52 protein-coding genes, 1 pseudogene and 2 riboswitches (1 of these 55 only partly in view) are annotated in these 55,954 nt (G+C 63.4%); of the genes and pseudogenes, 26 read left to right on the forward strand and 27 right to left on the reverse strand.

Going from position 1 to position 55,954, the window contains the following annotated elements:
• The first annotated feature begins 11 nt into the window (after window positions 1-11).
• Window positions 12-860 carry a hypothetical protein gene (locus tag ACWHYV_RS08140; RefSeq protein ID WP_447980147.1) on the forward strand — a complete coding sequence of 283 codons (849 nt, stop codon included), beginning with the start codon at window positions 12-14 and terminating at the stop codon, window positions 858-860.
• A 30-nt stretch (window positions 861-890) separates the two neighbouring features.
• Here the strand turns inward: ACWHYV_RS08140 and ACWHYV_RS08145 are convergent, their stop codons facing one another.
• The 11 genes from ACWHYV_RS08145 to nuoE all read right to left on the reverse strand — a co-directional run bounded on the left by ACWHYV_RS08145 (window position 891) and on the right by nuoE (window position 14,096).
• Entirely contained in the window at window positions 891-1,304 is a 414-nt protein-coding gene (locus tag ACWHYV_RS08145; protein WP_447980148.1) for a tetratricopeptide repeat protein, read from the reverse strand.
• 130 nt (window positions 1,305-1,434) lie between these two features.
• A complete protein-coding gene (locus ACWHYV_RS08150) occupies window positions 1,435-2,889 on the reverse strand; it encodes an NADH-quinone oxidoreductase subunit N (RefSeq protein WP_447980149.1) in 1,455 nt (484 codons plus the stop codon).
• 3 nt (window positions 2,890-2,892) lie between these two features.
• Window positions 2,893-4,389, reverse strand: coding sequence for an NADH-quinone oxidoreductase subunit M (gene nuoM / locus ACWHYV_RS08155; protein ID WP_447980150.1), 1,497 nt, complete (start codon window positions 4,387-4,389; stop codon window positions 2,893-2,895).
• Window positions 4,386-6,380, reverse strand: a complete 1,995-nt coding sequence (nuoL, locus tag ACWHYV_RS08160) for an NADH-quinone oxidoreductase subunit L (protein ID WP_447980151.1) — start codon at window positions 6,378-6,380, stop codon at window positions 4,386-4,388. Before nuoL ends, nuoM begins: the two co-directional genes overlap by 4 nt.
• Window positions 6,381-6,522: 142 nt before the next feature.
• Window positions 6,523-6,819, reverse strand: coding sequence for an NADH-quinone oxidoreductase subunit NuoK (nuoK, locus tag ACWHYV_RS08165; RefSeq protein ID WP_447980152.1), 297 nt, complete (start codon window positions 6,817-6,819; stop codon window positions 6,523-6,525).
• 265 nt (window positions 6,820-7,084) lie between these two features.
• The gene (gene nuoJ / locus ACWHYV_RS08170; RefSeq protein WP_447980153.1) at window positions 7,085-7,585 is read right to left on the reverse strand and encodes an NADH-quinone oxidoreductase subunit J; all 501 of its coding nucleotides are present in this window, start codon (window positions 7,583-7,585) and stop codon (window positions 7,085-7,087) included.
• Between the two features lie 175 nt (window positions 7,586-7,760).
• Complete coding sequence (nuoI, locus tag ACWHYV_RS08175) at window positions 7,761-8,291, reverse strand: NADH-quinone oxidoreductase subunit NuoI (RefSeq protein ID WP_447980154.1); 531 nt, start codon at window positions 8,289-8,291, stop codon at window positions 7,761-7,763.
• Window positions 8,292-8,384: 93 nt separating this feature from the next.
• On the reverse strand, window positions 8,385-9,353 hold the full coding sequence (nuoH, locus tag ACWHYV_RS08180; protein ID WP_447980155.1) for an NADH-quinone oxidoreductase subunit NuoH: 969 nt from the start codon (window positions 9,351-9,353) through the stop codon (window positions 8,385-8,387).
• Window positions 9,350-12,052: an NADH-quinone oxidoreductase subunit NuoG gene (nuoG, locus tag ACWHYV_RS08185; RefSeq protein WP_447980156.1), complete on the reverse strand. Its 2,703-nt coding sequence runs from the start codon at window positions 12,050-12,052 to the stop codon at window positions 9,350-9,352. The genes nuoH and nuoG overlap by 4 nt, the downstream gene beginning before the upstream one ends.
• 131 nt (window positions 12,053-12,183) lie before the next feature.
• Entirely contained in the window at window positions 12,184-13,494 is a 1,311-nt protein-coding gene (gene nuoF / locus ACWHYV_RS08190) for an NADH-quinone oxidoreductase subunit NuoF (protein WP_447980157.1), read from the reverse strand.
• A gap of 137 nt (window positions 13,495-13,631) precedes the next feature.
• Window positions 13,632-14,096, reverse strand: a complete 465-nt coding sequence (gene nuoE, locus ACWHYV_RS08195) for an NADH-quinone oxidoreductase subunit NuoE (protein ID WP_447980158.1) — start codon at window positions 14,094-14,096, stop codon at window positions 13,632-13,634.
• A 161-nt stretch (window positions 14,097-14,257) separates the two neighbouring features.
• Between nuoE and ACWHYV_RS08200 the strand changes: the two genes are divergently transcribed.
• Complete coding sequence (locus ACWHYV_RS08200) at window positions 14,258-15,070, forward strand: IS1595 family transposase (protein WP_447976980.1); 813 nt, start codon at window positions 14,258-14,260, stop codon at window positions 15,068-15,070.
• A gap of 66 nt (window positions 15,071-15,136) precedes the next feature.
• On the opposite strand, the gene nuoC is transcribed toward ACWHYV_RS08200, so the two are convergent.
• From nuoC to ACWHYV_RS08220, 4 genes and pseudogenes are all read right to left on the reverse strand, one after another.
• On the reverse strand, window positions 15,137-16,906 hold the full coding sequence (gene nuoC, locus ACWHYV_RS08205; RefSeq protein ID WP_447980159.1) for an NADH-quinone oxidoreductase subunit C/D: 1,770 nt from the start codon (window positions 16,904-16,906) through the stop codon (window positions 15,137-15,139).
• Between the two features lie 79 nt (window positions 16,907-16,985).
• Window positions 16,986-17,642: pseudogene (locus tag ACWHYV_RS08210) on the reverse strand (NADH-quinone oxidoreductase subunit B); the annotation flags it as partial.
• Window positions 17,617-18,063 carry an NADH-quinone oxidoreductase subunit A gene (locus ACWHYV_RS08215; protein WP_447980705.1) on the reverse strand — a complete coding sequence of 149 codons (447 nt, stop codon included), beginning with the start codon at window positions 18,061-18,063 and terminating at the stop codon, window positions 17,617-17,619. The gene ACWHYV_RS08215 and the pseudogene ACWHYV_RS08210, both read right to left, overlap by 26 nt.
• 229 nt (window positions 18,064-18,292) lie before the next feature.
• Complete coding sequence (locus tag ACWHYV_RS08220; protein WP_447980160.1) at window positions 18,293-20,545, reverse strand: [protein-PII] uridylyltransferase family protein; 2,253 nt, start codon at window positions 20,543-20,545, stop codon at window positions 18,293-18,295.
• Between the two features lie 83 nt (window positions 20,546-20,628).
• Here ACWHYV_RS08220 and ACWHYV_RS08225 point away from each other — a divergent pair, with 83 nt between their 5' ends.
• Together ACWHYV_RS08225 and ACWHYV_RS08230 are read left to right on the forward strand one after the other, a co-directional pair.
• The gene (locus ACWHYV_RS08225; protein WP_447980161.1) at window positions 20,629-22,308 is read left to right on the forward strand and encodes a [protein-PII] uridylyltransferase family protein; all 1,680 of its coding nucleotides are present in this window, start codon (window positions 20,629-20,631) and stop codon (window positions 22,306-22,308) included.
• A gap of 254 nt (window positions 22,309-22,562) precedes the next feature.
• A complete protein-coding gene (locus ACWHYV_RS08230; RefSeq protein ID WP_447980162.1) occupies window positions 22,563-22,928 on the forward strand; it encodes a hypothetical protein in 366 nt (121 codons plus the stop codon).
• Between the two features lie 356 nt (window positions 22,929-23,284).
• Here ACWHYV_RS08230 and ACWHYV_RS08235 read toward each other — a convergent pair whose 3' ends face one another.
• The 8 genes from ACWHYV_RS08235 to ACWHYV_RS08270 form a co-directional block, all read right to left on the reverse strand.
• Window positions 23,285-24,157: a YfdX family protein gene (locus ACWHYV_RS08235; protein WP_447980163.1), complete on the reverse strand. Its 873-nt coding sequence runs from the start codon at window positions 24,155-24,157 to the stop codon at window positions 23,285-23,287.
• Between the two features lie 139 nt (window positions 24,158-24,296).
• Entirely contained in the window at window positions 24,297-24,851 is a 555-nt protein-coding gene (locus tag ACWHYV_RS08240; RefSeq protein WP_447980164.1) for an Hsp20/alpha crystallin family protein, read from the reverse strand.
• A 15-nt stretch (window positions 24,852-24,866) separates the two neighbouring features.
• Complete coding sequence (locus ACWHYV_RS08245) at window positions 24,867-25,268, reverse strand: hypothetical protein (RefSeq protein WP_447980165.1); 402 nt, start codon at window positions 25,266-25,268, stop codon at window positions 24,867-24,869.
• 32 nt (window positions 25,269-25,300) lie between these two features.
• Window positions 25,301-26,461, reverse strand: a complete 1,161-nt coding sequence (locus ACWHYV_RS08250; RefSeq protein ID WP_447980166.1) for a hypothetical protein — start codon at window positions 26,459-26,461, stop codon at window positions 25,301-25,303.
• A gap of 239 nt (window positions 26,462-26,700) precedes the next feature.
• Window positions 26,701-27,369 carry a response regulator gene (locus ACWHYV_RS08255; RefSeq protein WP_447980167.1) on the reverse strand — a complete coding sequence of 223 codons (669 nt, stop codon included), beginning with the start codon at window positions 27,367-27,369 and terminating at the stop codon, window positions 26,701-26,703.
• Between the two features lie 603 nt (window positions 27,370-27,972).
• On the reverse strand, window positions 27,973-29,601 hold the full coding sequence (gene groL, locus ACWHYV_RS08260) for a chaperonin GroEL (RefSeq protein ID WP_447980168.1): 1,629 nt from the start codon (window positions 29,599-29,601) through the stop codon (window positions 27,973-27,975).
• A gap of 70 nt (window positions 29,602-29,671) precedes the next feature.
• Window positions 29,672-29,971 carry a GroES family chaperonin gene (locus ACWHYV_RS08265; protein ID WP_447980169.1) on the reverse strand — a complete coding sequence of 100 codons (300 nt, stop codon included), beginning with the start codon at window positions 29,969-29,971 and terminating at the stop codon, window positions 29,672-29,674.
• Between the two features lie 233 nt (window positions 29,972-30,204).
• Entirely contained in the window at window positions 30,205-31,251 is a 1,047-nt protein-coding gene (locus tag ACWHYV_RS08270) for an RNA polymerase factor sigma-32 (RefSeq protein ID WP_447980170.1), read from the reverse strand.
• A 216-nt stretch (window positions 31,252-31,467) separates the two neighbouring features.
• Here ACWHYV_RS08270 and ACWHYV_RS08275 point away from each other — a divergent pair, with 216 nt between their 5' ends.
• The 17 genes from ACWHYV_RS08275 to ACWHYV_RS08355 all read left to right on the forward strand — a co-directional run bounded on the left by ACWHYV_RS08275 (window position 31,468) and on the right by ACWHYV_RS08355 (window position 46,455).
• A complete protein-coding gene (locus ACWHYV_RS08275) occupies window positions 31,468-32,652 on the forward strand; it encodes an MFS transporter (protein WP_447980171.1) in 1,185 nt (394 codons plus the stop codon).
• Window positions 32,653-32,743: 91 nt separating this feature from the next.
• The gene (locus ACWHYV_RS08280) at window positions 32,744-33,958 is read left to right on the forward strand and encodes a bifunctional 3,4-dihydroxy-2-butanone-4-phosphate synthase/GTP cyclohydrolase II (RefSeq protein ID WP_447980172.1); all 1,215 of its coding nucleotides are present in this window, start codon (window positions 32,744-32,746) and stop codon (window positions 33,956-33,958) included.
• A 68-nt stretch (window positions 33,959-34,026) separates the two neighbouring features.
• Complete coding sequence (ribH, locus tag ACWHYV_RS08285; RefSeq protein ID WP_447980173.1) at window positions 34,027-34,548, forward strand: 6,7-dimethyl-8-ribityllumazine synthase; 522 nt, start codon at window positions 34,027-34,029, stop codon at window positions 34,546-34,548.
• Window positions 34,545-34,985, forward strand: a complete 441-nt coding sequence (nusB, locus tag ACWHYV_RS08290) for a transcription antitermination factor NusB (protein WP_447980174.1) — start codon at window positions 34,545-34,547, stop codon at window positions 34,983-34,985. Before ribH ends, nusB begins: the two co-directional genes overlap by 4 nt.
• A gap of 64 nt (window positions 34,986-35,049) precedes the next feature.
• Window positions 35,050-36,435, forward strand: a complete 1,386-nt coding sequence (gene purB / locus ACWHYV_RS08295; RefSeq protein ID WP_447980175.1) for an adenylosuccinate lyase — start codon at window positions 35,050-35,052, stop codon at window positions 36,433-36,435.
• On the forward strand, window positions 36,432-37,136 hold the full coding sequence (gene purC, locus ACWHYV_RS08300) for a phosphoribosylaminoimidazolesuccinocarboxamide synthase (protein WP_447980176.1): 705 nt from the start codon (window positions 36,432-36,434) through the stop codon (window positions 37,134-37,136). Before purB ends, purC begins: the two co-directional genes overlap by 4 nt.
• Window positions 37,137-37,199: 63 nt before the next feature.
• Window positions 37,200-37,424 (forward strand): hypothetical protein, encoded by a 225-nt coding sequence (locus tag ACWHYV_RS08305; RefSeq protein WP_447980177.1) that lies wholly within the window; start codon window positions 37,200-37,202, stop codon window positions 37,422-37,424.
• Window positions 37,421-37,660: a phosphoribosylformylglycinamidine synthase subunit PurS gene (purS, locus tag ACWHYV_RS08310; RefSeq protein ID WP_447980178.1), complete on the forward strand. Its 240-nt coding sequence runs from the start codon at window positions 37,421-37,423 to the stop codon at window positions 37,658-37,660. The genes ACWHYV_RS08305 and purS overlap by 4 nt, the downstream gene beginning before the upstream one ends.
• Window positions 37,661-37,690: 30 nt before the next feature.
• Window positions 37,691-38,425: a phosphoribosylformylglycinamidine synthase subunit PurQ gene (gene purQ, locus ACWHYV_RS08315; protein WP_447980179.1), complete on the forward strand. Its 735-nt coding sequence runs from the start codon at window positions 37,691-37,693 to the stop codon at window positions 38,423-38,425.
• A 51-nt stretch (window positions 38,426-38,476) separates the two neighbouring features.
• Window positions 38,477-40,732, forward strand: coding sequence for a phosphoribosylformylglycinamidine synthase subunit PurL (gene purL / locus ACWHYV_RS08320; RefSeq protein WP_447980180.1), 2,256 nt, complete (start codon window positions 38,477-38,479; stop codon window positions 40,730-40,732).
• Window positions 40,733-40,796: 64 nt separating this feature from the next.
• On the forward strand, window positions 40,797-42,215 hold the full coding sequence (gene purF, locus ACWHYV_RS08325; RefSeq protein WP_447980181.1) for an amidophosphoribosyltransferase: 1,419 nt from the start codon (window positions 40,797-40,799) through the stop codon (window positions 42,213-42,215).
• Window positions 42,216-42,396: 181 nt separating this feature from the next.
• Complete coding sequence (locus tag ACWHYV_RS08330; RefSeq protein ID WP_447980182.1) at window positions 42,397-42,939, forward strand: peroxiredoxin family protein; 543 nt, start codon at window positions 42,397-42,399, stop codon at window positions 42,937-42,939.
• Between the two features lie 54 nt (window positions 42,940-42,993).
• Complete coding sequence (locus tag ACWHYV_RS08335; protein ID WP_447980183.1) at window positions 42,994-43,233, forward strand: hypothetical protein; 240 nt, start codon at window positions 42,994-42,996, stop codon at window positions 43,231-43,233.
• A 30-nt stretch (window positions 43,234-43,263) separates the two neighbouring features.
• Window positions 43,264-43,857 (forward strand): hypothetical protein, encoded by a 594-nt coding sequence (locus ACWHYV_RS08340; RefSeq protein ID WP_447980184.1) that lies wholly within the window; start codon window positions 43,264-43,266, stop codon window positions 43,855-43,857.
• 87 nt (window positions 43,858-43,944) lie between these two features.
• Complete coding sequence (locus tag ACWHYV_RS08345; protein ID WP_447980185.1) at window positions 43,945-44,757, forward strand: tetratricopeptide repeat protein; 813 nt, start codon at window positions 43,945-43,947, stop codon at window positions 44,755-44,757.
• 4 nt (window positions 44,758-44,761) lie between these two features.
• Window positions 44,762-45,181 (forward strand): hypothetical protein, encoded by a 420-nt coding sequence (locus ACWHYV_RS08350; protein WP_447980186.1) that lies wholly within the window; start codon window positions 44,762-44,764, stop codon window positions 45,179-45,181.
• A 209-nt stretch (window positions 45,182-45,390) separates the two neighbouring features.
• Window positions 45,391-46,455, forward strand: coding sequence for a methyltransferase (locus ACWHYV_RS08355; RefSeq protein WP_447980187.1), 1,065 nt, complete (start codon window positions 45,391-45,393; stop codon window positions 46,453-46,455).
• On the opposite strand, the gene ACWHYV_RS08360 is transcribed toward ACWHYV_RS08355, so the two are convergent.
• Window positions 46,358-46,789 carry a hypothetical protein gene (locus ACWHYV_RS08360; RefSeq protein WP_447980188.1) on the reverse strand — a complete coding sequence of 144 codons (432 nt, stop codon included), beginning with the start codon at window positions 46,787-46,789 and terminating at the stop codon, window positions 46,358-46,360. The genes ACWHYV_RS08355 and ACWHYV_RS08360 overlap by 98 nt on opposite strands.
• Window positions 46,790-46,869: 80 nt before the next feature.
• On the opposite strand from ACWHYV_RS08360, the gene ACWHYV_RS08365 reads away from it, so the two are divergent.
• On the forward strand, window positions 46,870-47,301 hold the full coding sequence (locus ACWHYV_RS08365; RefSeq protein ID WP_447980189.1) for a thiol-disulfide oxidoreductase DCC family protein: 432 nt from the start codon (window positions 46,870-46,872) through the stop codon (window positions 47,299-47,301).
• A 7-nt stretch (window positions 47,302-47,308) separates the two neighbouring features.
• Here ACWHYV_RS08365 and ACWHYV_RS08370 read toward each other — a convergent pair whose 3' ends face one another.
• The 3 genes from ACWHYV_RS08370 to ACWHYV_RS08380 all read right to left on the reverse strand — a co-directional run bounded on the left by ACWHYV_RS08370 (window position 47,309) and on the right by ACWHYV_RS08380 (window position 50,071).
• Window positions 47,309-48,733 (reverse strand): hypothetical protein, encoded by a 1,425-nt coding sequence (locus ACWHYV_RS08370; RefSeq protein ID WP_447980190.1) that lies wholly within the window; start codon window positions 48,731-48,733, stop codon window positions 47,309-47,311.
• Window positions 48,734-48,853: 120 nt separating this feature from the next.
• Window positions 48,854-49,300 (reverse strand): putative molybdenum carrier protein, encoded by a 447-nt coding sequence (locus ACWHYV_RS08375; protein ID WP_447980191.1) that lies wholly within the window; start codon window positions 49,298-49,300, stop codon window positions 48,854-48,856.
• A gap of 72 nt (window positions 49,301-49,372) precedes the next feature.
• Entirely contained in the window at window positions 49,373-50,071 is a 699-nt protein-coding gene (locus ACWHYV_RS08380) for a PEP-CTERM sorting domain-containing protein (RefSeq protein WP_447980192.1), read from the reverse strand.
• 400 nt (window positions 50,072-50,471) lie between these two features.
• Window positions 50,472-50,733: riboswitch (cobalamin riboswitch) on the forward strand.
• A gap of 66 nt (window positions 50,734-50,799) precedes the next feature.
• Here ACWHYV_RS08380 and ACWHYV_RS08385 point away from each other — a divergent pair.
• The 4 genes from ACWHYV_RS08385 to ACWHYV_RS08400 all read left to right on the forward strand — a co-directional run.
• Window positions 50,800-51,822, forward strand: coding sequence for an ABC transporter substrate-binding protein (locus ACWHYV_RS08385; RefSeq protein ID WP_447980193.1), 1,023 nt, complete (start codon window positions 50,800-50,802; stop codon window positions 51,820-51,822).
• A complete protein-coding gene (locus ACWHYV_RS08390) occupies window positions 51,819-52,964 on the forward strand; it encodes a FecCD family ABC transporter permease (protein ID WP_447980194.1) in 1,146 nt (381 codons plus the stop codon). Before ACWHYV_RS08385 ends, ACWHYV_RS08390 begins: the two co-directional genes overlap by 4 nt.
• Window positions 52,961-53,791, forward strand: coding sequence for an ABC transporter ATP-binding protein (locus ACWHYV_RS08395; RefSeq protein ID WP_447980195.1), 831 nt, complete (start codon window positions 52,961-52,963; stop codon window positions 53,789-53,791). The genes ACWHYV_RS08390 and ACWHYV_RS08395 overlap by 4 nt, the downstream gene beginning before the upstream one ends.
• Before the next feature lie 103 nt (window positions 53,792-53,894).
• Window positions 53,895-54,133, forward strand: a riboswitch (cobalamin riboswitch).
• Window positions 54,134-54,159: 26 nt separating this feature from the next.
• Window positions 54,160-55,954, forward strand: the 5' portion of a protein-coding gene (locus ACWHYV_RS08400; RefSeq protein ID WP_447980196.1) for a TonB-dependent receptor plug domain-containing protein. It continues 122 nt past the right edge of the window; the window shows 1,795 of its 1,917 coding nt (coding positions 1-1,795); its start codon is at window positions 54,160-54,162; its stop codon lies off the right edge, out of view.

Genomic DNA, 55,954 nt, shown 5'->3' on the forward strand with positions numbered 1-55,954 from the left:
GGGAGGACGCTATGGTTGCCGAACGAGTGTCCGCGCGCGTGCTGATCGCGTTGCTCTTCGTGGCGGTCGGCGGATGCGCCCACGTCGAAGACGGTAGCCGATCCACCTTGGCGCCGCCTACCGTCGCTACCTTCTATGCCAGGGACTATGGGTTCCAAGGCCCCGATGTCCTTCCTGCCGGCCTCACCGTCATTCGGATTCAGAACCAGGGGCAGGAGCCGCATCAGGTGCAATTGCTGAAGCTGGCGAACGGCAAGCGTTCCGACGATGTGCTGTCGGCGCTTCACCTGAGCTTCGTCCAGATTCCCGGGTGGGCCAAGCAGATGGGAGGACCGAACGGTGTGAGTGCCGGAGGGGAGGCGGAAGCCGCCGTGTATCTGGAGCCCGGCTCCTATGCCGTGGTGTGTCTGATTCCCGACCGGCAGGGCCGGCCGCACGTCGCGCTCGGGATGCAGAAGCCGTTACACGTGGTCGACCGGGCCGCTCCGGCCCCGACTCTGACTGGGAACTATCATTTGGTGCTGACGGACTTCGAGTTGACCGTCCTCGAAGAGATGGTCGCCGGGACTCATACCTTCCATGTCGTCAACCGTGGGAAGCAGCCGCACACGGTGAGCGTCGTTCGCTTTGATGGGGACGCGTCGAACGCGGATGTGATTGCCGCGTTCCAGCCCGATGCACGACGTGCGCTCCCGGGTCGGTTGGTCGGAGGCGTGAGCGGGTTGGAGCCGGGGGCCGAAGCGCTCTTCACCGTGACCTTGCCGCCCGGCCGCTATGGCATGATCTGCTTGTTCCCGAACCCCAGCAGCCCGCTGTCCCATGCCGCGAAAGGCATGGCGATGAATTTCACCATCGAATAGCGCGAAGCGCGTCGCGAAGATTTTGCGGAGTCAAGGCGCGGCGTCTGCGTAGGTCTTGGCCTCAGCCAACGCGTCCAATTCCTGCTGAATCGCGACGACCGCCGGATGGTCCGCTCCCCATACCTTCGCTCGAATGTCCCACGCGCGTTGGAAGGCCGCCCGAGCCAAGTCGTCCTTTCCCAGGCTTCGATAGACCTCCCCGAGATGCAGGAGCGTCCCCGCGAGCGCCAGGCCCTCGGGGCCCAACGTCTGTTCCCGGATGCGCAAGGCTCGTTCGAAGAGCGGCTGCGCCAGCACGGCGTTGCCGGACTCGAAGTAGAAGACGGCCGTCCGTTCCAACTGAATCGCCGTCCGGGGATCCTCGGAGCCGTCCGATGCGGCGATCGCATGAGTGGTGGGCGCGAAGAGAAAAAGGGCGAGGATGAATCCGGCCGAGTGCTTCATGGCAGATGGCATGAGCAAGGCCGATACCGAACGCCGGCCACGAAAAAACAAGAAGTTCGGCAGGTCGGCACGCTGAAAGCGAGCGATCCCGCACACCGCGCACTGAGCGGTTGTTGCGTGCCGGCCGGCCTCAGGCCAGCGCGCCCACCCAGGCCCTGATGAGTTGAATCGTCGGGTCCGGATAGACGCCGATGGCGACGAGAAGGATGGTCAGCGCGGCGAGTGAGAGCACACCCGCCCAGGTCCCGCCACGGCCGACCATGGCTCCCTGTACCCGACCGGGCGCCGGTTCGGCCGCCATCGCGACGATCACCCGCAGGTAATAGAAGACCCCGATCACGCTGTTGACGATGAGGAGGACGAGCAAGGCCCAGAGGCCGGCCTCGGCGCCGGCCGCGATCACATAGAATTTCGCCAGAAAGCCGCCGGTGAGCGGCATTCCGGCGAGCGCGAGCAGCATGATCATCAAGCACCCGCTGAGCCAAGGACGCTGCCAGAAGAGCCCCGTGTACCGGTCGAGGGCGTCCGCATCGTCCCCGGGAATCGAGAGGAACGTCACGACCCCGAAGGCCCCGAGTGACATGATCACGTAGACGACGAGGTAGAACGTGACCGCTTCGACCGCGAGCGGTCCGGCGGCCAGGAGGGCTACGAGCAGGTAGCCGAGATGGGCGATCGAGGAATAGGCCAGCAGCCGTTTGACGTTGGGCTGAAGCAGGGCCAGGAGGTTGCCGGCGAACATGGAGAGCACGGCGATCGCACTCAGGAGCAGCCACAGCGGCCGATAGCGGAGCGCATCCAGCAGGATCACGTACCGGAGCAGCACGGCGAAAATCGCCCCTTTCGACACCGTCGCGACGAACGCCGTCACCGGCGCCGGCGCCCCCTCGTACACGTCGGGGGTCCACAGATGGAACGGTACGACCGCGAGCTTGAAGCCCAGCGCCGTGAAGATCATCGCCATCCCGACGAAGAAGACGGCGGAGTGCACCTGCCCCGTGCCGAGCGCCTGGGCCAGGCCGGCGAACTCCATCGTTCCGGCCTCGAAATAGAGCAGGGCCATGCCGAAGAGCAGAAACGCCGACGAGGCCGCCGACAGGATCAGGTACTTGACCGCGGCTTCGATCGGCCGTCGATACGTGCGGGTATAGCCGATCAGCGAATAGAGCGAGACGCCGATGAGCTCCAGTCCGAGGAAGAGCGTGACGAAGTGGGCCGCGGCCACGAGCACGACCGCGCCGAGACCGGCCAGGAGGAGCAAGACGTAGAACTCTTCGACCTGCTCCCGCGGCTCGGGCTGCCGGGTGAGGTAGCCGTAGGCCAAGGCGGTGACCGTCGCCGTGCCGATGAGGATCAAGCCCATGAACAACAACCCGTACCGGTCGATCATCAGCAGCGGCGTCACCTGCCGGGGTGTGGCGGTGGAGGCGACGGGCAGGGTGAGCAGGGCCAGGACACACCCGAGGACGGACAGCGCGGCCGCAAGGGCGTGGCGCCGCACGAACGCGATCAGGACCATGGCGATCACCGCCATGCCGGCGAGCAGCACGATGGGGAGCAGGGCGATGAAATCGGCGGCCGTCATGGCTTACCGCTGGACCATCCTTGCCGAGGCGGTCGAGGCTTGGAGTCGATCGAGCGCCGGCTCCACGGTGGAGAGGACCGGCTGCGGATAGACGCCGAGCCAGACTTGGACGGCGATCATCACGGCGAAGGCGGCGGTCGCCGGCGCCGGCAAGTCCGGAATCGGGCCCGGCGTCCTGATCGGACCGTGGAACGTGCGCTGGACGAGCGCGAGGGCATAGATCGTCGCAGCCACGATACCGACCATCGCCAGCGCCGTGCCGAGCACCGTGACCTGATACGATCCCATCAAGACGAGAAACTCCCCGACGAAGTTCGCGAGCCCCGGCAATCCCAAGGACGCGATGGCGAAGAACAGCGCGATGGCGGCCAAGCGCGGCACGGCCGCCCAGAGTCCTCCCATCCGCCTCATGTCCCGCGTGTGGAGCCGTTGCTGAAGGGCGCCGACGAGCATGAACAGCGCCCCCGTGCTGACTCCATGCGCCACCATCTGCATGACGGCGCCCTGCAGGGCCAACCTGTTCCAGGCGTAGAGCCCCAGCAGGACGAACCCGAGATGACTGATGCTGCTGTACGCGACCAGCCGTTTGAGATCGTGCTGCGCGAACGCGAGGACGGCGCCATAGAGAATGCCGATCACCGCGAGCGCGATGGCGACGGGGGCGAACGCGTCGGACGCCTCGGGAAACAGGGGAATCGCAAAGCGGAGCAGGCCATACGCGCCCGTCTTGAGCAGCAATCCGGCCAGCAGGACGCTCCCGCCCGTTGGTGCTTCCGTATGCGCATCCGGGAGCCAGGAATGGACGGGGAACGCCGGCAACTTGACCGCAAAGGCCGCAAAAAATCCCAGCATCAGCCACTTCGACGTCTCGGGCGAGACCGGCGTCCCGAGGAGGGCCGCATAATCGAAGGTCAACGTGCCGGTCTGCCGAGCGTGCACGAAGACGAGCCCGAGGATGGCGATCAGCATCAAGAGGCTTCCGGCTTGCGTGAAGAGAAAGAACTTGAGGGCCGCATAGGTCTTGTGCTCGTGGCCCCAGATGTTGATGAGGAAGTACATGGGGATGAGCATGACTTCCCAGAAGACGAAGAAGAGGAAGAGATCCACCGCGAGGAACACGCCGACCGTGCCGGCGATCACCCACAGCAGGTTGAAATGGAAGAACCCGACGCGCTCACGGATCTCCGTCCAGGACGCGACGAGCGCCATGAGCCCCAAGAACCCGGTGAGGACGACCAGCACCACGCTGATGCCGTCCATGGCCAGATGCACGGTGATGCCCCAACGTGGGATCCACGCCGCCGTCCATTCGGCGAGCCACCGTCCGGCCGGTGTGGCGGCGTCGTGGCGCGTCCCCGCCCACGCAACGGCGGCGATCAGGAGGTCGAGGCCGAGCGCGGCACCGGCGATCCACCGCGGCCACGCTCGACCGCGCCGTTCGCTCAGCCAGGCGGCCGGCCCAGCCAGCAGGGGGATCACGATGAGCCAGACGAGGATCATGGCGTGGACCACCACAAGACGAACGCGATCATGGCGACCGAGCCGCCGGCCATGACCGCGGCATACCAACGCACGCGGCCGGTTTGGATCCGCCGGAGGCGGAGCGAGGCGAGGCGGCTGACATCGCCGACGGCGGAGGACAGCCGATCCACGACGTCGTCGCGGTTCACGGCGGCGAGCCACAGGAACGGCCGGACGAACAGTCGGTCGTAGAGACGGTCGAAGCCCCAGCCTTCGAACCCCAGCCGCGAGACGACCGCCGCTCCGGGGGCCTGAGCGATCCGGGCCGCGAGCCTCGGCTGCTTGAGGAAGAGCAGCGCGGCGACCCCGAGACCGACCAGGGCGACGAGCATCACCGCCGCTTGTTCCAGCCATTCGGTCGCGTCGACGCCCTCGGCCATCGTCGGCGCCGGGAGCGCGGTGTGCATGTAGTCGCTGAAGAGGGTCACGTGGCCGAGCCAGCCGGGCATCTCGAGGAAGCCGGCGGTCACCGCCAACGCGGCGAGCACGAGCAGCGGCAGGCGCATCGGAAAGCCCGGATGCCCGTGCGGCGTCGTCTTCATCTCTCCGAAGAAGACATAGAAGACCAACCGAAAGCTGTAGACCGCGGTCAGGAAGGCGCCGAGCAGGCCGGCCGCCCAGAGCCACCGGCTGCCGGCCGACGAGGCCCAGGCTTCCCAGAGGATCAGGTCCTTGCTGTAGAAGCCGGCGGTCACGAGCGGCAGCCCGGCGAGCGAGGCGGCTCCGATGAGGAAGGTCCAGAACGTCAAGGGCAAGGCTCGCCGCAACCCGCCCATCCGGAAAATATCGTGCTCGTGGCGGAGGCTCAGGATCACCGCGCCGGCGGCCAAGAACAACAGCGCCTTGAAGAAGGCATGCGTCATGAAATGGAACAGGGCCGCGGACCACGCGCCGACGCCCAAGGCGAGAAACATGTACCCGATCTGACTCATCGTCGAGTAGGCGAGGACGCGCTTGATGTCCCGTTGCACGAGGGCGCTGGCGGCCGCGAGCAACAGGGTGGCGGCCCCGATGACCCCGACGGCGAGCTGCACGGCGGGCGCGAGCGCATAGAGCGCGTGCAGGCGGGCGATCAGGTAGACCCCGGCGGTCACCATCGTGGCGGCGTGGATGAGCGCGCTCACGGGCGTCGGACCGGCCATCGCATCGGGGAGCCAGGTCTGAAGCGGAAGCTGGGCGGATTTCCCGACCGCGCCGCCGAGCAAGAGTGCGGTGGCGGCGACGGCGGGAAGGGCGCCCACGGCCCACTCCCGAGGTGCGCGGGCGAGGAGGTCTTGAATGTGGAGCGTCCCGAAGTGGGCAAACAGCAGGAAGAGGCCGATCGCGAAGGCCGTATCGCCGAGCCGGGTGACGATGAACGCCTTTTGAGCGGCCCGGCCGTTCGCCGGCTCGGTGTACCAAAACCCGATGAGCAGATAGCTGCAGAGGCCGACGCCTTCCCAGCCGAGGTAGAGCAGCAGCAGATTGTCCGCGAGCACGAGCGTCAGCATGGATGCGACGAACAGGTTCATGTAGCAGAAGAAGCGGCGGTAACCTTCGTCAGTTTCACCCGCCGTCTCACCCGCCAACTCCCCGAGCGCGCCGGGACGCGCTCCCTCCCCGTGGCCCAAGCCGGCCGAGACCGGCTCCTTCCCGTGGGCCATAAATTCCGACGAATACAGGTGGATCAGGAACCCGACGAACGTGATCACGACGATCATGACCAGCGAGAGCGCATCGAGATGAAAGCCGATCGACGGGGCGAAGCCCGACGTGCTCATCCAGGTCCAGAGCGTCTGGCTGTAACGGTTCCAGGCGGGCGGGGCGCTGAGGAACGCGGCGGCGACGAGCCCCGTGACGAGGGCGGAGGCGCCCACGGCGCCGACCCCGACCCAGGCGATGGCCCGGCGGGTCAACCGCCCGCCGAACACGGCGAGGATGACGAAGCCGGCCAACGGCAAGGCCGGGATGAGCCAGAGGTAGTCGAGCATCGTGCGTCCGTTGGGTCTGTTAGGTCAGTTAGGTCCGTTGAGTCCGTTCATTCCGTTTTGGCCCGTTAGGTACGGCCGTTTTTTGGGTTCCTGTTACGGATAGAACCGACCAAACGGACCTAACAGACTCAACGTTCCCTCGTCATCCTCTCATCAGGCTGGCGGCATCGGCGTCCAGCGTCGTGAACCGATGATAGAGCTGCAGCAGCAGGGCGAGCGCCACGGACACCTCCGCCGCCGCGAGCGTGAGGATGAAGATGAACATGACCTGCCCATCGGGTTGGCCCCACCGTGCACCGGCGGCGATGAAGGCCAGGCCGGCCGCATTGACCATGATCTCCACGGACATCAAGATGAAGACCAGGTTCCGGCGCACCAGCAGGCCGACCAAACCCAACGCAAACAGGATCGCCGCCAGCACCAACGCGTCTGTCGCCATTTCTCAAATAGTGATGAATGCAGAGTGCTGAGTGATGAATGGAGGAGAAACGAATCCTCTCCTCTCTTGCACTCATCACTCATCATTCATCACTCATCATTCTCTTCGTCGGCTGCTGTCCCCTACTCATCACTCATCACTCATCATTCATCACTCATCATTCTCTTCGTCGGCTGCTGTCCCCTACTCATCACTCATCATTCATCACTCATCACTCTCTTCGTCGGCTGCTGTCCCCTACTCATCACTCATCATTCATCACTCATCACTCTCTTCGTCGTCGTCGGCCCAAGTGATACGCCCCAATGAGCCCCGGCAGGAGCAGCAGCGAGGCCAATTCCACGCCGATGAGATAGGGGCCGTAGAGGCTGATGCTCACCTGCTTCGGGTTGATGCTGGTGAGGAGGGCCTGCGCCTCCTCGCCGACGTGCAGCCAGACGTACAGCAGCTCGCCGAGCAGGATGAGCGCGAGCACGGTCGGCCCGAGGTACATGCGCGGCTCCAGCCAGCGGCGTTCCTGCTCGATGGCCTTCGGCCCCAGGTTCAGCATCATGACCACGAAGATGAACAGCACCATGATGGCGCCGGCGTACAAGATGACTTCCAGGGCGCCGATGAAGGGCGCCCCCAGGATGAAGAAGATCAACGCCACGGCGAGCAACGACACCGTGAGGTACAGCAGCGCATGCACGGCGTCCACGTGGGTGATCACCCGAATGGTCGCGAGCACGGCCACGACGGCGGCGATGTAGAAAGTCAGCTCCATAAAGAAGTAAGTGAGTAAGTGAGTAATTGAGTAAGTGAGTAATTGAGTAAGTGAGTAAGTGAGTAATTGAGTAAGTGAGTAAGTGAGTAACTGAGAGAAAGCGCCCTTTCCCAATTACTTACTCGATTACTCACTTACTCAATTACTGCAGGTCTAATTACTTCCCTTATTTCCTTCACGGTAAAAGACTCCGCACGTCCACGGGCGGGGCCTCGTTTTCGGCTTCGCCTTTGTCTTTGCCTCCGATCTTGACGCCGGCCACACGGTAGAAGTTGTAGCCGTGATACTTGCCCTGCCCGTCGATCAGGAGGTGTTCTTTCTCGTACACCATGTTGCGTCGCTCGTATTCGCTCATCTCCACGTCGGGGATGAGCTGGATCGCATAGGTCGGGCACGCCTCTTCGCAGTGCCCGCAGTAAATGCAGCGTGAGAAGTTGATCCGGAAGAACGCCGGATAGCGGCGATCGTGTTCGGTCGGGTCCTCGGCGGCCTGCAGCGCGATGCAATCCACCGGACACGCGACCGCGCAGAGATAGCAGGCGACACAGCGCTCCTTCCCGTCGGGGTCGCGCGTCAAGACGATCCGGCCGCGAAAGCGCGGCGGCAGATACGGTTTCTCATCGGGATACTGGAGCGTGATCGGCCGGCGAACCGTCCGCTTCGCCACGATCCAGAGACCCTTCACTAGATCAATCAGGGAACGCATGCTCCGTGAAACGGTAATTAAGTAAGTGAGTAATTGTGTAATTCGTTTGAATTACTCACTTACTAATTACTCAATTACTTTCCCACATGCCAGTTACTCAATTGCTTCTCCAGCACGCGCGAGCACTAAGGCGCCCGTCGCCATCACGTTCACCAGCGCCAGCGGCAGCAGCACCTTCCACCCCAGCGACAGGAACCGATCGAAGCGCAGCCGCGGCAGCGTCGCGCGAATCAGGAAGAACAGCGTCATGAAGGCCAGGGTCTTGATCAGAAACCATGCGACCGGCGGAAGCCAAGGACCGTGCCAGCCGCCGAAGAACAGCACCACGATCATCGCCGAGATCAGGATGACGCCCGCGTATTCCCCCACGAAGAACATGCCGAACTTCATGCCGGAGTACTCGGCGTGGAACCCCGCGACCAACTCCGTTTCGGCTTCCGGGATGTCGAACGGCGAGCGGTGCGTCTCGGCGAGCCCCGCGATGAGGAAGATGACGAAGCCCAGGAACTGCGGGACGATGAACCAGCCGTCGCGCTGCGCCTCCACGATCTCGCGGAGGTTGAAGGTGCCGGTGAGGATCACGACGCCCATCAGGGAGAGCCCCATGAAGACCTCGTAGCTCAGCAGTTGCGCGGTCGCCCGCATCGCGCCCAGGAACGGGTACTTGCTGTTCGAGGCCCACCCGCCCAAGACGACGCTGTAGGCCGCGAGCGAGGTCATGGCGAGAAAGAACAGGAGGGCGATGTTCAGGTCCACCACGGCGAGGCCCGGCCCGAACGGGACGACGGCGAACGACAGCAGCGTCGTGACGATCACCACGGTGGGCGCGAGGATGAACACCGGCTTGTCGGCGAACGGCGGCGTCCAATCCTCTTTGAAGAAGATCTTGATCATGTCGGCCGCGGACTGAAGGATGCCGAACGGCCCGACCCGGTTCGGCCCGAACCGTTCTTGCCAGAGGCCGAGGAGTCGGCGCTCGATCCAGATGGCGAGCGCGCTGAGCGTCAGGACGCCTCCCAGCACACCGAGGATGATCAGGATGGTCGCGATCGTCGGGTTCATCCCGCCCCTCCAACGGTCAGATGGGCCCACGTCGGGAGCAGGCTTCGCGGCCAGCCGTCGAGCACCGGGACGCCGGCCGCGCCCTTCGGAATGCCGGGCGAGAGGGCGACCGGCAAACGGTACGTGCGCGCCCCGATCGTGATGATCGCGTCACGCCCCGCGTCCAGCCCCAGGCGTCGCGCGTCGTCGGGGTGCACGGCCACCGAGGGCCGAGGCACGCGGGCGCGGATCGCCGGCGCCCGACCGCTCAGCTCCTCGCTTCCGAACAGATGATGAAACGGCAGCAGCAGCCATTCGCGCGGTCTCGGAGCGAATGCGGGTGGAATGTCGGTGAAGTAGTCTCGCGAGCCATCCGCCGGCTGGATCAGGCGTACGCCGGGCACTTCCTCGCGCAGCGGCCCGCCCACTTCGCGTTGAAACTTGTTCAGCGCTTGATTGGAATTCCAGCCCGGCGCCCAGAACTGCGGGATGAGCGGCGAAGGGAGCCGGCCCCGATACCCTTCCACGGAAAAAGCGAGCGGGGAGTCGGGATCCTCGGCCGGCTTCGGCTCGTGCACCGACACGTCGGCGAACATGGCGGTGCGCCCGCTGTAGCGCTCGGGCTGCCGCGGCACCTTCCGGCCGGCAAAGCGTACGTCCGACGGGGGGGCGACGTGCGTGACGCCGCCGAACATCGGCATCTCGGTCGCCAGCGTCCGGATGACGTCGTCGAGATTCTTCCAGCCGGGCGGCTCGCCCCGCATCGAGGCCAGGTCGTGGAGCCAGCGCCAGCCCTCCTGCACGTCACCGCCGGGAACGAACACTTGATAGAAGCGTTGCGCACGCCCCTCGTAGTTGATGAACGTGCCGTCGCCTTCGGCGAAGGTGGCCGCGGGCAGGAGGACGTCCGCGCGACGCGTCGTCGGGGTCTCGACCCCATCGAGGACGATCACCTGGCGCGCACGGCCGAGCACGCGCTCGGCGGTCTCGGTGCCCAGCTCACGGGACAAGTCCCGCTCGAGGACGATGAGCACGGCACGCTCCCCGCTCTCCAGTTGCTCGTACGCGGCCTCCAGGGTCACCCCGCCCATCACGGCGACGCCGATCGTGTTGCAGTCCGGCACCGCGTAGCAGACTTTGGCGGCGGAGTTGCTCCGGTGAAGCGCCCACGCGACGTTCGCCGCCGCATGGATCACCCCCTCGTCACCGCTTCCCATCCCCGCGATGACCACCGGTCGCCGAGCGGCGCTCAACGCCTCGGCGATCCGCCCGGCCAGACTTTGCAGGGTGGCCTCGAGCGGCGCGACCGCGGGGGCGTTCGCGTCGATCGCATGGGCGACGGCGAAGCCGAGCCGGGCCGTGTCGGCCGGGGTGAGCGCGGCGTGCTCCGTCGCGAAATCGTGCAGCCAGGTGCGGCGGTGGCCGATGATGAAGAGCGGCCCTTTGCGATCATGCGTCGCCCCGCGCACCGCCGCATCGTGCCACCGCGGGATCCCGAGCGCATCGACGAGACCCATCGGCTGCTGGCGGATCGCTTGCAGCAGGGCCAAGGCGAGCCGGGGCGCGGTGTTGAGCACATCCTCCCCGAGGACCAACACCGCGTCCGCCTCTTCGACCTCCTGGACGGCGGCCACCGGGGTAGGCCCGGTCTTCAGGACGTCGAGGATGGCGGAAGCGAGCGCCTGCTCGCGCGCCGACAGGCCGGTGCAAAAGGCGCCGGCCCCGACCAGCTTCCGGAGCGCGAAGTTGGCTTCCAGGGACGCCCGGGGTGAGCCGATGCCGATCAGCCGCCCACCCAAGGACGCCGCCGCCCGCTCGAGCGCCTCCCGCGGTGAGACCGGCCGGGCCGGGCCCGAGCGGTCCTCGCGGACGGCGGTACGGGTGATGCGGTCGGGACTATTGACGAAGTCGTATCCGAAGCGTCCTCTGTCGCAGAGGAAATAGCCGTTGATCCGGCTGTTGTACCGGTTGACGATCCGCCGCAGCACGCCGTAGCGCTCGCCGGGCGTCGTGTTGCAGCCGATGCCGCAGTGGACGCAGATCGACTGCGCACTCTGGAGGTCCCATTTGCGGGTGTAGTGGTGAAAGAGCGTGTTGTCGTTGAAGACGCCGGTCGGGCAGATCTCGATGAGGTTCCCGCTGAACTCGTTTTCAAGGACACCCTCTTCATGCCGGCCGAAGTACACGTGGTTGTGCGAGGCGAAAACGTCGAAGTCCCGCCCCCCGGCATAATCGCGGTAGAACCGGACGCAGCGGTAGCACTCGATGCAGCGGTTCATGTCGTGCTTGATGAACGGACCGAGGTATTGATTCCGAAATGTGCGCTTGGGAAAACGATAACGGCGATAGGCGTGGCCCGTCATCACGGTCATGTCCTGCAGGTGGCATTCGCCGCCCTCGTCGCACACCGGGCAATCGTGCGGGTGGTTCGCCATCAGCCACTCGACGACGCTTTCGCGAAAGGCCGTGGCTTCCGGATCGTCGATGGAGATCCGGGTGCCCTCGCTCGCCGGGGTCATGCAGGCCATGACCAACCGTCCCTGCCGGTCCTGCTCGTCGCGAAACTGCTTGACGGCGCACTGGCGGCAGGCGCCGACCGATCCCATCGCCGGATGCCAACAGAAGTAGGGCAGGTTCAATCCCCGCGACAAGCAGACCGCGAGCAGGTTCTGCTTCGCGTCCACGTCGTAGGGCCTGCGATCGATATAGATGGTCGCCATGACAAATAGCTGTCAGCCGTCAGCTTTCAGTTATCAGCTTCGGACTCAGTCATGACTAGGCGGAACGCTGATAGCTGATCGCTGTGACATAGAGCTGTCAGCCGTCAGCTTTCAGCCATCAGCCTCATGAGCTACGCCGAACGCTGATAGCTGATGGCTGTCGGCTGCTTGGTCCACGGGCAGCGGTGCTCGCGGACGTGCCGTTCGAAGTCCTCGCTGAAATACGTAAGCGCGCTGGCCAGCGGATCCATGGCGCCGGGCGCCAGGGCGCAAAACGTATTCCCCGGCCCCAGGAACTTCGTGTGCATCCGGAGCAGGTCCAGGTCGCCCGGGGTTCCGCGTCCCGCTTCCAGCGCCTGGAGGATCTGCGCGACCCAGGGTAGGCCCTCGCGGCACGGGGTGCACCAGCCGCACGATTCCTGGGCGAAAAACTGCTCGAGATTCAACATGAACCCGACCGGGCAGGTGGCGTCGTCCAGGAGGATCATGGTGCCCGTGCCCAGCCGGCTTCCCGCGCGCGGGACCGAGTCGAAGTCCATCGGCGTGTCCAGATGGGCCTCCGTGAGAAAGGCCGTGGACGCCCCGCCCGGGAGTAGGCCGCGGAGCGTTCGCCCGCGCCGCATCCCGCCCGCATGGATCTCCAGGATCTCCCGCACCGTCGTGCCCATGGGCAGCTCCCACAGCCCCGGCCGATTGACCGCGCCGCTGACGCCGTACAATTTCGTGCCGCCGTCCTTCCCGCGCCCCAGACGCCGATACCAATCCGGGCCGTGCAGGACGATGTGCGGGACGTTGTAGAGCGTCTCGACGTTTTGCACGACGGTGGGCTTTCCCCACAGTCCCGAAACCTGCGGGTAGGGCGGCTTCGCCCGCGGGATCGCGCGCTTGCCCTCCAGCGCGTTCAACAGCGCCGTCTCCTCGCCGCAGATATAGCGCCCTGCGCTCGTGTGCAGATGGACCTCGAAGCTGAAGTCCGACCCGAGGATCCGGCGGCCCAGATAGCCGTGCTCACGCGCTTCCGCGATGGCCCGCGCCAGCCGCCGTGCGGCGACGTGGTACTCCTGGCGAAGGAAGATGTAGCCGGTGTCCGCGCCGATCGCGTAGCCGGCCACGATCATGCTCTCGATCATCTGATGCGGATCGCCTTCGAGCAGATGGCGGTCCTTGAACGTTCCCGGCTCCATTTCGTCCGCGTTCACGACGAGATATTTCGGATGCGGGGCGTCGGCGCCCACCGGGACGAAGGACCACTTCTTGCCGGTCGGGAATCCGGCTCCCCCGCGCCCCCGCAAGGTCGATTCCGTCACGACCCGCTGCACGTCCTGCGGCGAGAGCGTCCGCAGCGCCGTGTGCACCGACTCATATCCGCCGGCCTTCTCGTAGTCGGAGACCCACAGCGGCTCTTCATCGGGATGAATATGGCGAGTGAGGGGCGTGTTCATGCCTCGATCAACGTGATTCGTGATTCGTTATTTGTTACTCGGTTCCCGCGTTTCACGATGAGTGATGAACGATGAGCGACGAATGAAAGAGCCGTCTCTTCTCAATTCATCATTCATCACTCTACACTCATCACTTCTTACCGGTATCGCTCCAAAATCGCGTCCACCTTGTCTGGCTCCACCCGGCCGTGCAGATCCCGGTCGATCATCATCACCGGCGCGCGGTCGCAGGCGCCGAGGCAGACAATGGGGAGCACGGTGAAGCGCGCGTCGGGAGTCGTCTCGCCGAAGGCGACCCCGAGCCGCTTCTGGACGCGCTCACGCACGGCGTCATAGCCCATGGCCCAGCACGAGATGCTGTTACAGAGGAAGACCACGTGGCGGCCGACGGGCTTGCGAAAGATCAGGTTGTAGAAGGTCGCGACGCCGTCCAGCTCGTCCGGGGTCATCTCCAGCAGCGCCGCGAGGCTCTTCAGATCCTCATCCGACACCCAGCCGCGATACTGCTGCACGATCTTCAGCGCCTCCACGCACGCCGCCCGCTTGTCCGGGTAGTGGGCCAGCTCGCGTTCGATGTCTCGTCGCTCGACGTCGGTCAGCATGTTCCGTTATTGGTGACGCGTTATTCGTTACTCGTTAAACGAGAGACCCGATCGGCTCTTTGAAACACTCCCTCACGATTAACGGCCAACGATCAACAATTAACGATTAACTATGGTGATTACTAATTTCTGGGCCAGGCCTAAAATGGAGGCCTTGGCCCATGACACAGACGGCGCTGTCGGTTCGGCTCGTCGACGAACGATTGAGACGACATCAGTGTGTGCGGTGCGGGACACCGCATCGGCAGTATCGTCCGGGGGCGCGCACCCGCTGCCTCGCTTGCCGGTGGCGGTATCGACCCGATCGGGTCGCCCGTGAGCTGCAGATCTTGCAGCTCTTCTGCTTGGAGATCTCGGCGCTGCGGACGGCGCGAGAACTGCGCATGAGTCCCTTGCCGATCTGGCAGCGCTTTATGGCCTACCGCCGCTGGATGGCCACGATGGCCGAGACGGAAGCCCGGCCGCTGACCGGGGAACTGGAATGCGATGAGAGCTATTTCGGCGGCCGTCGCCGCGGAGGGCGGCGGGGGCGCGCCCGTGGCCCAAAAGTCATTGTCTTCGGCATCTTGGAACGGCAGGGCCGGGTCAGCACCGTCGTCGTCCCCCAGGCCGATGCAGCGACGCTGATGCGGGAAATCGAACGTCGAGCGCTCAAAGGTGCCGTCTTCTACACGGATCGCTTTAGCAGCTATAAATCCCTGCGGCGCTACGGCAAACACCTGCCGGTCGACCATGGGCAGACCTATGTGCAGCGGGGGCGTCATTACCTTCGCCACATCAACGGCATTGAAGGGTTCTGGAGCTACGCCAAGGAACGCTTGCGCAAGTATCATGGCGTCAGCCGCTTGCACTTCCCGCTCTATCTGAAGGAAATGGAATTTCGGTTCAATCATCGCCGGGATGATCTGTTCGAGTTGCTTGGGACTCACTTGTTGAAGGTCTTGTTCGAGTATCCGATTGGCTATTCCACCTAAGGAAAAAGAGGCCTTGGCCCAAGATTTAGCAATCACCTTAACTATTAACAAGCTAACCTCTTCCCTTCACCGATCCACGTCCGACAGGACGAAATCGATGCTCCCCAAGATCGCCAGCAGGTCGGACAGCAGCTCGCCCCGGGACATGAGCGGCACCATTTGAATGTGCGGGAACGAGGGCGTGCGGATCCGTGTCCGGTACGATGTCTGGCTGCCGTCGCTGACGAGATAGTAGGAGACCTGCCCCTTGGCCCCCTCGATCTGGACGCCGGCTTCCCCGGCCGGGATCACGGGGCCCCAGCTCACTCCGAGAAAATGGGTGATCAACGTCTCGATGTCGTGCATCGTCCGCTCCTTGAGCGGCGGGGTGGCCAGCGGGTGGAGGGCCTTGTACGAGCCCGCCGGCATCTCGCGCAGGCATTGCTCGATGAGTCGCAGCGACTGCCGCATTTCCTCGACACGGACCACGGCCCGGTCGTAGCAGTCCCCCTTCGAAGCCACCGGGACGTCGAAGGCGAGATGCTGGTATCCCGAATAGGGTCGTTGCTTGCGCAAGTCCCATTTCAGGCCGCAGGCACGCAACCCCGGGCCGGTCACGCCCCATTCGATCGCCTCGTCGAGCGTATACGCCCCGATGCCGACCGTCCGGTCCTTGAAGATCGGGTTCTGCATGACAAGCGTGTCATATTCGTCCAGCCGCTTCGGGAAATAGTCGAGGAATTGCCGGACGAGCTGATCCCATCCCTCGGGGAGATCGCTTGCCACGCCGCCGATGCGAAACCAGTTCGGATGCATCCGGGCGCCGCACACCGCCTCGGCGATGTGGTGCACGCGCTCGCGGTCGTTGAACATGTAGAACACGGGGGAGAGCGCGCCCACGTCCTGGGAAAACGTGCCGTACCAGACGAGGTGATTCGCGATCCGATAGAGCTCCGCCATCATGATCCGGATAAGCTTCACGCGGTCCGGCACCTCGATGCCCGCCAGGGCTTCGACGGATTGAACATACGCCATCTCGTTCAGCAAGCCCTGGAGATAATCGACCCGATCGGTATAGGGGATGTAGGTATGCCACGTCTGGCGCTCGCCCATCTTTTCCGCGGCCCGGTGGTGGTAGCCGATGTCGGGCACGATGTCGACGATCGCCTCGCCCTCGAGCTGGACGACCAGCCGCAGCACGCCGTGGGTGCCGGTGTGCGCGGGGCCGAGATTGAGGAACATGTAGTCGAAGCGCTCGTCCTCGGACGTCGCCAACCCCCAGTCCTCCGGCCTGAACCGGAGCGCGTCTTGCTCGGCCTCCTGCTTCTCCTCGGGTAGCGTGAACCAGCCCATCTCCGTCGCCCGCGCCGGATGCTCCTTCCGCAACGGGTGGCCGACCCAGGTGGGCGGCATCAGCAGGCGCCGCAGGTGCGGATGGCCGTCGAAGCGAATGCCGAACATGTCCCATGCTTCGCGCTCATACCAGTTGGCGTTGGGCCAGAGATCCGTAATCGTGGGCATGCTCGGGTCGTCCCCGCGCAGCGGCACCTTCAGCCGGACGTCGGAGTTCCGCTCGAACGAGAGGACGTGATAGACGACCGTGAAATCGCTTGGCGGCTGTCCCTCCCGGTGCTGCCGGAGACGCTCATCGATGGCCGTCACATCGAACAGCAACCGGTAGGGCCGGGGGACGTCGCGCTTCAGGGAGGCGAGGACCGCCTTGGCGGTCTCCGGCCGCACCCAGACCGTCGGCACGCCGTCGCGCGTGGCCTGCACCGTGACGGTCTCGGCCCCGAACCGCGTGCCCAATTCATCGGTGACGGCGGGGTGCTCGGTGAGGACCGTCTGCTCAGCCACCGGCCGGCCTCCATTGGTTCGGCGTCTTGTCGCCGGGCCGGCGCTCTCCCGGCCGCCGCCAGAGCGCGTCGGTGATGGGCAGGGTGTCCACGGACGGATAGTCCGTCGCGTGCCGGCGCTCGTCTCGCTTCCGGTCCCTGAGCGCCGGCATGATGGGCTTCCGCACCTCACCGGGCCCGAAGAGCCAGCTCAAGGGCCGGCGCTCCTTGCCGACCTTCTCCTGCAGCAGGAGGAGACATTCCATGAACGCATACGGCGGCGGCGGACAGCCGGGCATGTACACGTCGACGGGAAGAAACTTGTCGACCCCCTGCACGACGGAATAGATGTCGTACATGCCGCCGGAGTTCGCGCACGACCCCATTGAGATGACCCACCGTGGCTCCATCATTTGCTCGTAAAGCTGCTTGATGATGGGCGCGACCTTGATGAACACCGTTCCGGAGACGACCATCACGTCCGCCTGCCTGGGCGACCCGCGGACGACCTCGGCGCCGAAGCGTGCGATGTCGTAGGCGCTTGTGATGCTGGTCGCCATCTCGACATAGCAACAGGAGAGGCCGAAGTTGAGCGGCCAGAGGGAGTTCTTGCGGCCCCAGGCAATGAGATCCTGGAGGCGCGCGAGCAGCACCGACTCTCTCACCGCCTCAGTCGTCGACGCGGCGTAATCCTGCGTCGCCCCGGCTAGCCGACCGGGCTCCTTGGTCTCGCTACGCCACCATCGGTTCCCGGTCATCCCGTTCCTCCCCTTTCCGTTGTCTGCCGCGATCGAACTGCGCACCCCAGTTCAAGGCCCCGACTCGCCAGAGGTATGCGAGCGCCGCCAGCAGGATGCCGATGAAGACCGCGATCTCACCGAACCCGAGCCACCCGGTTTCCGGGACGGCGACCGCCCATGCATAGACGAAGACCGCCTCGACATCGAAGATCACGAACAGCATCGCGGCGAGGTAATACTGGATGGGCAGGCGAAGCCGCGCGCTCCCGGTCGGGACGATCCCCGATTCGTAGGGTTGCCCGGTCCCCTGCTCAATGTGACGAGACGGGTTGCGCCAGTGGCGCTCGCCGAGCAGGGCGGGGAGGGCCAGCATGCCGCCCACGACGAGCAGGACCGCCCCTGCATAGACTACCAATGGCCAGACTTCCCCGCGCATCATCACTCCGTCGACGAGGAGGAAGGCAAGCGGCGCGCCAAGCTCGCCGACGTGGGCCAGTCTCGGCGGATTGCGCTGCGGGATGCGCCGGGTGTCTAAGCCGCCGCGGAGTAAGGGGTTCTCGAGGGACAGCAACCGATCGTGTGCTCGAAGGGTGAAGGCGAGGAAGATGCGGGAGTCGAAGGGCCCGAGAGGGTGAACAGCCTGTCCGGGAACGGACAGCCTGTCTGGGTCAGAGCGGGCCAAACCGCCGGGTGAAGAAATCTCGTGTGCGGGTCATGTGGCGTCGGATGTCGGCGTCGAGCTTGCCGGCCCCTGCCTCCCAGGTATCAGTGGCGTACCCGACCCGGCGGGCCAAGAACACGAAGGCTTCGGAATCGCGCGGCGGAAGCACGAGGTCCTTGGCGTGGCCGCGGACGATGCGAAGGCCGTCGATGAGCATCCGGAAAAAGAGATAGGCTTCTCGGAGGTCCACCAGGTCGGTCTCGTCGAGGAGATCCGCCTTTCGAAGGGCCGCGAGCGCTTCCAAGGTATTGGGGGTTCGGAGGGGGGCGAGCCGGTGCCCGTGCATGAGCTGGAGATACTGGACGGCGTACTCCACGTCGATGAGTCCGCCGGGACTGTACTTGATGTTGACCTGTCCCGGCTCGGCCAACTCCTTCACCTGACGGCGGCGCAGCTCCAGCGCCCCCTCCACGTCCCACGGCTCGCCGCTGTATACGAAGGCGTCGCGGTGCCGCTCGACCCGGCGGCCGAGGTCTTCGTCGCCGGCGACATGGCGGAGCTTGATCAACGCTTGGCGCTCGAACGGCGCGGCCAGTCCGCCCGAGCTGTAGTAGCGCGTGACCTCGTCCAGGGTATTGGCGAGCGGTCCTTTGCCGCCGTGCGGGCGCAGGCGGACGTCCAGATGGAAGATGCCTTCCTGTTTGGCTTCGATCCACTGGAGCACCGCCTGCACCAGGCGCTCGAAGTACTCACTGTTGTCCAGCGTCTGCCGGCCGGTGGTCTCACCCGGGCCGCCGTAGACGAACAGCACTTCGATGTCGGAGGCGTAGCCTAGTTCCCGCCCGCCGAACTTCCCCATGCCGAACACCGCCAACGGGCAGGGCTTCCCGTCGGCCAGCCGCGGCGTGCCGTGCAGATGCGAAAGCCTGGTCTGGCAGTCCCGGATCGATTCGGCGAGCACGACTTCGGCCAACTCGGTCAACGCGCGCGAAAAATCGACCAGGGTCGAGTCGGGGTCGAGCAGGTGCTTCATGTCGATCCGGAACATCTCCTGGTCTTTATAATGGTTGAGCACCCGGCGGCGCTGCTCGTCGTTCCGTGCGGAGGCGACCTTCTTGCGCAGCTCCCGCACCATGTCCGCTTTCGGGCGCACGAGCGGCATCTGCTGGTAGCTCTCGAGCATCGGCAGCAGGTTCGCATGTTGCCGGCGGAGGAAGTCCTCCCACAGGAAGTCGCTCGTCCCCAGGAGGCGCGCGAGGGACGTCAACGTCTTCTTCTCCTTCAGAAAGTCGAAGGCCCGGCCGCCCCGGCGGCCTTCGAGCAACTGGTCCAGAAATCCGTCGAAGTGATCCAGGGCCTTGGCCGGGTCGGGCGCCCAGGTGAGGAAGTGGGTGAACTGCTTGATCAGCGTCGCGGTCAAGCGCAGCTCTTGCTGTTCCGCCGCGTCGGCGATCTTCTGCCCGTGGCGGCCCCGCACGAAGAAGCGATCGTGGAGCTCGGCGCCCACTTGTTCGAACCGGGCCTTGCGAATGTAGATGCCCCGCATAGCGAGCGCATTGGCGAAGGCATACAGAAAGGCGGGGGTGTCGGTCGAGCGAATGTCCATCACGGTGTCCGCCGGCGACCGCGCGTTGTCGAACTCGATGTGCACGGGATGGAGCAATCCCGACGAGCGGCTGCCCGCACGGCTCAGGGTTTCCACCAGCCGCCGATTGACCCGGTGCCGCGCCTCTTGGTAGCGCTGGGCGTCGAGGAGGCGGATCATGGCCTCCAGCTCCCCGGCCAACTGCGCCTGCTGCTCGGGGCCGAAGGTCGTCCCGGCCATCGGTCGAACCTGGAAGAGATCGACGATCTTCTTGCGGCTCAGTCCGGGGCGTGCGGGGGGACGGCGGCGGAGCGACGACTCGCGACGGAGCGGCGGGAGCGGCTCGGACTCTGCAAACGTGTAGATCCGGCCTTCCCGAATATCGAGCCCGAAGGCAGAGAGCAGCCCGCAGATCACCGCGAATTCGGAAAAATAATCGTACGCGACGATGACGAGCTCGACCAGCTCGCTGGGCAGCGGCGTCACGCGCATTTGTGACGGGTGATCCGGGTCGAGTGCGGCGGCCAGGCGGATGTGCTGCGCGATCTCCCCGGGTTCCAGATCGTCGAGGTACTCGGGATCCATTCGGGTGAGGAAGTCGCGGACGACCTCCTCTTCGATGGTCGCGCACAAGGGCCGGATGATCGGCAGGAGTTGCTCGGGAGTCGCCGGCATGGTCAGCCGAGTATACAGAAAATGACGCCCGGTTGTCTGGGCAGGGCTGTCCGCCCCCTACGCAGAACGGTATAATCCCACGCATGTCCGCCGGCCGCCATCCTTCCGTCCCGACGAAGACCGGTCCCGCGCCGCATCCGGACCCGCGGCCGCTGCTGCTCGCCTCCCGCCTCGACCCCGAGACGGTCGCCGCGCTGCTGCACCCGTACGGGATCGTCGACTGGAAGCGGGCCGATGCCAACGTCCAGTCCATGGCCGGTGATCCCCGCTCGCGCGCGCTGCTGGCCGAGATCCTCCCTGACCTGCTGGAAGCGGCGGCCGAGACGGCGGATCCGGATCTCGCGCTCACCCATTGGGAGCGTTTCGTCGAGGCCGGCGCGAATCGGGCGTCGCTGTTTACCTATCTCAGGACCGCCCGCCGGATGCTGCACCTGCTCTGCACGCTGTTCGGCAACAGTCCTTATCTCGCGCAGACGCTGATCCGAGATCCGTTGCTCGTCTACTGGCTCGCCGAGGAGCGGGTCCTCACGAAGCGGCCGTCGGCACGTGAGCTGGATCGCGGGCTCCGCACGATGCTCGCCAACGTCACCGCCCCCGAGCTGAAGTATGAAGCCTTGCGCCGGTTCAAGCGCCGGGAGATGCTGCGGATCGGCGTGCGGGACCTGTTGAAGCTCGCCGACGTGCCGGAGACCACCGAGGTGCTCTCGCATCTGGCCGCGGTCTTGATCCAGGCCGCGTACGAAATCGTCCAGGCGGAGCTGAAGGTGCAGTACGGGACGCCGATGCACCGCGACCGGGCGGGGAAGTGGGTGGAAACCGGATTCGCCGTCATCGCGATGGGCAAGCTCGGCGGGGGCGAGCTCAACTTCAGCTCGGATGTCGACCTCATCTACGTCTATGCGTCGGACGAGGGAATGACCCGGGTGCCCGGACAGTCCCGGGCGATCTCGATCCCCAACGAGGAGTATTTCGAATATCTCGCACGAGGATTGACGCGCGCGCTCACCGAGCATACGCAGGAGGGCTCGGTGTTCCGCGTGGATCTGCGTTTGCGGGCCGAAGGGTCGGTCGGACAGTTGGCCCGCTCGCTGGCCCGGTACCGTCAATACTATCGCGCGCGCGGGGAGGGCTGGGAGCGGCAAGCCCTCCTGAAGGCCCGGCCGATCGCCGGCGACGAGGCCGTGGGCCGGGCTTTCCTGCGCATGGCGCGGCCGCTCATCTTTCTCTCGAAGGACGCCGGGCAGGTCTCGACCTCGGCGGTGATCGACCAGGTCAAAGCGCTCAAGGCCATGATCGATGAGAAGATGGCCGGTCGAGGACATGAGCGGAGGAACGTCAAGCTGGGGATCGGGGGCATCCGAGAGATCGAGTTCCTCGTGCAGGCGGTGCAGATGTGCTACGGGCGGCGCCTGCCCTCCATCGTCCACCGGAACACGCTGACCAGCCTCGTGCGCTTTCGCCAGGCGGGCCTCCTGTCCGCCGAGGAGCAGACCGCCTTGACGCGCGCGTACCTCTTCCTTCGGGACGTCGAGCACAAGCTGCAGATGGTGCACGACCTGCAAACCCACGCGCTGCCGGACTCACCCGATGAGCTCGCTCGATGCGCGAGCCGGCTCGGCTACACCGGCGTGGACCGCAAGGAGGCCTTGCGGCTGTTCCTCGCGGACCATCAGCGGCACACGGCCTGCGTCAATCAGATCTTCCGAAGCCTGGTCGATTCCCCGGAGCGTTCGGCTCTCCTCGGCGCGGCATTGAAGAAGTAACGGGCGTGGTGTGTCCTCACGAGCAGCCGATCCGGCGCGGGTGCCAGTCGGACACGACGTGGTCGCTTGTCACGTGGACGACTGGTGGGAGGGCCGCTCTCCCGGTCCCCCTCACCTACGTAATCGATCCCATTGACCGTGCCCCACCTCGGGCGCACACTGAGAGTGGCTCGCGAATACATTCTCCACATGTGCCGTCGGTGCTCTGTCCGTCTCGGCGTGCGGGGCACTGTTGTTCGAGGAAGGGGGGCAACATGAACAGGCTAGTCCTTCCGTTCGCGTCAATCGCTCTTGTCGCGGGTGTGTCACTCGCGTTTGCCAATCCGGCCATGTTGCCGAAGCACCCGGGGTATCCCGCGGGAAAGGACACGTCTCCGGTCACCGGGCAGCCTTTGGCGAATGATCCTGGACAGCAGAATGTGACAGGCGAGCGGGCCATGCTCGAGGCGGCCGCGGCCGAGGACGCGCATGTCTCGCAGCGGCTTCGCGGCGAGCAGGATCAACGAATTCTCGAGCGGCCCGGCGCAGGACTCCTGCCGAAAGTCCAGGGGCCGCAGATCACGATCGAGCCGCCGGTGAAAGAGGGGACGCGGATCCCCTCGAATCGAGAGATCCAGTGAGCGCCTGGTGAGCGCCTGAGGTGGGCGGATCGAGCCGATTGCGTTCGGTCCCTCAAGGGTGAGTGAAAAAGAAAGGGCCGGGCGGCGTTACAGCCGCCCGGCCCTTTCTGCTGAGCATCAAACCCGCCGCGCTCGCCGCGTTCTATAGCGCGCTTCGGGACACCTTGGTCGGGTCGATGATGCCCGCCTCGAGCAGGTCGATATAGGTCTCGCTCGCCGCATCGAATCCGAAGGACGTCTTCGACTCCACGCGCACGCGGCAACTCCTACCATTCTTCGGGATCTGCTGCAGGCCTCACGGAGACCGTTCCTAATTTGAGCCGCCGAGGCGGAGGTCAGGAGGAAGATTCCAGCCGTTACGCTGTCCGGAACCAGGCCGTGATCTCACCCCACCAGTCCATGATCTTCGCGGCCGTCTCTTTGGCATTTTTCTTGGTGTCCATCGTTTTTCGTACCTCGTCCATCTCTTTTCGGATGGCTTGAATCCGACTGCTATGCTCCTTGGCCCCAGCCTTCTCATATTCCAGGAGGGCCGTCGAGGCCTGCTGCAAGGCGAGTTGAGCGTCACCGAAGCGTCCCTGCAGCACCAACTCCCGGGCCAAAGACAAGTTCTTGCGCGCCTCCTCCAAGGGGAGGTCGGTGGCGATATAGGTAAAGACCACGTCCGTCTGAATCGACATGAGCGCGGTATCGGCCACATCCCAGTGCTCTTCCTCGAGCGCCTTTTTCGCGTCCTCCAGTTCCGCCTTCGCATGAGCCAGATCCAGCTCGGCCCGGGTATGCTCCAGTCGAACCTCTCGTACGATCGGCGTCCCGGCTCGATGAGCCTTCTCCGCTTCCTGCCGCTTGGCTTGCTCCACCGGTCCCAAGATCGAGACCTGATCGATTTCGTCGTAGATCGGGACGCGCAGCGGTTGGACTTCGTCCGTATCCTCGTAGTTCAGCTCGCCGGCCTTGATCGTGGTTTTGACCGTGTAGCGGGGGATGCTTCGCTCCAAGATCTGGACTAACGTGAGGGCTTTGTCGATCTGCGACAAGGCGTCGCCCTTCTTTTTCCCCTTGATGGCCAGCCGGGCCTGATCGACATGCTTGAGGATCCGGCCGCCGGCCAACGAGATGTTGCGGCGCTCTTCCGAACTGAGATTGACGTGCGGCTCGGTATTCACCGCGGACTGGATACGGGGCTCCGTGCTGCGGGATTCTGCGGCACAGGCTTCTGAAGTCCCCATCACGGTCAGGAATGCTAGGCACGTGAATCCCACCGCCCATGTGGTCGCGTCTCCGTACCGATCTCCTGATCTCGGTGAAGAACCGCAGCGGCTGTAGTGATGTCCTTCTCAGGATCTGCATCACATCTCCGGCAGATCCTCACGCTGTCTTCACCTCAATGACACGTGACGCCGCTCTGGGGCTTGCCTTCCGCGGCAGCGTGATGGTCAAGACGCCGTTCTTCAGTTTCGCGTCCAATCGGTCGCGATCGGCATCGTCGGGCAAGGACAGTACCCGCTCGAATGCCCCATAGCGCCGCTCCATGCGATAGATGCCGGCATTCTGCTTTTCCCACTCCTGCCGTTTCTCTCCGCGGATCAGCAGCGTATCGTCCAGCAGTTCCAGGCGCAGATCGTCAGGCTCCAGCCCCGGCACCTCCGCGGTAATCACGTACTCGCGATCCGTCGCCGCAATATCGACGCTGGGTTTGATCACTGTGAGTCCGCCGTCGCTGAGAGCCCGGGCGGCATCTGCGAGCGGCCAGCCCATGCTGCGGAACACCTGGTCGAAGAGTCGATCGATCTCCATGTGCAACGGGGCCAGCGGGTTGCTCAAGGATTCGCTGCGCCGCACCGCAACGAAATCGCCCCTTCCTCTTCCTTCTTGAACCAATTCCACGGCATCAGCTTTTTCAGGGTCATACTCATCGCTCATCCTTTCCAGACACCGTCAGTCCATGTCTTCGCCGATGATCTCGAGAAAGTACTCCGCATGGCCACAACGGAAACGGCAGCACCGGCGCTCGAGGTGGCGGCCGCTACTCAGCAGCACGTCGTGCGCCGTCTCCTCGCATCGACCGAGTCCCAATTGTTCCGCTGCCCGGTTTCGATACAGCAGCTCGCCCCGCGATCCCCACAGGTTGACTGCATCGGTCATCGTATCGAGGAGGAACACGATGGGATTGTGGCGAAACGATGCCGCCCAGGGCAGCGGCCCCGCACCCCGGTAGGCCGGCAGCTCGAAAGCGGCCACCAGCGCGGCGGTGGCAATCTCGCCGCCCGCTGGCGGGTCCTGTTGCGACCTGCGTGCGGGTGGTCTCCGTCGCACGGGAAGCGACTCTCCATGTGCCATAGAGCACTCCGAATGGGTCCAGTCACCAACGATCAATCCGGGAAGCTCGCATACGTGGCCGCGCGCTGCATCTCGAGCGAAATGGCGTGGCCTTTGGGCGTCACATAGGCTTCAATCTGATCCCCGGGCAGGAAGAGACCGGTTCGCAGCCGATACGAAAGCTGTTGCGTGCACTGATCCCGATGGATATGGATGCGCTTTCCGGACGAGTCCCTGACGATCAAGAAGTTCTCCCGGACATCGACCACTTGACCTCGGACGATGTCCCCCTTGGCCTTCTCAGGATCGGGGCAATTCGCGCTGGCTACACGCTGCCGTTCCTCCTCCTTTTGCTTCGTCCGGTGTGGCTCGCCGACGAGGTCAAGCGGCATGGATTCTTGCAGGTTCTTCACGATGCGATACAGCTCCTGCAGCTTCGGCGAGCGGTCCAGCACCGCTTTCGGCGTCGCCGGCGGCTCCAAGTACTGATACTCGGTGTTGAGAGCAAAGCCGCCGTTCTGCTTGGTGATCGTGAAGTCGGCCCAGGGCACGGGCACCAGCATATCGGTCTCGGCCAAGCGGATCACCGCGTACTCGATGCGGCCCGTGCCCGAGTCCATGATCATCTTGTGCAACGTCCCCAGCACCTTCCCGTCCGGACTCTTCACCGGCGTGGGCTTCTGCGCCTCGACCTCCCGCAGGGCGCCGAAGGGGACCGGGACGACCAGATAGTCGCCTTTGGTGGCGCTGGCGATGTTCAAAATGTTGTCCAGCAAGTGCCGCTCGATTTCACGCTCGGCGGTTTTCTCCTGTGGGGGTAAGGCTCGGAGGGTCGTCACTGTCCCCAGATCGGAGACTTCTGCCTTGACCCGGTCACCGGGCTTGAACACGCAATCGCCGCTCGGCTTGGAAGCGGTCTGCAAGCTGCAAATGACGCGGCTCCCTTCATCCGTCACCAAGCGCACTTCATCTCCAGACTCGTCGTCCCGGATGTAATAGTAGTTGCTCTCGATGCGGAGGAGCGGGCCGGTTACGAAATACTTTGCACCGCCCAACGTCATCTGCGCGCTCGCCTCCGGCGTGTGATACTTGCTCGGATCGCGGCTCTTCTCGATGGCTTTGGTGGTGTCGGCCTCCTCGGCAAAGGCTGCGGGTAGGGCGGAGAGGAACGTGAGACTCACCCCCAAGACAACGCTACGCGTCATGCGAGACATAGGGCACCTCCTCGAACATGGGCTCCTCCCTTTGCGGTTGGCCACTCGTGAAGAAGCGGGTGATGGTGCAACGAGCCAAATATAAAAACCGTGCGGCCAACGACCAATACAGCAGGTCCTGTATTTTGACGTGGAAAAGGCTGTATGGCGGGCCAAAGGCGAGATCGAGGACGTGAAGGATCTTTTGCGGGCCGACCTCCGCGCGCTGACCGTGAACGGCTATGGGCAGAGCGGGGAGGTCACGGCGCCACGATCTGATTGCGGATGGCGTAGCGGACGAGATCGACAATCGAGCTCAGTTCCAGCTTCTGCATGATCCGATGTCGGTGGGTTTCCGCCGTGTTGACGCTGATATTGAGCGCCGCTGCGATGTCCTTGTTGCTCTTCCCCTCGGCGAGAAGCTGCACGATCTCCCGTTCGCGCGGCGACAACAGGTCCGGCGACGATCCATTCACTCCACGGCTCGCACCGTTGTCGCGATTTGAACGGAGAAATTCGTTGAGCATGAGCGAGGAGACCTTCGACGCAAAGAACACGCCGCCTGCCGACAGCGCGTCGATGGCCGCCGGCAGGTCGCGTCCTGCATGTGATTTCAAGACATATCCGCGAGCGCCGGCTTTCAAGACTTCGCGGATGAGCTGCTCGGATTCATGCATGGTGACAATCAGGACCTTAGCTGAGGCGTCCCGCTGGAGAATCTGGCGCGTCGCTTCCAGACCGTTCATGTACGGCATCATGAGATCGAGAATGCAGAGGGCCGGCTTGAGCCGCTCGGTCGCCTCGACCGCCTCACGCCCATTGGCCGCCTCCCAGACGATCTCCCACTCCGTTCGGCTCTGTAGGAGAGCCCGGATGCCGTACCGCACGATGTCGTGATCATCAGCGATGAGAATCCGAACCGGCTTCATATCAAGTTGAACCTATCCGAAATGACGGTGTTGCGTGTGTTTCTCCTTATGTCACTTCTTCGACCTCCTTTGCTGTACGGCAGGGGTACTGCCCGGCTTTTCGCTTCGACGCAGCGCCTTCGATCAGGACGGCTCCGAAAAGAGCGCGGCAAGGCGATCCGACCAGCGAGGAGTCGTCTCCCCGCCGCTACGGGTTCTCGCTCACTACCAGCCGATTGTCGTTGGGACTGCGTTGTCTTCAGCTCGGCCGGTAGACGGCCACACGCAGGCGAGAGCCCGACCCCACTCCGCTGAAGCACACGCCTTTCGGTTAGGCGAAGGCACAACCCGGGCTTATCCACTCACTCGAACGACCCTCAGGGTCGTTCTGGAATCTTGATAAGACCCAAGACGCTTCAATCAAGTCCGACCGCGTGTCCCGATGCCCGATGACCGTAAGGGCGTTCTTGGCTGTACTTCTCGCTGAGGATTGTTGAAGGAGAGACGATGCGGGCGGGGACCGGGGGGCATCGACGATAGCATGAAAAAAGCACAACGGCCGAATGGGGTCGCCATCCGGCCGTTGGCTTTCGCCATGAATGCCGGCCTTTGCCGGCGTTCAGCTCAGTACATGTCGTGCATGTGGCCGCCGGCCGGCATCGCCGGCTCCTTCTTCTCTTCCGGCAGCTCCGTGATCATGACCTCGGTGGTGAGCATCAGGCCCGCCACGCTCGCCGCGTTCTGCAGCGCGCTCCGGGACACCTTGGTCGGGTCGATGATGCCCGCCTCGAGCAGGTCGACATAGGTCTCGCTCGCCGCATCGAATCCGAAGGACGTCTTCGATTCGGCTTTGACCCGGTTGACGACCACCGAGCCCTCGACGCCGGCGTTTTCCGCAATCTGGCGGATCGGCTCCTCAAGCGCCCGGCGCACGATGTTGACGCCGACCTGCTGCTCCTCGGGCAGCTTGAGGTTGTCCAGCGCCTTGATGCAGCGTAGGAACGCCACTCCGCCACCCGGGACGATGCCTTCCTCGACGGCGGCCTTCGTCGCATGCAGGGCGTCCTCGACGCGCGCCTTCTTTTCCTTCATCTCGGTCTCGGTCGCCGCGCCGACGTTGATGACCGCCACACCGCCGACGATCTTCGCCAACCGCTCCTGCAGCTTCTCGCGGTCGTAATCGGAAGTCGTCTCCTCGATCTGCGTCTTGATCTGCTTGACGCGGGCTTCGATCTTCTTCGGATCGCCGTAGCCCTCGACGATCGTGGTGTTGTCCTTGTCGATCGTGACGCGCTTCGCGCGGCCGAGGTCGGTGAGCTTCACATTCTCGAGCTTCAGCCCCAACTCCTCGGACAGGACCTGTCCGCCGGTCAGGATCGCGATGTCCTCGAGCATGGCCTTGCGGCGGTCGCCGAAGCCCGGCGCCTTGACCGCGGCGACGTTCAACGTGCCGCGGAGCTTGTTCACCACCAAGGTGGCGAGCGCTTCGCCCTCCACTTCCTCGGCGATGATCACGAGCGGCTTGCCCATCTTGGCCACTTGCTCGAGCAAGGGCAGGAGGTCCTTCATCGCGCTGATCTTCTTTTCATGGATCAGGATGAACGGCTCTTCGATCGACGCTTCCATCCGCTCCGCGTTCGTGACGAAGTACGGGGAGATGTAGCCGCGGTCGAACTGCATGCCCTCGACCACGTCCAACGACGTCGTCATCGACTTGGCTTCCTCGACGGTGATGACGCCGTCCTTGCCGACCTTCTCCATCGCCTCGGCGATGAGGTCGCCGATCGTCTTGTCGTTGTTCGCGGAGATGGTGCCGATCTGGGAGATTTCCTTCTTCGTCTGGCAGGGTTTGCTCAGCTTGCGGAGCTCCTCGACCACGACCTCGACGGCCCGGTCGATGCCCCGTTTGATGTCCATTGGGTTGCCACCGGCGGTGATGTTCTTCGCGCCCTCGCGATAGATGGCCTGGGCAAGCACGGTGGCGGTGGTGGTGCCGTCGCCGGCCACGTCGCTGGTCTTGCTCGCAACTTCACGGACCAGCTGCGCACCCATGTTCTCATAGGGGTTCTTCAACTCGACTTCCTTCGCCACCGTCACGCCGTCCTTGGTGATGGTCGGCGCCCCGAACTTCTTGTCCAGAATCGCGTTCCGGCCCTTTGGACCGAGCGTCGCCTTCACGGCGTCGGCGAGTTGATTGACCCCTTTGAGGATCGCCGCGCGCGCCTGGTCACTGTACAAAAGCTGCTTTGCCATCTTGCCCTCCGTTGTCCGTTAATAATCTGATGTCCGAACGTCTTCGCTCAGGAACTCCGCTGTCGGGTTGTTATGACGTGAAGACGCCGAGGATGTCCTCTTCCTTGAGGATGAGGCAATCCTCGTCATCGATCTTGAGCTTGCTGCCCGAATACTTGTCGAAGAGGATCTGGTCGCCCACCTTGACGTTCTTCACATCCTTGCCGACCGCCTGGATCGTGCCGCGCTGCGGTTTTTCCTTTGCGGATTCAGGCACATAGATACCGCCAGCCGTCCGCTCCATTTCCTCGGTGTACGTTACGAACACCCGATCGCCCAGCGGCTGGAAGCCCTTCGCCACGTTCTTCTTCTCCTTGGTCTCCGTCGCCATACGTTCCCTCCTTGACGTGTTGAACCGTGCTGTTCAGGCAGCTGTGGATAATGCCGGGGATTATCGCGTTTCCCAGGCGGGTACGACCGGGGCATTAGATAGTCCCAATGGCGATCAAGTCAAGGGCCACGGTGGATTTTTCTTTCCCGAAGCTCTGCGGGAGAGAGGCGGGCGCGCAGCAGGGTGGCCGGGTCGACGCGGTCGGGTCGGGGCCGCGCCAGTCGCCGCGTCGTTCAGAAGCGTAACTGGTCGAAGTCTTTCACTTCTTTCTTCACGTACTCGCGCAGCCGTTTGATGATCCTGGCTTCCAGTTGGCGGGTCCGTTCTTTGGTGATCCCGTATTTTTGACCCAGGTCCTCGAGCGTGAGCGGGGTCTCCGAGAGGATGCGATTTCGCAGGATGTCCTCCTCGCGTTCGTCCAGGGTCTTGATGAACTCGGCCAGCTTTTCGCGAAACAGCTCGCGCAACTGGACGTCGCCCAGGCGCTCGTCGATCGCTTGGTCTTGCGCGGGCAGGACGTCCAACAGCGTCCCTTCGGTCTCCTCGTTCAGCGGCTGATCCAGCGACAGCTCCCAACTCCCCAGTCGCTGGTCCATCTCGATCACGTCCCGTTCACGGACGTTGAGCCGGTCGGCCAACAGCTTGGTATCCGGGGCGAACCCCTCGCGTTCCAGCTTCGCCTTCTCCTTTCTGAGATTGTAGAAGAGGCGGCGCTGGTCCTGCGTGGTTCCGACCTTGACCAGGCGATAGTTGTTGAGCAGATAACGCAAGATATAGGCGCGCGCCCACCATGCCGCATACGCATGGAACCGGACGTTCTTGGTCGGGTCGAACTTCTTGATCGCCTGCATGAGCCCGACGTTGCCTTCCTGGATCAAGTCCATGTGGTCGGCGCCGGTATGGAGGTACTCGGCCGCGATGGCGACCGAGACCCGCAGGTTGGCGAGGATGAGCTTGACCGCCGCCTCGCGACTGCCGAGCGTCCGGTATTCTTCGAACAGCCGGAGCTCCTCTTCCTTCGACAGGAACGGGTACCGACGCACCTCGGCCAGGTAGCGTTGGAGCGTGGTGGTCGGCGCTAGGGCGGTCGCCGTAGCGAGGGACGGCTCGGCCCCATCCGTCCCCGGGGGCGATGCGGGGAGCTGACCGATCTCGGTGTCGGGTTCCGGCTCCGTCGAGGGCTCCGAGGCTTCCGATGACGTCTCCAGGTCATCAGGTTCCCACGTCGCCGATTCCGGTAGAGGCGCTGTCGGGTCCGTCTTGTGTTTCGGTTTTCGCATCACTGCGTGTTCATGATTATAAACGGAACAGCCATATTATAAACGGAACAGCCATGAGAGCAAAGGTGTCGACGGGACCCCGGCCCGCAGTCGCATCGTTACAAAGTCGTGCCGGTGCGGTTGTCAGGGCGATTCGTCGCACTCTATAGTGGCCGCCTGCTCGATAGTGGCCGCCTGCTCGGGTTGGTCTCGCAAGCGGACACCCTCGGAGGACGAATGTATCTTGGTCGGGCGCTCATGAGCGGGCATTGGCCGACGCTGCTCGCCGCCTGGCTCCATTTGACCGTGAGCTTCATGGTGTGGCTCATGCTCGGTGCGCTGGCTGGCTATCTCGCCCGGGATCTGTCGCTGACCGTGAGCCAACTCACGACGGCGGTCGCGATCCCGTTGCTGGCGGGCGCCGGGCTGCGGGTGGTGGCGGGCTGGAGCTCCGATCGGCTCGGGGCGAAACCAACGGCGCTGGCCATCCTGCTGGCCGAGCTGGGCGCAATCCTCTGGGGGTGGCGGGGTGTCGACTCCTACGCCGAGCTCCTCGGGCTGGGGGCATTGCTCGGCGTGGCGGGTGCGAGTTTCGCGGTCACGCTGCCGCTCGCCGGCCTCGCCTATCCACAGCGCCATCGGGGTCTGGTCGTCGGACTCGCCGCATCGGGAAACATCGGCGCGGTCTTGATCGCGTTCCTCGCCCCGCGGTGGGCCGAGTCCCTCGGCTGGCAACAGGCGTTCGGCGTCATGACGCTCCCTGTCATCGTGACGCTCGTGCTGTTCCTCCGTTGGGTTCCTTCTGGGGAAGGGAGGCCGGTCGACTCGGGCGGGCGGTGGTGGCATGCGCTCTACGAGGTCGCACGCCAGCCGACCATGTATTGGTTGTGTTCCATGTACGCGGTGACATTCGGCGGGTTCGTCGGGTTCTGTAGCGTGCTGCCGCTCATGCTGCACGATCAGTATGACCTCGATCTCGTGACAGCGGGCGGCGTCACCGCGCTGGCCGGCCTCACCGGTAGCCTGATCCGCCCGTTCGGCGGCTATGCCGCCGATCGAATGGGCGGGTTATGGGCCCTTCAGCCCGTGTGCCCGATGATCGTGGTCGTCTTGATCGCGCTGGGGGCGCTTCCCGCCGTCGCAACGGCGGTCGGGTTGATCGTCCTGACCGTCACGGCCATGGGGTTCGGGAACGGCGTCGTGTTTCAATTGGTCGCTGACTGGTTCCCGAAGCAGATCGGCTTGGCCTCGGGCATCGTCGGCGCCGCCGGCGGGGTGGGCGGATTTCTCTTTCCTATGTGGCTGGGCGTGTTGAAAGAGGTGACGGGAAGCTACCGAGCCGGATTATGGCTCTTCGCGGTGATCGGTGTCGTGGCCTCAGCGAGTGCCGTCACCGTACTCCGGCGTCGGATCACAGGCTAGTCACCTGCGGGCGCACCCGGTGCGCATTGACTTTCCGACGCGAAAAGCTTTAAGTGGATTGGAAAAAATGGCAGTCGGTCATGGAGCCTAGATGCCGGACGAGCCGGTCTTCAACAGCATCGAACAAGCGCTGAAAGACATCAAGCGCGGCCGTCTGGTGATTCTCGTCGACGATGAAGATCGCGAAAATGAAGGCGATCTCGTCATGGCTGCCGAAAAGGTCACGCCGCAGGCCATCAACTTCATGGCCAAGCACGCCCGTGGCCTCATCTGTCTCGCCCTGACCGCCGAGCGGGTGGAAGAGCTCCAACTCCCGCCCCAGGCCGCGGAGAATACCGCCACCTTCGGCACGGCGTTCACCGTCTCGATCGATGCCCGTAAGGACATCACCACCGGCATCTCGGCGGCCGATCGCGCCACGACGATTCGCGTGGCGATCGACCCCAAGACCAAGCCCTCCGACCTGGCACGTCCCGGACACATCTTCCCCCTCAAGGCTCAAAAAGGCGGCGTGCTGAGGCGGGCCGGTCAGACGGAAGGGTCGGTGGACTTGGCCCGGCTCGCCGGGCTCTATCCCGCCGGCGTCATCTGCGAGATCATGAATGAAGACGGCACGATGGCTCGTGTGCCGGAGCTCGCGAGGTTCGCCAAGCGGCACGGCTTGAAGGTGGTCACCATCAAGTCGCTCATCGAGTACCGCTTGCGCCGAGAGACCTTCATCAAGCGGGTCGCCAGCGCCAAGCTGCCGACGATCTTCGGCGACTTCGAGGCCGTGGTCTTCGAAAACGAGGTCGACGGCGGGACGCACATCGCGCTCGTCAAGGGCCCCATCGAGCCCCAGGTGCCGACCATGGTGCGCGTGCACTCCGGCTGCGTGACCGCCGACGTCTTCGGGTCGCTGCGCTGCGATTGCCGGGACCAACTCCATCATGCGATGGAAATGATCCAGAAAGAGGGCCGGGGGGTCTTGCTCTACCTGAACCAGGAGGGCCGGGGCATCGGGCTGGCCAACAAGATCAAGGCTTACCAGTTGCAGGACGAAGGCGTGGACACGGTGGAGGCGAACCTTCGGTTGGGGTTCAAGGCCGATCTGCGGGACTATGGGATCGGGGCGCAGATCCTCGTGAACCTGGGCCTCAGGAAGATCCGGCTGCTGACGAACAACCCTCGGAAGATCGTCGGCATCGAAGGGTACGGCCTCAAGGTCGTCGAACGCGTGCCGATCGAAATGGCGCCACGCGCGGCCAACGTCCGTTACCTTCGGACCAAGAAGGCGAAGCTGGGGCACATCCTCAATAAAGTCTAGACGGATATCGAGACGGGCCGCCGAGGCGTCCAACGCCCGGGCCTTCTCGGAACAGACCTCCTGCTTCTATGAACATCCTCGAAGGATATCAGGACGCCAAGGGACTGCGCCTCGCCCTCGTCGTCAGCAAGTTCAATGAATTCATCACTGAACGGCTTTTCGCGGGGGCCGTGGAAGTCCTGAAGAAAGCCGGGGCCGATGACCAGACGCTCGAGGTGGTCCGGGTGCCCGGCGCCTTCGAGATCCCTCTGGTGGCCAGGCATCTGGCTCTGTCCCGGCGATTCGACGCCGTCATCTGCTTGGGCGCGGTCATCCGCGGCGAGACGCCGCATTTCGAGTACATCAGCCGGGAGGCGAGTCGGGGGATTGCGCAGGCGGCCTGGGATTCCGGCGTCCCGGTGATCTTCGGCGTGTTGACGACGGACACCGTCGATCAGGCCCTGGCGCGCGCCGAAGGCGTCGAGCAGAACCGCGGCGCGGAGGCGGCGCGCACGGCCATCGAAATGGCTTCGGTCCTGCGGGCGTTGAATCGACGGCGCCCACGCGGCGCGGCTGCAAGGCGGGTGAAGAAGGCGGGCAGGCCACGATGAGCGGCCGACGGCGATCGCGCGAGCGCGCGCTCCAAGTGCTCTTCCAGTGGGACATCCACGGCAACACCGACCACTGGTTGGAGGACTTCTGGCAGCGCAACCCGCTCGCGCCCGACGCGCGTGAGTTCGCCGACCGGTTGATCGACGGCGTGATGATGCATCGACCGGAGTTGGACCAGCTCATCGAGCGGTACGCGACGAACTGGAAGATCAGCCGAATGCCGGTGGTCGACCGCAACATCCTGCGCGCGGCCCTCTGCGAGCTGCTCTGGATGCCCGAGGTGCCGGCCAAGGTGACCGTGAACGAAGCCGTCGAGCTCGCGAAGGAGTTCGCCGACGACGACACCCGGCGCTTCGTGAACGGGGTCCTGGACAAGATCATTGCGACCGAGCCCCAGTTGGACGTGAAGCGCGCAGAGATGGCGGAGAAGAAATGACGAACGGAGGCGGGACGGGCCGGCCGGTCCGGCGAGGCGTCGCCGGGGACGCCGAGGGGCTTCGATGATCGAGCGGTACACGCTTCCACGGATGAAGGCGATCTGGGACCTGGCGCACAAGTACCAGATCTGGCTCGACGTCGAATTGCTCGCCTGCGAGGCCCTGGAGCGAGCCGGCGAGGTGCCGAAGGGCGTGACCGCGAGGATTCGCAAGAAGGCCCGCATCGACGTGGATCGGATCGCCGAGATCGAGAAAGTGACCAAGCACGACGTGATCGCCTTCCTCGAATCCCTGATCGAGCCCGTCGGGCCCGATGCCCGGCTCCTGCATAAAGGGTTGACGTCCTCGGACGTCGTCGATACGTCCCTCGCCGTACAAATGAGGGACGCGCTCGACATCATCCTCTCGGACCTGGACGCCTTACTCGGGGTGCTCAAGCAGCGGGCCTTCGAGCATCGGCACACGGTGATGGTCGGCCGTTCCCATGGGATCCACGGCGAGCCGATCTCGTTCGGGTTCAAGCTGGCCATCTGGTATGAGGAGTGCCAGCGGCACCGGCGCCGGCTCCAGGCGGTGCGGGAAGAGATCGCGGTCGGGAAGCTATCGGGCGCCATGGGAACGTTCGCGCACCTGGGTCCGGAGGTCGAGGAGTACGTGTGCGGGAAGCTGGGGCTCACGCCGGATCCGGTCTCCAGTCAGATCGTGCAGCGAGACCGCCATGCCGCCTACCTCTCGGCTCTGGCCCTGCTCGCGGCCAGCATCGAGAAGTATGCCACGGAGATCCGCCATCTGCAGCGCACCGAGGTCTTGGAAGCCGAGGAGTTCTTCGCCGAAGGGCAGAAGGGGTCCTCGGCCATGCCGCACAAGCGGAATCCGATCGCATCCGAGAACCTGTGCGGCTTGGCGCGGGTTGTTCGCGCCAACAGCGTCGCCGGTCTGGAAAACGTCGCCCTCTGGCACGAGCGGGACATCAGCCATTCCTCGGTGGAGCGGATCGTGATGCCGGACAGCACAATCCTGGTCGATTACATGCTGGTCCGGATCACCGACCTCATCCGCAATCTGCTGATCTATCCCGACCGGATGCAGCGGAACCTCGACTTGACCGAAGGATTGGTCTATTCGCAGCGGCTGCTGCTCCTACTGGTCGAGCGGGGAGCGCAGCGGAAGGAGGCGTACGAGGCGGTGCAGCGCAACGCCATGCAGGCGTGGGAAGGGTGGCATCGCGCGGGCAAGGAATCCGTCTTGGCGGAGTCCAGGAGGGCGGGAGGGGTCTTCAAGGATTTGGTCGGCAAGGACCCGCTGATCACGAGATACCTGACGACGAAGGAAATCGACGACTGCTTCGATCCCAGGTACTATCTGCGGCACCTCGATCAAATTTATCGGCGGGTATTCGGCCGTGAACGGACGGCCAGGGGAGGCGAGAGGAGAAGGATTCGGTCATGAGCAAGGGCGCATTGTTGTACGAAGGCAAGGCGAAGAAGATCTTCGCCACGGATCAACCCGATCGCGTGATCCAGTATTTCAAGGACGATGCGACGGCGTTCAACGCACAGAAGCGCGGGACGATCGTGGACAAAGGCGTCGTCAACAACAAGGTTTCGGAGCGGCTGTTCAAGCTGCTGGAGGCGGGCGGCGTGCCGACCCATTTCGTCGAGCGGCTCAACGACCGCGAGATGCTCGCGAGGCGGGTCGCGATCGTGCCGATCGAAGTGGTGGTCCGGAACGTCGTGGCGGGGAGTCTCGCCAAGCGGTTGGGGCTGAAAGAAGGGGAGGCGATCGAGCCCGCGCTCCTCGAGTTCTATTACAAGAACGATGCGCTGGGCGACCCCTTGATCACCGAGGAGCACATACGCCTGCTGAGGCTCGCGCCGCCGAAGTTCGTGGAGGAGATCAAGCGCCTTGCGCTGAAGGCGAACAAGCTGCTCGTGCCGTTCTTCCAGGAACGCGGCATGATGCTCGTCGATTTCAAGCTGGAGTTCGGACTGTACAATGGGGCGATGATCCTCGCCGACGAGATTTCCCCGGACACGTGCCGGCTCTGGGACAAGACCACCGGGGAGTCGATGGACAAGGATCGGTTCCGGAAGGACCTGGGGAAGATCGAAGAGGCGTACCAGGAGGTCCTGCGACGGGTGTGCGGGTAGGCGGAAGACGGCGGAGCGCTCGCGGGTCCCGTTTGCGGAGGGGGAACACCAAGAGGCGGATGGGTGAAGACGTTCCTCGCCAAGTTCATGGAACAGGGGCTCCTGTGGGCGATCATCGTCTGGGCCGCGGCCGTCGCCCTGATGGCGATCAACATCCCTGATGCGTTTTGGCGCTGGTCCTTCCTGGCCCTGTCGGCGGCGGGGATCGGCCTGGTCGTGCTCATCAATTGGGCGCGAAAGAAGTTGGTGATGATGGGGCAGGCCTCGAAAGACAGGAGCGAACCGTGAAGGCGAAAATTCATGTGACGCTGAAGCCCGGGATCCTCGATCCGCAGGGAAAGGCGATCGAGCATGCGCTGGAAGCGCTGGGGTTCAAGGGCGCGAGCAACGTGCGGGTGGGCAAGTACATGGAGCTGGACCTGAACGAGTCGGTCAAGGACAAGGCCGAGGCGGAAGTCAGAGCCATGTGCGAGAAGCTGCTGGCGAATACGATCATCGAAGAATATCGGTATGAACTGCAGTAGCACACGATCAACCGTGAACGAGCGCAGGGCATGAACATCGGAGTCGTGACATTCCCGGGGTCCAACTGCGACCACGACTGCCGGCACGTGTTGGCGGACGTGTTGGGCCAGAGCGTGCAGATGATTTGGCACAAGGAGACGTCGCTCAAGGGCCTGGACGCCGTCGTGCTCCCCGGCGGATTCTCGTACGGCGACTACCTGCGCACGGGGGCGATCGCGCGCTTCTCGCCGGTCATGGGGGCCGTGAAGGCGTTCGCGTCGGCCGGTGGACTCGTGCTCGGCATTTGTAACGGCTTTCAGATCTTGCTGGAGGCCGGCCTGCTGCCCGGCGCCATGCTGCGGAACCGCTCGCTGTCCTTCATCTGCAAGGACGTGTACGTGCGGGTCGAGAATGCGGCCACGGCCTTCACGAGCCGGTGCCGGCCGGGACAGGTCCTGAAGATCCCCATTGCTCACGCAGACGGCAACTACTACACCGACGACGTCACCCTTTCCCAGTTGAGGGCCAATGCCCAGGTCGTCTTCCGGTACTGTACCCCGGCGGGCGACGTCACGCCCGAGGCGAACCCGAACGGCTCGATCCACAACATTGCCGGCCTCATCAACGCCAAGGGCAACGTGCTCGGCATGATGCCGCATCCTGAACGCTGCGCCGAGGGCCTGCTGGACAATGACGAAGGGCGGCTGATTTTTCTGTCGATGCTGGATGCGCTGAAGAAGGCGAAGTCGGAATCGGAATCAGGAAAGGTGCAGGCCGGTCTCTAGCGCGATCAGGCATGCGCCTATTCGACGAATGGAAGGCCCTCGCGACGAACGATGAAATCCTCCAACCCGCCCATCACGAAAGAGCTCATTGCCCAGCACAACCTGACCGACGAGGAGTACAAGAAGATCGTCGAGATCCTCGGGCGGGAGCCGAGCTTGACCGAGTTGGGAATGTTCTCGGTCATGTGGTCCGAGCACTGCTCGTACAAGAGCTCGCGCGTCCATTTGAAGCGCCTGCCGACGACCGGTCCGCGGGTCGTCCAGGGCCCGGGGGAAAATGCCGGTGCGGTCGATATCGGGGATGGGCTCGTGGCCGTCTTCAAGATGGAGTCGCACAACCATCCGTCTTTTATCGAGCCGTATCAGGGAGCGGCCACCGGAGTGGGTGGGATTCTGCGCGACATCTTCACGATGGGGGCGCGGCCGGTGGCCCTGCTCGATTCGCTTCGGTTTGGGCTCCCGGAGAACCCCAAGAATCGGCATTTGGTCAAAGGCGTGGTCGCCGGCATTTCGGGATACGGGAACTGCATGGGCGTGCCGACGATCGGGGGCGAAATCGTCTTCAACGAGATCTACACGAACAACCCGCTCGTGAACGTCTTTTGTCTGGGGATCGCCAAGAAGGATCGGCTCTTCAAAGGGAAGGCGGCGGGCGTCGGCAATCCGGTGATCTACGTCGGCTCCAAGACCGGCCGCGACGGGATCCATGGGGCGACCATGGCGTCCGATTCTTTCGATGCCGAGTCCGAATCGAAGCGGCCGACCGTCCAGGTGGGCGATCCGTTCACCGAGAAGTTGCTGCTCGAGGCGTGCCTCGAGCTCATGGCGGGCGATCTCTTGGTCGGGATTCAGGACATGGGGGCCGCCGGACTCACGAGCTCGTCGTGCGAAATGGCCTCGCGTGCGGGAACCGGCATCGATCTGGACCTCGCGCAGGTGCCGCGCCGAGAGCCGGGCATGACGGCCTACGAATTGATGCTGTCCGAGTCGCAAGAGCGCATGCTGATGGTGGCCAAGCAGGGGAAGGAAGACGAGGTGATCCGCATCTGCCGCAAATGGGACCTGGACGTGGCGGTGGTCGGCCGGGTCACCGGCGACGGCATGCTGCGCGTGCGGGACGACGGCCGGGTCGTGGCCGAGATCCCGGCAAAGGCCTTGGCCGATGAGGGGCCCAAGTACGAACGCCCGAGCGCGCCGCCCGCCTATCAGGAGTATTTGCAGACCCTGAACGTCGACCTCGTGCCGGACGTGACGGATGCGACGGCCACCCTGCTGGCGCTGCTCGAATCCCCGACCATCGCGAGCAAGCGCTGGGTGTACGAGCAGTACGACCACATGGTGCGGACGAACACGTTGGTGCGGCCGGGCTCGGATGCCGCCGTGATCCGCATCAAGGGCACGAACCGGGCGCTGGCGATGACGACCGACGGCAACGGACGCTACTGCGTCCTCAATCCTTATATCGGCGGACAAATTGCGGTGGCGGAAGCGGCCAGGAACCTCGTCTGCTCGGGCGCCGAGCCGATCGGCCTGACCGATTGTTTGAACTTCGGCAATCCCGAACGGCCCGACGTGATGTGGCAGCTGATCCTCGCCATCGAGGGAATCGCGGACGCCTGCACGGCGTTCGGCGTGCCGGTGGTGAGCGGCAACGTCAGCCTGTACAACGAGACGAACGGCCTCTCCATCTACCCCACGCCGATCCTCGGGATGGTGGGGCTGATCGATCCGATGGATCGGGTCACCACCCAATGGTTCAAGCAGGCAGGCGATGTCGTGATCCTGCTCGGCACGACGCGCGAGGATCTCGGGGGAACGGAATATCTGCGGGTGGTGCATCATCGGGAGCAAGGGGCGCCGCCGTACCTGGATCTCGATGCCGAGAAGGCGCTCCATGCATGCGTGCTGCGGCTGATCGGCGAGGGGATGGTACAGTCGGCGCACGACTGCTCGGACGGCGGCGTGGCGGTGGCGCTTGCCGAGTGCTGCATGTCCTCCCCTGCACGGCGACTCGGCGCTGTGTTAAGATTGGGCCTCCACGGTCTTCGGCGCGACGCCTTGTTGTTCGGGGAATCCCAGTCGCGTGTCATCCTCTCCGTCACAGCCGACCATGCCGATCATGTGCTTCGCACCGCGCAGGCCCTTGGGGTGCCGGCCGTGCCGCTCGGCACCGTGGGAGGCGACCGCTTGATCGTCGAGGTGGAGGGGGATGATCGGACGGCCGGCTGTCGGATCGAGGCCGAGGTGGAGACGCTGTGGGACCGTTGGGCCGGCGCGCTCGAACGTGCGCTGACGGGAAGTAATTGAGGAAATCAGTAATTCGTAATTCTTCAAATCAAATTACTCACTTACTTTTTGGTTTCGAGCATCCATGTCGCTGATTATGCCCTGCAAGACGCCCGACAAGCTGCACGAAGAGTGCGCGGTCTTCGGCATCTATGGACACAAGGAGGCGGCCAACCTCGCCTACCTCGGGCTGTACGCCCTCCAGCACCGCGGCCAGGAAGGCTCGGGCATCGCGGCCAGCGACGGGGAGCATTTTCACGTCGAGAAAGGCATGGGGCTCGTCGCCGACATCTACACGAAGCCGGTGCTCAAGAATCTTCCCGGGCACATGGCCATCGGACACAACCGATATTCCACGGCGGGCGGGAGCCATCTCAAGAACGTCCAACCGCTGACCGTCAACTTCGCGTTCGGCAACTTGGCGTTGGCCCATAACGGGAATCTGATCAATGCCACGATGCTGCGCCATGAGTTGGAGGCGTACGGGGCGATCTTCCAGTCCACGACGGACAGTGAGGTCATCATCCACCTCATCGCGCATTCGCGCGCCGACTCGCTCTTGGCGCGCATCATCGATGCGCTGGGGCAGGTCCGGGGGGCCTTTTCGGTCGTCGTGTTGACCGACACCGGAGTCATTGCGGCCCGCGATCCCTACGGCTTGCGACCGCTGTGTCTCGGGCGTCTGCGGGAGAGCTGGATGGTCGCCTCCGAGACGTGCGCCTTCGACCTGATCGGGGCCGACTTCGTGCGGGACATCGAACCGGGGGAGTTGGTCGTGCTCGACGAGCGGGGCGTCACGTCGCTGAAGCCGTTCACGCAGGTGCAGCCCGCGATGTGTATCTTCGAGTACGTCTACTTCTCGCGCCCGGACAGCAAGATCTTCGGGGGGCACACCGTCTATGCCACGCGAAAGGCGCTCGGCCGGCAATTGGCGCTCGAGTCGCCTGTGGACGCCGATGTCGTCATCCCCGTGCCCGATTCCGGCGTCCCGGCGGCGCTCGGCTTTTCGGAAGGCTCCGGCATTCCCTTCGACATCGGGTTGATCCGCAATCACTACGTGGGCCGTACGTTCATCGAACCGGAGCAGTCGATCCGGCACTTCGGGGTGAAGGTCAAGCTCAACGCGGTGCCGGAGGTCTTGGCCGGCAAGCGCGTCGTGGTCGTGGACGACTCTCTCGTACGCGGGACGACGAGCCGGAAGATCGTCAAGATGCTGCGCCATGCAGGAGCCAAGGAAGTCCACATGCGCATCAGCTCCCCGCCGATCGTGTCGCCCTGCTTCTACGGCATCGACACGCCGACCAAGAAGGAGTTGATCGCCTCCAGCCACAGTCTCAATGAGATCCGCAAGTACATCACCGCCGACAGCCTCGCGTATCTCAGCCTGCAAGGGATGCTCAACACGGCCCCCGGCAAGCCCGACCACTACTGCAATGCCTGCTTCACCGAGCGCTATCCGATTCCGTTTACGAAGGCGGAAGAGCTCCAGCTCGGTCTGTTTTGAACCAGCACGGAACTGGAACGCCGAGCGCTGCGCTTGAAAGGAAGGCTCGCCCTTGTCCCAATTGTCGCTCGTTCAGCGCCAGGAAGCCGCGATCAATTAAGCCGTTGCTGATCAAAAAATTGGCGTGCTAGGATACGCACACCATGGACTGGGTCTGTGAGTTCGGACAAGGAGGCCCGTTATGAAACCACTCCTCTCGTCGCTTCTCATTCCGCTGGCGGTCCTGGCGTTGCTGGCCTCGGCTTCGGCGAAGAGTTTCTTCAAAACGGGCGAGAAGGCGCCGGCGTTCACGTTGACCTCGATCAACGGGGAGAGCGTGGCTCTGGACAACTTCAGGGGGAAGGTGGTCGTCCTTGGGCTCTTCCACATTTGCGAGCCGTGCATGATGCAGGGCACGAACCTCCAGAAGGTCCACGAAGCGACGCAAGGCAAAGACGTCGCGGTCATCGGCGTCAACTCCTCCGGAGATTCCAAAAAGGCGGTGACGGAGTTTCTCTCCCAATTCCCGGTCAAGGTGACGTACCCCTACTTGCTCGATCCGAGCAAGACCACGGACAAGCTCTATGGCGGTGGGCGGTTCATTCCCAACGTCTACATCATCGATCAGAACGGCGTGATCCGCTGGCAGCGTGTGGGTAACATGGATTTGGCCGGCGCCGATGTCATTCTCTCCGAGGTGGACAAGCTGCTGCAGGGCGCGACCAAGACCAGCGGCGGGCTGTGAGCGCACGATCAGGGGCTCCGGCGCCGTGTTGATCGGTGTTGATCAAGGAGACTTATGGGCGAATGGGATGAAGGCAAGCAGAAGTTCCTCGACGTGGTGCAGGGCCTGGACGCCGCCGTACAGGTCGTCATCCCCGTCACCCCTTCGAACAGCATGTTTCTCATCTCGCTCACGAAGGGGCCGAATCGGAAGTTCGTCACCGTGCACGAGGACGACCTCCTCGATCTGCCGAACGACGCGGGTGTGGAAGCCAAAGTCACCAAGATGGTGAAGGACGCCGTGGCGGCGCTCTAGAGTAGGTTGAGGTTAAGGTTGAGCTAATCCATGAAGCAAGTCGCTCCCGGTATCTGGCAGTGGTCGTGGTTCTCGGAGGAGAAGAAGCTGGACTTCAACGGCCTCTTCCTGACCGTCGGGGAGCACCGAATTCTGGTCGATCCCCCGCCGCTAAAGCCGGAGGATGCCGTCCACATCCGGCGCGGCGGGCGGGTCGATTACGTCGTCATCACCAACCGGGACCATGAACGCGAGGCGGGATGGTGCAGGAGTGAATTCGGCTGTCAGCTTTGGTATCCGGAGGTCGATGCACCGCAGATGGAGTTGAAGCCCGACCGGACCTATAAGGACGGAGAGCTGTTGCCGGGCGGCATTTGGGCGATTCACCTGAAAGATCAGAAGTCACCGGGCGAGAGCGCGTTGTTTCTCGAGCAGGGTAACGGGATCCTGATCGTAGGGGACGCGCTCATTGGCAAGCCGCCGGGGTCCGTCTCCATGCTGCCCGCCGAGAAGTTTTCCGATGCCGCCAAGGCGCGTGAGTCTTTGCGCCGCCTCCTCAAGTACCACTTCGACACGCTGCTCGTCGGCGATGGTACGGCGATCCCAACCGGCGCCAAGGGCGTGGTCGAGCGGTTTCTGGCCTAGTCATGCCGCACTCTTCCCATGCATCGCAGGCGGCGGTGGTCCCAGGAGAGGCGCCTAACCGGCGGTGTGCGCTCGGTCTTGATTCCCATGCATTCCCCCTCTGAAGAGCTCAACCGACAGGGTAACGAACGGTTCGCGCACGGCGACTACACGCAGGCCTATGTGTGCTATATGCAAGCGCTGGAATGCGATCGGCTGAGTGGAGACCGCCGGGCCCTAGTGGCCACGCTGGGGAATCTGGGAAACATCTGTGCGGTCAGCGGACGGCGGGAGCAGGCGCAGGCCTATTACCAGGAAGTGCTGGAGCTGCAGAAGATTCTCGGTGATGAGCGGGGCATCGGCACGACGCTGGCGAATCTCGGCAACCTGCGCGCGGACGCGGGCGAGTGGGAGCGGGCGAAAGCCTACTATCTCGAAGCCCTCGACTTGATGAACCGGGCGGGCGACGACATCGGCAAGGCGGTGTTGTTTTCGGATTTGGGGTTGGTGGCGCGGGAGACGGGTCAGTTCGACGAAGCCATGCGCTATTACGACGCTTCGCTCGCGTTGATGCGCCGGACCGGAAACCAGAGCGGGATGGCGGACACCTGGCGGATGATGGCACGGGCCTACTTGATGCAGGACCGTGCGGAAGAGGCGCTTGCGTGCTGCCGTACGAGTCTGGCGATCGCCGAGCGCCTGCGGGATGAACTGCGGACGGGCGGAGCCTGGTACCTGATGGCCGAGTGCTATGAGCGGCTGGACCATCCCAGCGAGGCGGCTGACCTCCTGGAGCGCGTCGTGCGCGTCGATCGGAAATATCAGTTGCCGAAGCTGGCCGAGAACACGGCGCGGCTCGAGCAGTTGCGTGCCAAGCTCGCGGCGATGAGGGGGCCGCATGCGAAGGAATCCAGGGGGTGAGCGGATGAGTGCGGGATCCTGGGAAGAACTCCGCTCGGAGCTGCGTCGCACCGAGCCCGCTTTTTATGAGCTCACGCCCGGCGGGGCGTTGGGCTTGTCCCTTGGCCACGACGGCTGGATGCTCGAGGTGACCCCCGATGGACGAGTCATTTGCCAAACCGGCATGGACATGGACGACATCAAAAGCCTGCTCTCGGACGGGACCGCGGAGGATCTCGGAACGGACGAACTGGCGAAGCAGGCGAAGTTTTATCTGCAGCCGACCGTCTCGAGGTTCCGCAAGACGCTGCTCGCCGCCGGCTTCGAGGAGCGGACGGAGATGACCGATGAGTACGTGGCGGTCCTCTTTCAGCGGACCATCGATCTGGCCGATCTGGATGCGATCAGACAAACGGTCGGCTGGTGCCGCCGGCACTTTTCGTAGCCGACTATTCATGCGCGTTTCTCATGGACCGCCGACCCCGCTGGGAGATTCTGGGTGTGGGTGTGAGGCACCCAACCCGGCGTAGCGACGTCATGAACCGTCTTGATCAATGCAGGGGCTAGCCGATATGTCCGCCGCCCTCCGAGGGCGCGATCGATGACCGGCATCGCGCGTCTGAGCGGCTCCGCCGGCCGTCGGGAGCGCCGGCCATGACCGCCTCGCGTGCCTCCCGTCCCGCCCCGCTGGCCAGCTTTGAGGCCTTTCGCGATCTCGTCTCGGGGTATCAACTGCCGCGAATCATCCTGACCGCGCTGGAGTTGGATCTCTTTACGGCGATGGGGACCGGGTCTTGGACCATCCCGGGTCTCGCTCAGCGGATCGCCGTGAGCGAGCGAGGGCTGGACATTCTCTGCCGCAATTTGGCGAGTGCCGGGATCCTCATCAAGCAGCGGAACGAATATCGGAACGGCAAAGTCGCCGCGAGCGCGTTGAACGCCAAGAGCGCCGATTACCGCGGGGGGTACGTCCGGCTGATCCGCGACCATTGGACCGACTGGGGAAAATTGACCGAATCAGTGAGAACGGGCAGGCCGGTGGAAGACAAGACGCCGCCCGACGACCCCGAATACCGGAGACAGTTTTCGTGGGCGATGCATCACCGGTCGCTCGATGTGGCCCCGGCGGTGGCGGCCCAAATTGATTTACGAGGTGCGTCGAGTCTGCTCGATCTCGGCGGAGGGCCGGGAACCTACGCCCTGGAATTCCTCAAGCGCAATCCGCGGCTGCAGGCGACCGTGGCCGACCGTGCGCCGGCCCTCGAGGTGGCACGCGAGATCGCCGCCGGCTCCAGGCACGGTCGGCGACTGTCCTACCTTCCGCTGGACTTTCTCGAGGAAGAGATTCCGGGACGGTACGATGTCATCTGGTACTCCAACGTCCTCCATATCTACTCGTCTGCCGACAATCGGCGCATCTTCGGAAAAATGGCGGCCGCGCTCTCACCCGGCGGCCGGGTGTTGATTCAGGACGCGTTCCTCCTCGATCGTGAGGGGCTCTATCCTCCCGACGCGAACCTCTTTGCCGCCACGATGCTCCTGTTCACCGAGGGCGGGAACACCTATAGCCTGGCCGAAACGAGCCGGTGGTTGAAAGACACCGGCTTCCAGCGCGTCCGGCCTATTCGGTTGAGGAAGGGGACCGGGGATTGGGAGGAGGGGCTGCTCGAAGGGAGGATGTCGGTCCGACGTCGAGAAAGCCGTGCCCCGCAACCATGATGACAAGGGTATTCACAAATCCGGTGACCGCGCTGAACCAGAACCGCTGGGTGTAGTCGCCTGCCTGGCTGAGCTCCTGGACAATCGTCGAGATATCGAGCGCAAGCCCGATGGTTCCATAGATCACCCCGCCGATCAGGCTCCACCGTACATTCAGAAGAGCGAGTCCGGCGAGCGCGAAGGGGGCCGCGAACAGAAAGACCAGCCAGACCGTCTGGCCGGTTGGCCGTTCGGGCATGGGCGGGCCTTGGATGTGCCACTGCATCGCCGCGACCGCCATGAGGATGACCAAGAGCCCGGCGGTGAGACGCGCGGCGGTGTGCGATCGATCCATATCGTATCGTAGCACCCGGTGATGCGATTCGGCGAGCCAGGCAGGTTCCACGGCGCCGCCGGACGTGCTAGTCTACCATTATGACCCCCGCCGAGCGCCCCGATGACCCCCGGGGCGAGCCCCAACCGATTCTCATCTATGACGCCGAGTGCCGGCTCTGTGTCACGGCCAAGGCCGAGCTCGAACGGATGAGCCGGGATACCTCGGTGAAATGGGTCCCGTATCAAAGCGCCGAAGCCGCCAGCCGGCTGGGAGCCCACTATCGCCCGGGGCGACCGGATGTCGCGTACCTCGTCAAGCCCGACGGCACGATTGAACGGGGCTTGGATGCGTTCCTTCCGCTCGTCCCCGGACTGCGAGCCGGTCGCTGGGTGGCGGCCCTCTTCCGGGTCCCCCTGTTGAAACCGCTCGCGTACCTGTTCTATCGCGCCATTGCGCGCTATCGATACCGCTGGTTTGGGAAGGTGGAAGGAGGTCGGGAGCGTTGCGGATGCCGGGATCACGGAGCGTAGGGCTCGGTCATGTTCGCTCCATCTGCAGGGTCTCGTTCAGATGCTCCACCCACCGCCGCTGGAATTCCTCGTAAGAGATGAACACGCGGTCGTAAAAGGCGGAAGGGAATGGCTCGCCTTTGGCGATGCGCTCGACCAACTCGCGTACGGTGCTCATTCCAAACCGGTCGATCAGATACTTGGTCGCCGAGTTGCCTTCCAAATAGGCCACCATCGCTTGCTGAGGCGGGAACCCACCCCACGGGCCTTCGAGGTAGCTGAGGTTGACGAGGGTGACCTGGCCGCGGACGAACGCCGGGATATCGGGCGGTGGATCGCCGGCGAGTTGCATGGCAAGCCCCTCGTTCAGCCACTGCGGGAGCCGCCGGCCTTGGAGCCGGTGATCGAGCAACGCGTGGACGTATTCATGACGGAGGACACGGGCCAGCCATGCCTGATCGGTGAGCGCCCCCTGTGTCGGGATCTTGATGCGGCCGAGCGTGGGATCATAGAGACCGTCCGACCAGGCGGGCCCGCCGGTGGCGCCGTGAAACGATTCGCGGGTGTGGAGGACGACCAGGATCGGGTCGCTCGGATAATGCCCGAGTTGCTGGCCGATCTCGCGATAGGCTTCTTCGAGGATGTCCAGCACCCGCGTCCACACGGCATAGTCTTCGCCGCCGTCGTATTTCACGGTGAAGTGGCCGCTGTCCCGTGCTTGGAAGCGCTGCTCGGCCTTGCGTGCCTTCTCGATGTAGACGATCTGACTGTCGAGATACGCCTGAGCTTGTGGGGATCCGGCGACGCGGGTCTTGGCCTGTTCGAGGTGCAGCGTGGCGCTCGACAAGTCGTCCTTCTGGATCAAGCGCTCGGCCAGGATGAGATGGGGCATCGGATCCTCGGGTACGAGGCGCATGGCTCGTTCGAGCATGTCTGCAGTCAAGGTCGCGTCTTTCAATTCCCAGTAGGCGAGGACGAGGTTCAGATAGGCGGCTCCGTTCTGCGGATTGATGGCGACGGCTGTGTTGAATGCGGCCGTCCCCGCCCCAAGGCCGCCGCCGTTCCTTGCCTGAAGGACGCCAAGATTGTTCCAGAGGGTCGACAGGCTCAGGCGTATCGGCAGGTCAACGGCTGCCTCGGATGGAATGGCGGAGAGCTGTGCCTGGGCGTCGACCGCCTTTCCCTCTTGGATGAGCTGGTTGATCCGGGCCAGTACCGATGTGTAAGGGGAGCCGGGAATCGCGACCGCCTGGGGCGCCGGAGCCAGTTGAACCTGGATTCGCTCATCGGCCACTGCGGGGGGAAGGGGCACGGCTTCTGGACGGGGGTGCTGGGCCAGGCGTAGGGTGCGCTGCTTCAGCCACAACTGATGGCCAAGGTACAGCGCGACGACCAGGATCAGCAGCACGAGGAGCACCGTCGTGCTTCCCCGTTCATCTTCGAGACGAGGCATGCATCAAGTATAGGGAGAAAATCCGGGCTGTCTATTGCGGAGGCGGTGAAGGAGCCGCGGCTTCCAAGACGCCATCCATAGGATTTCCCAGTGGACACAAGAGATGAGGCGACCGCAGGCTCATGTCAGAAGCGATCGGAGGAAGGCGACGGCGTCGGCGTAGATCCCCGGGCAAGTGGACTCGCGAGGGCCGGCCACATTGAGTGTCCGGATCCCGTGTGCCGTGAGCCATGCGCGAACCGCGTCGGGGGACGGCGGGTTGCTGAGATCGATCAGCAGGGAAGGTTTCGCGAGCCGTCTGGCGACTTCGAGCGTCAACGCGGTGCCGCCGCTGGGCTCGCCTTTCACGAGAACCAACGTGCCGTCCGAGTCGCGGACGTTCCATTCCGTGCGTTCGGGATAGATCGGTGAAGGGGTTTCGCGGAGCGGATAACGGTCGGCGAGCACGCCGTCCTCGGCAACCCTCCCCTTTGGGCACCAGCCGCCACAGGGCAAGCCTAAGTCCAGGGCCACATCAAGGGCCGCCCGATCGACGCCGGTTTGACCGCCGGAGACGAGGCGAAGCATGATGAAAAGAAAATCCCCTTCCGCCCGGCGACGGAAGGGGATTTTCGGTGGTTCTGGGTGTGGTGGTGCGGCTTACGCCTTGTTCCTCAGACGCCAGGCTGCCAGTCCAGCCAGCCCGCTGCCCAGGAGCAACAGGGTCGCCGGCTCGGGCACGCCCGGAGGAGGCGGTACGGTGTCCGGACGGGCCACGAAGCAGAGCGGGTTGCCGGTGCAGAACTCGTTCAGAGCCGGGAGAAGGCCGGCATTGATCACAAAACCCTGGCCGCCCTTGATCTCAATATGGCCGTACACCGGCGCGTTCGGCGAATCGAACTCAATCAGAACAAGGCCGTCACCAATGTTATCGAACTTGACATTGGAGGTGTCCCAATCGGTCGGAATCGGAAATTGACTCGGCGCTCCGAACTCCAACGCGCCAATTGTGGTGTTCGAGTTGACATTTGCGATACAGCCGGCCGTCGCGCTGCAGTTGGCGCTGAGGTCCAGTATCACGTGGCTGATGTCCGGCTGTCCGAAACCGCCGAACGTATACGCATAGTGGAAAGGCCCACCGCCCCCACCGGTAATGTTCCACGCCACGATCAAATCGCGCCCCTCATAGTCACCGACCCCGAGCAGGCCTCCCACGGTCGGGCCACCGGTCGTCGTCCTGGCCCCCGTCAGCTCGCCCAGCGCAGAGAAATTGTCGCCGACTGCGACCGCCTGAGCGTGAAACGGTGTGCTCAACGCGAAGAGTGCTGCTGCGACCCCTGCTGCAAAGACCTTCCTCATGTTTCCCTCCGTAGGTATCCCGCCATTTGACTTTTGTTGCGGTCACGGAGGGAGGTAGCAACGAGTGGGCCAAAGTGAGCGTTAATAGAAATGAGCTTATTGTCAACCACTTAGAGTCCAAGCAAGTTTGAGACGTCACCTCGTTCTGTAAAACATCCCAATGCGGATGTCGGCCATTTTTACAGACCGGCTGCGCGCTCGGGTTGACGGATTTGCCTCATAGCTACAAAGGCTTAGTTTCGACTTCTCTGTAGCGGGACTACCATCGCAATGGAGCTGTCACACTTTTTTACACTTCACGCGATGGCGGCTGATCGCAGTTCGCACGGTCCTACCTGGCCGTCGTCCTCAGTCAAGTCTCGCTTGACAAGCACCACCATCATTTCTTAGTGTGTCGCCCACATTGCGAGAGAGTCCGGGTGTAGGGAAGAGGGTGTGAATCCCTCGCGGTCCCGCCGCTGTGAACCGGGCGAAACCCGCAGATGCCACTGTCTTAGTAGGCGGACGTTATCCGTTATTCGCCAAATCGTTAAACGTAGTTGAAAGAGTCTTACGGTTAACGAATAACGATTGACGATTAACGTCTTCCACCGAAGATGGGAAGGCGCGGGGAGTAGGTTTCAACCGGAAGCCAGAAGACCTGCCTGGACCATAAGCCGACCTTCCCTCGTGGGCTGGGGTAGGGTGAGGGTGAAGAAGCGGGTGCAATCCTCAGGGCTTCACGAGCCTTGGGGATTTTTTATTTGAACCGGCGCGAGCTTCCGCTCCACAATTGTTGGACCGTCCTGCTCGCCGTCCTCGGCCTGGTTCTGATTTCCGCCTCGACCGTCCCCAGCGTTGCCGCCGGAGAGCAGCCCGATATGGCTCGACGACAGCAAGGGATTTTGACCGGGATGCCGTTCATGGCGAACGTTGCGCCCCGCACGTTTGTCGACGATCTCGGCCGGAAGATCTTTCTCGCCAAGCCTCCCGTCCGGATCGTCTCGCTGGCCCCCAGTGTGACGGAAATTCTGTTCGCCATCGGTGTCGGTGATCGTATCGTCGGAGTGACACAGTTCTGCGACTATCCACCGGAAGCGAGAATGAAGCCAAAGGTCGGCTATGCCCAGCCGAACCTCGAATCCCTGGTTGCTCTTCGTCCCGATCTTGTCGTGGCGCCACGGGAATTTCTTCGGGTCGACGTTCTGAGCAAGCTCGAACAGTTGAAGATCCCCGCGTTCATTCTGGAGGCGAAGACGATCGAAGACATTCTTACCCATATCCAGACCTTGGGGCGGCTCGTCGGGGCGAGTGGTGCGGCCGATGGGGTCGCGATGGCGCTTCGCCAGCGAATCGGCGAATTACGGGGGCGAACAGAGGGGTTGACTCGGTTGCGGGTTCTGTATGTCTTGAATAGCCAGCCCTTGATTACGGTCGGCCCCGGGAGTTTCGTCCATCACGTGATCGAATTGGCCGGAGGTCAGAACGTGGCCGCCCATGCCTCCGTGCCGTATCCCCGGTTGAGCATCGAAGAAGTCATCAAACAGGACCCCGAGCTCATCATCTTTCCGGTCGGGTCGGTTGAAGGGATTCCCGAGGCAGAGCAGCGGCTCTGGCAGCGTTGGTCCACGTTGTCGGCGGTGAAGCACAACCGATTCCATTCGATTTCGAGCGATCTGTTGAACCGGCCCGGTCCTCGGATCGTTGAAGGCCTGGAGCGGTTGGCGAGGATGCTTCATCCGGAAGCCTTCCCAGGACCCGCGGCTCCATGAGCACCGGCTTGCAGGGCTCTTCCAAGGAAGCGGAGGCGCTGAATCCCGTGGTCAGCCGCGGCCATGCAGGCGACGATCCTGCTGCGGCTCTCTTCGTGCCACCGCCTTCCCTCATCACACGGGAGCGCTGGCTGGCTGTGCTGGCTTGTCTCAGCCTGCTCAGCCTCTTCATTCTGCTTGCGTGCCTTCGGGTGGGAGCTGAGAATATTGCTCTGACCGATCTTGCACGGATTCTGGCTGGAGCCGCCATTCCCGGGAGGATCGGCGAAGACAGTGCCGCCGCCACGATACTGCTCAAGGTCCGTCTGCCTCGTGTGTTGTTGTCCTTCATGGTCGGCGGGTGTCTTGCGGCGGTGGGCGTGGGCCTCCAAGCGCTCCTTCGTAATCCCCTGGCGGACCCCTATGTGCTCGGCATCTCCAGCGGAGCGGCGCTCGGAGCGGCGTTGGCGATGCTCTTCGGCGTGGGGACGACCCTCTTTGTGCTGTCCGCGGTACCGCTGTTTGCCTTCCTGGGCGGCCTGCTGTCCATCCTCCTCGTCTACTGGATCGCGATCTCGTACGGACATTTGCCGGTTCATACCTTGCTGCTCGCCGGGGTCGTGTTGAACGCGATTTTTTCCGCGTTCATCATGTTCATCACGTCGATCATGGAGCCAACCCGGTCGTTCGGGATGATGGCCTGGCTCATGGGCAGCTTGATCGCACCCGACTATCCGACGTTGGCCGCCATGGCCGTCTATCTTGCCGTCGGGGGGGGCGTCTTATTCAAGCAAACCAATGCGTTGAACCTGCTGACCCTCGGCGAAGACATGGCCCGCTCGTTGGGGGTGGAGGTGGAAGCGGCGAAGAAGACGATCTTCTTCACGTCGGCGCTGCTGACGGGAGCCATCGTCTCGGCCAGCGGGTTGATTGGATTTGTCGGCATGGTGGTGCCACATGCCGTGCGCTTGCTGTTGGGTCCCGACCATCGGGTGCTGTTGCCAGCCTCGGCCCTGGTCGGGGGCATGTTCCTCACCGCCGCGGATGCCGTGGCTCGCAGCATTCTGGCCCCCGCGGAAATCCCCGTGGGGGTCGTGACGGCGCTCGCCGGCGGTCCCGTCTTCATCTACTTGTTGGCGACTAGAAAAGGGGGATTGCGATGACCTCGTGTGTCGCACACCCGGCCTACCGTCTCCAGGGAGTGGCGTTCCAGTATGGGGCCGACCGTGATGACCGGCGCCCGTGGGCCTTGTGTGAGATCTCATTCGAGATCCTTGCCGGCGAGATCGTAGGTATCATCGGACCGAATGGGTCCGGCAAGACGAGCCTGCTCAAGCTATTGGCAAAAGTGCTGCGTCCAACGACCGGCTCGATCCAACTGTTCGGCACGGATGTCCACGTCATGCCGCAACACGAGATGGCTCGACTCGTCGCTCTCGTTCCTCAGGACGCACCGCAGGTCTTTCCCTTCACGATCCTCGAGACCGTCTTGATGGGGCGTTACCCGCACCGTCGTCCTTCACCCTTGTCTTGGTTCGGATGGGAAAGCCGGGAAGACATCAGGTTGGCACAGGAAGCGATGGCCGAGCTGGATGTCCTGCACCTTGCGAATCGTTCGATCTTGGAAGTGTCCGGGGGGGAGCGCCAGCGGGCGATCATCGCCCGCGCCTTGGCCCAGCAATCCCAAGTCCTGTTGCTGGACGAACCGACCGCGTTCCTCGATTTGAATCATCAGCAAGATATCTGCCGAATAGTCCGGCGGCTGAATCGCGAGCGGGGATTGACGGTCGTGCTCGTGTCTCATGATCTCAATATGGCCAGTCAGTACTGCCACCGGCTGGTCTTGATCGACCATGGCGAGCTGTATCGCGTGGGAACACCGGAGGAGGTCATCCGGCCAGAGCTTCTAAGCGCCGTCTATCGCTGCGAGGTGTTGATCGATCGCCATCCCGTTTCCGGCTCGCCGCGCGTCACCTTACCCGCCATGTAAGCGCCGGGCGTCAGAAGATCGGGACGCAGCACACATGTCGAGGCGTCGAGGCGTGCCCCCTCGGCGCTACACCAGTGGAGGGCACGATCACAACAGGGGGGATATCGAAGGAGAGATCGGCAGCGACGGGGAAGATGGTGCAAAGCCATCACGGTGCCGCCACTGTAAGCGGGGAGTAACCCTGCATGTTGCCACTGTCGTGGGTTTCGTTAATCGTTAATGGTTAATCGTTAAACGTTTCGAATAACGAATAACGAACAACGAATAACGTCCCCACACGGGAAGGCGCAGGGAAGCCACGATCCGCGAGTCAGGAGACCCGACTGCCGAACATTCCGCTCAACCCTTCGCGCATAAGGGAGGTGGGTATGGTCGGTGCAGCGCTCGCAATGTTGGCAGTTGGTCTGTGTAGTGGAGGGCTTTGGTGGTCGGCCGCGGAGGCGGCGGATGGGACGGCTGACGAGCCGGTGCAGGCACGGGACGTGATCATCAGCGCGACCAAGACCCCGTTGCCGGTAAGTCAGGTGACCAGTGCCGTGGAGGTGATTAGCGGAGAGGAGCTTGAGCAAAAGAAGATCAAGACGGTGATCGATGCCCTTCGCCTGGCTCAGGGGGTCGCTGCCTTTTCGAACGGTGGTCCCGGAACGAACGCGACCGTCCGCATCCGAGGGGCTAACGCGGCCCACACACTGGTGTTGATCGATGGCACAATTGTCAACAGCCCGACCAGCGGCGATTTCAATTTTGCCAACCTTACTGCTGAGAACATCGAGCGAATCGAGATTCTTCGAGGCGCTCAGAGCATGCTCTATGGATCGGATGCGATCGGCGGTGTGATCAACATCATTACCAAACGAGGGACTGGGAAGCCGGCGGCAAGCACTTTTTTCGAATATGGCTCGTTTGCCAGTATTCGCGAGGGAGCCCAAGCATCGGGTGCAAAAGGTCCGATCGATTTTGCCATGTCACTTTCGCGCTGGGACACGGCCAGCTTTTCCGCGGTGAATTACAAGCGGGGTGCATTCGAGCGTGATGCATTTCGCAACTGGCAGGCGTCCGGAAGGCTCGGGGTGGCTCTTCCCAAAGAGGGGCGACTTGACCTCGGTCTTCGCTGGTGGAATTCGGACGTGAACCTTGATAGCGCCTTCGGGAATTTTAAATTCGACGTGTTTGGCTCAAAGCAAACAACACGCACTCTCATCTTAAGTGCGATCTATGATCAGCCCCTCACCTCGTGGTGGTCCCAAAAACTGACCCTGGCGCAAGCAAACGAACGAATTCTCTTTGACGGTGGAGCATCCAGACTGAACCTCGATACGGGGATCACGACTGGGATCAGCTTCCGGACGCTTTCCGACATCGAGATCCTCAATCGGCGACTCGAATGGCAGCACAACTTCCAGATCGGGAAGCCTCTTCTGATTACAGCGGGCTACCAGTTTCGTGAAGAGTCTGGTGAAAATGCCTCGATTGGGCCTAGCGCAAAAATACTTTCCACTCACGGCGGTTATGCTCAATCACAACTCAACATTCAGGATCGCTTGCTCGTTACGGCGGGTATCCGCCAGGACAGTTATAACGTGTTCGGGGATGCGACGACGTATCGAGTGACGGGTGGCTATCTAATTCCTGAAACCGGAACCAAATTTCGTGCAAGCTATGCCACAGGCTTCCGTGCTCCAACCATCAATCAATTGTTCTTCCCTGGGTTTGGCAACCCAAACCTGAAACCCGAAGAGAGCAGGAGTTTCGATGCAGGCGTCGATCAGTTCCTGCTAAAGGATCGCCTAAAATTGAGCGCGGGTTATTTTTGGAATAGGTTTCAGAATCTGATCGTCAATGTTCCAGTAGGTGCACTCTTGGCACCACAAAATGTCGGGGAGGCAAAGAGTCAGGGCTGGGAAGCCGGTTTCCAGTTTGCCTTGACGAAAGGGTTGGATCTGCGCGGACAGTATACCTACACGTTGACCCGTGACTTATCGACTGACCGACGTCTTCCTCGCTGGCCAGTCCATCAGGCAAGTCTGGGGGTGAGTTACCGTCCAATAGACCCTGTCGCGATAAATGTGGACTACCGATACGTGGGCGCTCGTTTCAACGATACGGCGAACACTCAAAAAATGGGATCCTTCGGGGTCGTGAATCTCGCAGCAACTTATGACG

It is taken from the genome of Candidatus Nitrospira bockiana, assembly GCF_965152565.1.

What these genes read in the sequence shown, in the direction of transcription:
- ACWHYV_RS08145 (WP_447980148.1), bottom strand. Translation starts at nt 1,304, where the DNA reads ATGAAGCACTCGGCCGGATTCATCCTCGCCCTTTTTCTCTTCGCGCCC.
- nuoG (WP_447980156.1), bottom strand. Translation starts at nt 12,052, where the DNA reads ATGGCGACCATCTATATCGATCGCAGGCCCTACGACGTGGACGCGAAG.
- ACWHYV_RS08350 (WP_447980186.1), top strand. Translation starts at nt 44,762, where the DNA reads ATGAGTGCGGGATCCTGGGAAGAACTCCGCTCGGAGCTGCGTCGCACC.
- ACWHYV_RS08330 (WP_447980182.1), top strand. Translation starts at nt 42,397, where the DNA reads ATGAAACCACTCCTCTCGTCGCTTCTCATTCCGCTGGCGGTCCTGGCG.
- purC (WP_447980176.1), top strand. Translation starts at nt 36,432, where the DNA reads ATGAGCAAGGGCGCATTGTTGTACGAAGGCAAGGCGAAGAAGATCTTC.
- ACWHYV_RS08225 (WP_447980161.1), top strand. Translation starts at nt 20,629, where the DNA reads ATGTCCGCCGGCCGCCATCCTTCCGTCCCGACGAAGACCGGTCCCGCG.
- ACWHYV_RS08360 (WP_447980188.1), bottom strand. Translation starts at nt 46,789, where the DNA reads ATGGATCGATCGCACACCGCCGCGCGTCTCACCGCCGGGCTCTTGGTC.
- ACWHYV_RS08340 (WP_447980184.1), top strand. Translation starts at nt 43,264, where the DNA reads ATGAAGCAAGTCGCTCCCGGTATCTGGCAGTGGTCGTGGTTCTCGGAG.
- ACWHYV_RS08140 (WP_447980147.1), top strand. Translation starts at nt 12, where the DNA reads ATGGTTGCCGAACGAGTGTCCGCGCGCGTGCTGATCGCGTTGCTCTTC.
- ACWHYV_RS08215 (WP_447980705.1), bottom strand. Translation starts at nt 18,063, where the DNA reads ATGATGCGCGGGGAAGTCTGGCCATTGGTAGTCTATGCAGGGGCGGTC.
- ACWHYV_RS08355 (WP_447980187.1), top strand. Translation starts at nt 45,391, where the DNA reads ATGACCGCCTCGCGTGCCTCCCGTCCCGCCCCGCTGGCCAGCTTTGAG.
- ACWHYV_RS08235 (WP_447980163.1), bottom strand. Translation starts at nt 24,157, where the DNA reads ATGGGGACTTCAGAAGCCTGTGCCGCAGAATCCCGCAGCACGGAGCCC.
- purQ (WP_447980179.1), top strand. Translation starts at nt 37,691, where the DNA reads ATGAACATCGGAGTCGTGACATTCCCGGGGTCCAACTGCGACCACGAC.
- ribH (WP_447980173.1), top strand. Translation starts at nt 34,027, where the DNA reads ATGAACATCCTCGAAGGATATCAGGACGCCAAGGGACTGCGCCTCGCC.
- purB (WP_447980175.1), top strand. Translation starts at nt 35,050, where the DNA reads ATGATCGAGCGGTACACGCTTCCACGGATGAAGGCGATCTGGGACCTG.
- ACWHYV_RS08200 (WP_447976980.1), top strand. Translation starts at nt 14,258, where the DNA reads ATGACACAGACGGCGCTGTCGGTTCGGCTCGTCGACGAACGATTGAGA.
- ACWHYV_RS08380 (WP_447980192.1), bottom strand. Translation starts at nt 50,071, where the DNA reads ATGAGGAAGGTCTTTGCAGCAGGGGTCGCAGCAGCACTCTTCGCGTTG.
- purF (WP_447980181.1), top strand. Translation starts at nt 40,797, where the DNA reads ATGTCGCTGATTATGCCCTGCAAGACGCCCGACAAGCTGCACGAAGAG.
- ACWHYV_RS08265 (WP_447980169.1), bottom strand. Translation starts at nt 29,971, where the DNA reads ATGGCGACGGAGACCAAGGAGAAGAAGAACGTGGCGAAGGGCTTCCAG.
- nuoL (WP_447980151.1), bottom strand. Translation starts at nt 6,380, where the DNA reads ATGCTCGACTACCTCTGGCTCATCCCGGCCTTGCCGTTGGCCGGCTTC.
- nuoK (WP_447980152.1), bottom strand. Translation starts at nt 6,819, where the DNA reads ATGGCGACAGACGCGTTGGTGCTGGCGGCGATCCTGTTTGCGTTGGGT.
- ACWHYV_RS08250 (WP_447980166.1), bottom strand. Translation starts at nt 26,461, where the DNA reads ATGTCTCGCATGACGCGTAGCGTTGTCTTGGGGGTGAGTCTCACGTTC.
- ACWHYV_RS08150 (WP_447980149.1), bottom strand. Translation starts at nt 2,889, where the DNA reads ATGACGGCCGCCGATTTCATCGCCCTGCTCCCCATCGTGCTGCTCGCC.
- nuoJ (WP_447980153.1), bottom strand. Translation starts at nt 7,585, where the DNA reads ATGGAGCTGACTTTCTACATCGCCGCCGTCGTGGCCGTGCTCGCGACC.
- ACWHYV_RS08270 (WP_447980170.1), bottom strand. Translation starts at nt 31,251, where the DNA reads ATGCGAAAACCGAAACACAAGACGGACCCGACAGCGCCTCTACCGGAA.
- ACWHYV_RS08365 (WP_447980189.1), top strand. Translation starts at nt 46,870, where the DNA reads ATGACCCCCGCCGAGCGCCCCGATGACCCCCGGGGCGAGCCCCAACCG.
- ACWHYV_RS08395 (WP_447980195.1), top strand. Translation starts at nt 52,961, where the DNA reads ATGACCTCGTGTGTCGCACACCCGGCCTACCGTCTCCAGGGAGTGGCG.
- ACWHYV_RS08245 (WP_447980165.1), bottom strand. Translation starts at nt 25,268, where the DNA reads ATGGCACATGGAGAGTCGCTTCCCGTGCGACGGAGACCACCCGCACGC.
- ACWHYV_RS08240 (WP_447980164.1), bottom strand. Translation starts at nt 24,851, where the DNA reads ATGAGCGATGAGTATGACCCTGAAAAAGCTGATGCCGTGGAATTGGTT.
- nuoF (WP_447980157.1), bottom strand. Translation starts at nt 13,494, where the DNA reads ATGAACACGCCCCTCACTCGCCATATTCATCCCGATGAAGAGCCGCTG.
- ACWHYV_RS08275 (WP_447980171.1), top strand. Translation starts at nt 31,468, where the DNA reads ATGTATCTTGGTCGGGCGCTCATGAGCGGGCATTGGCCGACGCTGCTC.
- groL (WP_447980168.1), bottom strand. Translation starts at nt 29,601, where the DNA reads ATGGCAAAGCAGCTTTTGTACAGTGACCAGGCGCGCGCGGCGATCCTC.
- nuoE (WP_447980158.1), bottom strand. Translation starts at nt 14,096, where the DNA reads ATGCTGACCGACGTCGAGCGACGAGACATCGAACGCGAGCTGGCCCAC.
- ACWHYV_RS08220 (WP_447980160.1), bottom strand. Translation starts at nt 20,545, where the DNA reads ATGCCGGCGACTCCCGAGCAACTCCTGCCGATCATCCGGCCCTTGTGC.
- ACWHYV_RS08370 (WP_447980190.1), bottom strand. Translation starts at nt 48,733, where the DNA reads ATGCCTCGTCTCGAAGATGAACGGGGAAGCACGACGGTGCTCCTCGTG.
- ACWHYV_RS08255 (WP_447980167.1), bottom strand. Translation starts at nt 27,369, where the DNA reads ATGAAGCCGGTTCGGATTCTCATCGCTGATGATCACGACATCGTGCGG.
- ACWHYV_RS08345 (WP_447980185.1), top strand. Translation starts at nt 43,945, where the DNA reads ATGCATTCCCCCTCTGAAGAGCTCAACCGACAGGGTAACGAACGGTTC.
- nuoH (WP_447980155.1), bottom strand. Translation starts at nt 9,353, where the DNA reads ATGAACCCGACGATCGCGACCATCCTGATCATCCTCGGTGTGCTGGGA.
- ACWHYV_RS08390 (WP_447980194.1), top strand. Translation starts at nt 51,819, where the DNA reads ATGAGCACCGGCTTGCAGGGCTCTTCCAAGGAAGCGGAGGCGCTGAAT.
- ACWHYV_RS08375 (WP_447980191.1), bottom strand. Translation starts at nt 49,300, where the DNA reads ATGCTTCGCCTCGTCTCCGGCGGTCAAACCGGCGTCGATCGGGCGGCC.
- nuoI (WP_447980154.1), bottom strand. Translation starts at nt 8,291, where the DNA reads ATGCGTTCCCTGATTGATCTAGTGAAGGGTCTCTGGATCGTGGCGAAG.
- ACWHYV_RS08280 (WP_447980172.1), top strand. Translation starts at nt 32,744, where the DNA reads ATGCCGGACGAGCCGGTCTTCAACAGCATCGAACAAGCGCTGAAAGAC.
- purL (WP_447980180.1), top strand. Translation starts at nt 38,477, where the DNA reads ATGAAATCCTCCAACCCGCCCATCACGAAAGAGCTCATTGCCCAGCAC.
- nusB (WP_447980174.1), top strand. Translation starts at nt 34,545, where the DNA reads ATGAGCGGCCGACGGCGATCGCGCGAGCGCGCGCTCCAAGTGCTCTTC.
- nuoM (WP_447980150.1), bottom strand. Translation starts at nt 4,389, where the DNA reads ATGATCCTCGTCTGGCTCATCGTGATCCCCCTGCTGGCTGGGCCGGCC.
- ACWHYV_RS08335 (WP_447980183.1), top strand. Translation starts at nt 42,994, where the DNA reads ATGGGCGAATGGGATGAAGGCAAGCAGAAGTTCCTCGACGTGGTGCAG.
- ACWHYV_RS08230 (WP_447980162.1), top strand. Translation starts at nt 22,563, where the DNA reads ATGAACAGGCTAGTCCTTCCGTTCGCGTCAATCGCTCTTGTCGCGGGT.